The sequence below is a fragment of the Anaerococcus sp. HMSC065G05 genome (assembly GCF_001812365.1).
Taxonomy (GTDB): domain Bacteria; phylum Bacillota; class Clostridia; order Tissierellales; family Peptoniphilaceae; genus Anaerococcus; species Anaerococcus vaginalis.
Genome location: NZ_KV808723.1, coordinates 48662 through 104505 on the forward strand (window position 1 = coordinate 48662; position 55844 = coordinate 104505).

Annotated in this window: 68 protein-coding genes and 1 pseudogene; 62 read left to right on the forward strand and 7 right to left on the reverse strand. The window is 29.8% G+C overall.

Features of this window, described 5'->3' with window-relative positions; all coding sequences use genetic code 11:
* The first annotated feature begins 167 nt into the window (after nt 1-167).
* The 8 genes from cdaA to yihA are packed head-to-tail and all read left to right on the forward strand — an operon-like array spanning nt 168 to nt 9410.
* Nucleotides 168-983, forward strand: coding sequence for a diadenylate cyclase CdaA (gene cdaA / locus HMPREF2852_RS07580; protein ID WP_004838061.1), 816 nt, complete (start codon nt 168-170; stop codon nt 981-983).
* The gene (locus HMPREF2852_RS07585; RefSeq protein WP_070607321.1) at nt 976-1908 is read left to right on the forward strand and encodes a CdaR family protein; all 933 of its coding nucleotides are present in this window, start codon (nt 976-978) and stop codon (nt 1906-1908) included. The genes cdaA and HMPREF2852_RS07585 overlap by 8 nt, the downstream gene beginning before the upstream one ends.
* Nucleotides 1908-3236: a CCA tRNA nucleotidyltransferase gene (locus tag HMPREF2852_RS07590; protein ID WP_070607324.1), complete on the forward strand. Its 1329-nt coding sequence runs from the start codon at nt 1908-1910 to the stop codon at nt 3234-3236. The genes HMPREF2852_RS07585 and HMPREF2852_RS07590 overlap by 1 nt, the downstream gene beginning before the upstream one ends.
* Nucleotides 3237-3285: 49 nt before the next feature.
* Nucleotides 3286-4620, forward strand: a complete 1335-nt coding sequence (gene tig, locus HMPREF2852_RS07595; RefSeq protein WP_070607327.1) for a trigger factor — start codon at nt 3286-3288, stop codon at nt 4618-4620.
* 33 nt (nt 4621-4653) lie between these two features.
* The gene (clpP, locus tag HMPREF2852_RS07600) at nt 4654-5241 is read left to right on the forward strand and encodes an ATP-dependent Clp endopeptidase proteolytic subunit ClpP (RefSeq protein ID WP_004838066.1); all 588 of its coding nucleotides are present in this window, start codon (nt 4654-4656) and stop codon (nt 5239-5241) included.
* 2 nt (nt 5242-5243) lie between these two features.
* Nucleotides 5244-6452, forward strand: coding sequence for an ATP-dependent Clp protease ATP-binding subunit ClpX (gene clpX / locus HMPREF2852_RS07605; RefSeq protein WP_070607328.1), 1209 nt, complete (start codon nt 5244-5246; stop codon nt 6450-6452).
* A 43-nt stretch (nt 6453-6495) separates the two neighbouring features.
* Nucleotides 6496-8826 carry an endopeptidase La gene (lon, locus tag HMPREF2852_RS07610; RefSeq protein WP_070607331.1) on the forward strand — a complete coding sequence of 777 codons (2331 nt, stop codon included), beginning with the start codon at nt 6496-6498 and terminating at the stop codon, nt 8824-8826.
* Nucleotides 8823-9410 (forward strand): ribosome biogenesis GTP-binding protein YihA/YsxC, encoded by a 588-nt coding sequence (gene yihA, locus HMPREF2852_RS07615; RefSeq protein WP_070607334.1) that lies wholly within the window; start codon nt 8823-8825, stop codon nt 9408-9410. Before lon ends, yihA begins: the two co-directional genes overlap by 4 nt.
* A gap of 83 nt (nt 9411-9493) precedes the next feature.
* Here yihA and HMPREF2852_RS07620 read toward each other — a convergent pair whose 3' ends face one another.
* Nucleotides 9494-10066 (reverse strand): xanthine phosphoribosyltransferase, encoded by a 573-nt coding sequence (locus HMPREF2852_RS07620; RefSeq protein WP_026074055.1) that lies wholly within the window; start codon nt 10064-10066, stop codon nt 9494-9496.
* 103 nt (nt 10067-10169) lie between these two features.
* On the opposite strand from HMPREF2852_RS07620, the gene HMPREF2852_RS07625 reads away from it, so the two are divergent.
* Both HMPREF2852_RS07625 and HMPREF2852_RS07630 read left to right on the forward strand, forming a co-directional pair.
* Nucleotides 10170-11456, forward strand: coding sequence for a M18 family aminopeptidase (locus HMPREF2852_RS07625; protein ID WP_070607336.1), 1287 nt, complete (start codon nt 10170-10172; stop codon nt 11454-11456).
* Nucleotides 11457-11465: 9 nt separating this feature from the next.
* Nucleotides 11466-11765 carry an MTH1187 family thiamine-binding protein gene (locus HMPREF2852_RS07630; RefSeq protein ID WP_004838072.1) on the forward strand — a complete coding sequence of 100 codons (300 nt, stop codon included), beginning with the start codon at nt 11466-11468 and terminating at the stop codon, nt 11763-11765.
* A gap of 59 nt (nt 11766-11824) precedes the next feature.
* Here HMPREF2852_RS07630 and HMPREF2852_RS07635 read toward each other — a convergent pair whose 3' ends face one another.
* Nucleotides 11825-13150 (reverse strand): NCS2 family permease, encoded by a 1326-nt coding sequence (locus HMPREF2852_RS07635; RefSeq protein ID WP_070607339.1) that lies wholly within the window; start codon nt 13148-13150, stop codon nt 11825-11827.
* A gap of 99 nt (nt 13151-13249) precedes the next feature.
* Here HMPREF2852_RS07635 and HMPREF2852_RS07640 point away from each other — a divergent pair, with 99 nt between their 5' ends.
* The 8 genes from HMPREF2852_RS07640 (at nt 13250) to HMPREF2852_RS07670 (ending at nt 21999) form a co-directional block, all read left to right on the forward strand.
* A complete protein-coding gene (locus HMPREF2852_RS07640; RefSeq protein ID WP_019118218.1) occupies nt 13250-14503 on the forward strand; it encodes a hemolysin family protein in 1254 nt (417 codons plus the stop codon).
* A gap of 7 nt (nt 14504-14510) precedes the next feature.
* Nucleotides 14511-16166, forward strand: a complete 1656-nt coding sequence (locus HMPREF2852_RS07645; RefSeq protein WP_070607342.1) for a putative manganese-dependent inorganic diphosphatase — start codon at nt 14511-14513, stop codon at nt 16164-16166.
* Nucleotides 16167-16452: 286 nt separating this feature from the next.
* Nucleotides 16453-17463: a 3-deoxy-7-phosphoheptulonate synthase gene (gene aroF / locus HMPREF2852_RS07650; RefSeq protein ID WP_070607345.1), complete on the forward strand. Its 1011-nt coding sequence runs from the start codon at nt 16453-16455 to the stop codon at nt 17461-17463.
* 1 nt (nt 17464) lies between these two features.
* Nucleotides 17465-17704 carry a chorismate synthase gene (locus HMPREF2852_RS10180; protein WP_261668242.1) on the forward strand — a complete coding sequence of 80 codons (240 nt, stop codon included), beginning with the start codon at nt 17465-17467 and terminating at the stop codon, nt 17702-17704.
* An 8-nt stretch (nt 17705-17712) separates the two neighbouring features.
* A complete protein-coding gene (gene aroC / locus HMPREF2852_RS07655; RefSeq protein ID WP_261668270.1) occupies nt 17713-18540 on the forward strand; it encodes a chorismate synthase in 828 nt (275 codons plus the stop codon).
* Nucleotides 18533-19573 (forward strand): prephenate dehydratase, encoded by a 1041-nt coding sequence (locus tag HMPREF2852_RS07660; protein ID WP_070607348.1) that lies wholly within the window; start codon nt 18533-18535, stop codon nt 19571-19573. The genes aroC and HMPREF2852_RS07660 overlap by 8 nt, the downstream gene beginning before the upstream one ends.
* A gap of 329 nt (nt 19574-19902) precedes the next feature.
* The gene (locus HMPREF2852_RS07665) at nt 19903-20430 is read left to right on the forward strand and encodes a tryptophan transporter (protein WP_070607351.1); all 528 of its coding nucleotides are present in this window, start codon (nt 19903-19905) and stop codon (nt 20428-20430) included.
* A gap of 159 nt (nt 20431-20589) precedes the next feature.
* Entirely contained in the window at nt 20590-21999 is a 1410-nt protein-coding gene (locus HMPREF2852_RS07670) for an alanine/glycine:cation symporter family protein (protein WP_083306980.1), read from the forward strand.
* A gap of 45 nt (nt 22000-22044) precedes the next feature.
* On the opposite strand, the gene HMPREF2852_RS07675 is transcribed toward HMPREF2852_RS07670, so the two are convergent.
* Nucleotides 22045-22260 carry a DUF1858 domain-containing protein gene (locus tag HMPREF2852_RS07675; protein ID WP_004838081.1) on the reverse strand — a complete coding sequence of 72 codons (216 nt, stop codon included), beginning with the start codon at nt 22258-22260 and terminating at the stop codon, nt 22045-22047.
* A gap of 99 nt (nt 22261-22359) precedes the next feature.
* Here HMPREF2852_RS07675 and HMPREF2852_RS07680 point away from each other — a divergent pair, with 99 nt between their 5' ends.
* From HMPREF2852_RS07680 to HMPREF2852_RS07695, 4 genes and pseudogenes are all read left to right on the forward strand, one after another.
* Nucleotides 22360-22692: a hypothetical protein gene (locus HMPREF2852_RS07680; protein ID WP_070607354.1), complete on the forward strand. Its 333-nt coding sequence runs from the start codon at nt 22360-22362 to the stop codon at nt 22690-22692.
* A 61-nt stretch (nt 22693-22753) separates the two neighbouring features.
* Nucleotides 22754-24598 carry a molecular chaperone HtpG gene (gene htpG / locus HMPREF2852_RS07685; protein ID WP_070607357.1) on the forward strand — a complete coding sequence of 615 codons (1845 nt, stop codon included), beginning with the start codon at nt 22754-22756 and terminating at the stop codon, nt 24596-24598.
* Between the two features lie 9 nt (nt 24599-24607).
* A pseudogene (locus HMPREF2852_RS07690) lies at nt 24608-25992 on the forward strand (aminopeptidase).
* Between the two features lie 92 nt (nt 25993-26084).
* The gene (locus tag HMPREF2852_RS07695; RefSeq protein WP_019118205.1) at nt 26085-26324 is read left to right on the forward strand and encodes a Veg family protein; all 240 of its coding nucleotides are present in this window, start codon (nt 26085-26087) and stop codon (nt 26322-26324) included.
* A gap of 149 nt (nt 26325-26473) precedes the next feature.
* Here HMPREF2852_RS07695 and HMPREF2852_RS07700 read toward each other — a convergent pair whose 3' ends face one another.
* From HMPREF2852_RS07700 to HMPREF2852_RS07710, 3 genes are all read right to left on the reverse strand, one after another.
* Nucleotides 26474-26695: a hypothetical protein gene (locus HMPREF2852_RS07700; RefSeq protein WP_019118204.1), complete on the reverse strand. Its 222-nt coding sequence runs from the start codon at nt 26693-26695 to the stop codon at nt 26474-26476.
* A gap of 139 nt (nt 26696-26834) precedes the next feature.
* Nucleotides 26835-28175 carry an MATE family efflux transporter gene (locus HMPREF2852_RS07705; protein ID WP_070607360.1) on the reverse strand — a complete coding sequence of 447 codons (1341 nt, stop codon included), beginning with the start codon at nt 28173-28175 and terminating at the stop codon, nt 26835-26837.
* A 16-nt stretch (nt 28176-28191) separates the two neighbouring features.
* Nucleotides 28192-28980, reverse strand: coding sequence for a bifunctional hydroxymethylpyrimidine kinase/phosphomethylpyrimidine kinase (locus HMPREF2852_RS07710; RefSeq protein ID WP_070607365.1), 789 nt, complete (start codon nt 28978-28980; stop codon nt 28192-28194).
* A 178-nt stretch (nt 28981-29158) separates the two neighbouring features.
* Between HMPREF2852_RS07710 and cls the strand changes: the two genes are divergently transcribed.
* The 10 genes from cls to HMPREF2852_RS07760 all read left to right on the forward strand — a co-directional run bounded on the left by cls (nt 29159) and on the right by HMPREF2852_RS07760 (nt 39277).
* Nucleotides 29159-30739 (forward strand): cardiolipin synthase, encoded by a 1581-nt coding sequence (gene cls, locus HMPREF2852_RS07715; RefSeq protein ID WP_070607499.1) that lies wholly within the window; start codon nt 29159-29161, stop codon nt 30737-30739.
* Between the two features lie 371 nt (nt 30740-31110).
* Entirely contained in the window at nt 31111-31503 is a 393-nt protein-coding gene (locus HMPREF2852_RS07720; RefSeq protein WP_070607368.1) for a GntR family transcriptional regulator, read from the forward strand.
* Entirely contained in the window at nt 31475-32338 is an 864-nt protein-coding gene (locus HMPREF2852_RS07725) for an ATP-binding cassette domain-containing protein (protein ID WP_070607371.1), read from the forward strand. The genes HMPREF2852_RS07720 and HMPREF2852_RS07725 overlap by 29 nt, the downstream gene beginning before the upstream one ends.
* Nucleotides 32338-33591 (forward strand): hypothetical protein, encoded by a 1254-nt coding sequence (locus HMPREF2852_RS07730; RefSeq protein WP_070607375.1) that lies wholly within the window; start codon nt 32338-32340, stop codon nt 33589-33591. The genes HMPREF2852_RS07725 and HMPREF2852_RS07730 overlap by 1 nt, the downstream gene beginning before the upstream one ends.
* A 320-nt stretch (nt 33592-33911) precedes the next feature.
* Complete coding sequence (locus HMPREF2852_RS07735; protein WP_070607378.1) at nt 33912-34352, forward strand: deoxycytidylate deaminase; 441 nt, start codon at nt 33912-33914, stop codon at nt 34350-34352.
* 7 nt (nt 34353-34359) lie between these two features.
* A complete protein-coding gene (locus HMPREF2852_RS07740; RefSeq protein WP_070607381.1) occupies nt 34360-35994 on the forward strand; it encodes an ABC1 kinase family protein in 1635 nt (544 codons plus the stop codon).
* A gap of 1 nt (nt 35995) precedes the next feature.
* The gene (locus HMPREF2852_RS07745; protein ID WP_070607384.1) at nt 35996-36694 is read left to right on the forward strand and encodes an acyl-ACP thioesterase domain-containing protein; all 699 of its coding nucleotides are present in this window, start codon (nt 35996-35998) and stop codon (nt 36692-36694) included.
* Complete coding sequence (locus HMPREF2852_RS07750; protein ID WP_070607387.1) at nt 36687-37328, forward strand: HD domain-containing protein; 642 nt, start codon at nt 36687-36689, stop codon at nt 37326-37328. Before HMPREF2852_RS07745 ends, HMPREF2852_RS07750 begins: the two co-directional genes overlap by 8 nt.
* 258 nt (nt 37329-37586) lie before the next feature.
* The gene (locus tag HMPREF2852_RS07755) at nt 37587-38759 is read left to right on the forward strand and encodes an ImmA/IrrE family metallo-endopeptidase (RefSeq protein WP_070607390.1); all 1173 of its coding nucleotides are present in this window, start codon (nt 37587-37589) and stop codon (nt 38757-38759) included.
* On the forward strand, nt 38753-39277 hold the full coding sequence (locus tag HMPREF2852_RS07760; RefSeq protein WP_083306983.1) for a DUF4411 family protein: 525 nt from the start codon (nt 38753-38755) through the stop codon (nt 39275-39277). Before HMPREF2852_RS07755 ends, HMPREF2852_RS07760 begins: the two co-directional genes overlap by 7 nt.
* Before the next feature lie 202 nt (nt 39278-39479).
* On the opposite strand, the gene HMPREF2852_RS07765 is transcribed toward HMPREF2852_RS07760, so the two are convergent.
* The gene (locus HMPREF2852_RS07765; RefSeq protein WP_070607393.1) at nt 39480-40340 is read right to left on the reverse strand and encodes a serine protease family protein; all 861 of its coding nucleotides are present in this window, start codon (nt 40338-40340) and stop codon (nt 39480-39482) included.
* A gap of 969 nt (nt 40341-41309) precedes the next feature.
* On the opposite strand from HMPREF2852_RS07765, the gene rpsJ reads away from it, so the two are divergent.
* The 30 genes from rpsJ (at nt 41310) to rplQ (ending at nt 55577) form a co-directional block, all read left to right on the forward strand.
* Nucleotides 41310-41618, forward strand: coding sequence for a 30S ribosomal protein S10 (gene rpsJ / locus HMPREF2852_RS07770; RefSeq protein ID WP_004815458.1), 309 nt, complete (start codon nt 41310-41312; stop codon nt 41616-41618).
* A 65-nt stretch (nt 41619-41683) separates the two neighbouring features.
* The gene (gene rplC / locus HMPREF2852_RS07775; RefSeq protein WP_004838103.1) at nt 41684-42313 is read left to right on the forward strand and encodes a 50S ribosomal protein L3; all 630 of its coding nucleotides are present in this window, start codon (nt 41684-41686) and stop codon (nt 42311-42313) included.
* 13 nt (nt 42314-42326) lie between these two features.
* Nucleotides 42327-42950 carry a 50S ribosomal protein L4 gene (rplD, locus tag HMPREF2852_RS07780; protein ID WP_070607396.1) on the forward strand — a complete coding sequence of 208 codons (624 nt, stop codon included), beginning with the start codon at nt 42327-42329 and terminating at the stop codon, nt 42948-42950.
* Nucleotides 42950-43243, forward strand: coding sequence for a 50S ribosomal protein L23 (rplW, locus tag HMPREF2852_RS07785; RefSeq protein ID WP_004838105.1), 294 nt, complete (start codon nt 42950-42952; stop codon nt 43241-43243). The genes rplD and rplW overlap by 1 nt, the downstream gene beginning before the upstream one ends.
* An 11-nt stretch (nt 43244-43254) precedes the next feature.
* A complete protein-coding gene (gene rplB / locus HMPREF2852_RS07790) occupies nt 43255-44088 on the forward strand; it encodes a 50S ribosomal protein L2 (protein ID WP_004838106.1) in 834 nt (277 codons plus the stop codon).
* A 9-nt stretch (nt 44089-44097) separates the two neighbouring features.
* Nucleotides 44098-44385, forward strand: a complete 288-nt coding sequence (gene rpsS, locus HMPREF2852_RS07795; protein ID WP_004838107.1) for a 30S ribosomal protein S19 — start codon at nt 44098-44100, stop codon at nt 44383-44385.
* A gap of 10 nt (nt 44386-44395) precedes the next feature.
* Nucleotides 44396-44743 carry a 50S ribosomal protein L22 gene (rplV, locus tag HMPREF2852_RS07800; protein WP_004838108.1) on the forward strand — a complete coding sequence of 116 codons (348 nt, stop codon included), beginning with the start codon at nt 44396-44398 and terminating at the stop codon, nt 44741-44743.
* Between the two features lie 2 nt (nt 44744-44745).
* The gene (rpsC, locus tag HMPREF2852_RS07805; RefSeq protein ID WP_004815467.1) at nt 44746-45471 is read left to right on the forward strand and encodes a 30S ribosomal protein S3; all 726 of its coding nucleotides are present in this window, start codon (nt 44746-44748) and stop codon (nt 45469-45471) included.
* A 29-nt stretch (nt 45472-45500) separates the two neighbouring features.
* Entirely contained in the window at nt 45501-45932 is a 432-nt protein-coding gene (gene rplP / locus HMPREF2852_RS07810; protein WP_004838109.1) for a 50S ribosomal protein L16, read from the forward strand.
* The gene (rpmC, locus tag HMPREF2852_RS07815; protein ID WP_004838110.1) at nt 45932-46138 is read left to right on the forward strand and encodes a 50S ribosomal protein L29; all 207 of its coding nucleotides are present in this window, start codon (nt 45932-45934) and stop codon (nt 46136-46138) included. Before rplP ends, rpmC begins: the two co-directional genes overlap by 1 nt.
* 4 nt (nt 46139-46142) lie before the next feature.
* Nucleotides 46143-46403, forward strand: a complete 261-nt coding sequence (gene rpsQ, locus HMPREF2852_RS07820) for a 30S ribosomal protein S17 (RefSeq protein ID WP_004838111.1) — start codon at nt 46143-46145, stop codon at nt 46401-46403.
* A 19-nt stretch (nt 46404-46422) separates the two neighbouring features.
* Complete coding sequence (gene rplN, locus HMPREF2852_RS07825; RefSeq protein ID WP_004815474.1) at nt 46423-46791, forward strand: 50S ribosomal protein L14; 369 nt, start codon at nt 46423-46425, stop codon at nt 46789-46791.
* A 9-nt stretch (nt 46792-46800) separates the two neighbouring features.
* Nucleotides 46801-47109 (forward strand): 50S ribosomal protein L24, encoded by a 309-nt coding sequence (rplX, locus tag HMPREF2852_RS07830; protein WP_004815475.1) that lies wholly within the window; start codon nt 46801-46803, stop codon nt 47107-47109.
* Nucleotides 47110-47126: 17 nt separating this feature from the next.
* Entirely contained in the window at nt 47127-47669 is a 543-nt protein-coding gene (gene rplE, locus HMPREF2852_RS07835; protein WP_004838112.1) for a 50S ribosomal protein L5, read from the forward strand.
* Between the two features lie 11 nt (nt 47670-47680).
* Nucleotides 47681-47866, forward strand: coding sequence for a type Z 30S ribosomal protein S14 (locus HMPREF2852_RS07840; protein WP_004838113.1), 186 nt, complete (start codon nt 47681-47683; stop codon nt 47864-47866).
* Nucleotides 47867-47884: 18 nt separating this feature from the next.
* Nucleotides 47885-48280 carry a 30S ribosomal protein S8 gene (rpsH, locus tag HMPREF2852_RS07845; RefSeq protein ID WP_070607398.1) on the forward strand — a complete coding sequence of 132 codons (396 nt, stop codon included), beginning with the start codon at nt 47885-47887 and terminating at the stop codon, nt 48278-48280.
* Between the two features lie 10 nt (nt 48281-48290).
* Nucleotides 48291-48830 carry a 50S ribosomal protein L6 gene (gene rplF / locus HMPREF2852_RS07850; protein ID WP_070607401.1) on the forward strand — a complete coding sequence of 180 codons (540 nt, stop codon included), beginning with the start codon at nt 48291-48293 and terminating at the stop codon, nt 48828-48830.
* A gap of 9 nt (nt 48831-48839) precedes the next feature.
* Nucleotides 48840-49205: a 50S ribosomal protein L18 gene (rplR, locus tag HMPREF2852_RS07855; RefSeq protein WP_004815489.1), complete on the forward strand. Its 366-nt coding sequence runs from the start codon at nt 48840-48842 to the stop codon at nt 49203-49205.
* 15 nt (nt 49206-49220) lie between these two features.
* On the forward strand, nt 49221-49727 hold the full coding sequence (gene rpsE / locus HMPREF2852_RS07860; RefSeq protein ID WP_004838117.1) for a 30S ribosomal protein S5: 507 nt from the start codon (nt 49221-49223) through the stop codon (nt 49725-49727).
* 10 nt (nt 49728-49737) lie between these two features.
* Nucleotides 49738-49920: a 50S ribosomal protein L30 gene (gene rpmD, locus HMPREF2852_RS07865; protein ID WP_004838118.1), complete on the forward strand. Its 183-nt coding sequence runs from the start codon at nt 49738-49740 to the stop codon at nt 49918-49920.
* 10 nt (nt 49921-49930) lie between these two features.
* On the forward strand, nt 49931-50374 hold the full coding sequence (gene rplO, locus HMPREF2852_RS07870; RefSeq protein WP_004838119.1) for a 50S ribosomal protein L15: 444 nt from the start codon (nt 49931-49933) through the stop codon (nt 50372-50374).
* A complete protein-coding gene (gene secY / locus HMPREF2852_RS07875; RefSeq protein WP_004838120.1) occupies nt 50374-51645 on the forward strand; it encodes a preprotein translocase subunit SecY in 1272 nt (423 codons plus the stop codon). The genes rplO and secY overlap by 1 nt, the downstream gene beginning before the upstream one ends.
* A 4-nt stretch (nt 51646-51649) precedes the next feature.
* On the forward strand, nt 51650-52294 hold the full coding sequence (locus tag HMPREF2852_RS07880; RefSeq protein ID WP_070607404.1) for an adenylate kinase: 645 nt from the start codon (nt 51650-51652) through the stop codon (nt 52292-52294).
* 166 nt (nt 52295-52460) lie between these two features.
* Nucleotides 52461-52679, forward strand: a complete 219-nt coding sequence (gene infA, locus HMPREF2852_RS07885) for a translation initiation factor IF-1 (protein ID WP_019118178.1) — start codon at nt 52461-52463, stop codon at nt 52677-52679.
* 71 nt (nt 52680-52750) lie between these two features.
* Entirely contained in the window at nt 52751-52864 is a 114-nt protein-coding gene (rpmJ, locus tag HMPREF2852_RS07890; protein WP_004818043.1) for a 50S ribosomal protein L36, read from the forward strand.
* An 11-nt stretch (nt 52865-52875) separates the two neighbouring features.
* Entirely contained in the window at nt 52876-53217 is a 342-nt protein-coding gene (gene rpsM / locus HMPREF2852_RS07895; RefSeq protein ID WP_004838123.1) for a 30S ribosomal protein S13, read from the forward strand.
* Nucleotides 53218-53225: 8 nt separating this feature from the next.
* Nucleotides 53226-53630 (forward strand): 30S ribosomal protein S11, encoded by a 405-nt coding sequence (rpsK, locus tag HMPREF2852_RS07900; protein ID WP_004838124.1) that lies wholly within the window; start codon nt 53226-53228, stop codon nt 53628-53630.
* Nucleotides 53631-53642: 12 nt separating this feature from the next.
* Nucleotides 53643-54236, forward strand: coding sequence for a 30S ribosomal protein S4 (rpsD, locus tag HMPREF2852_RS07905; RefSeq protein WP_004838125.1), 594 nt, complete (start codon nt 53643-53645; stop codon nt 54234-54236).
* Between the two features lie 33 nt (nt 54237-54269).
* On the forward strand, nt 54270-55226 hold the full coding sequence (locus tag HMPREF2852_RS07910; RefSeq protein WP_019118177.1) for a DNA-directed RNA polymerase subunit alpha: 957 nt from the start codon (nt 54270-54272) through the stop codon (nt 55224-55226).
* Nucleotides 55227-55235: 9 nt separating this feature from the next.
* The gene (rplQ, locus tag HMPREF2852_RS07915; protein ID WP_070607407.1) at nt 55236-55577 is read left to right on the forward strand and encodes a 50S ribosomal protein L17; all 342 of its coding nucleotides are present in this window, start codon (nt 55236-55238) and stop codon (nt 55575-55577) included.
* Nucleotides 55578-55844 lie beyond the last annotated feature (267 nt).

A 55844-nucleotide genomic window follows, 5' to 3' on the forward strand; every position in this document is an offset into this window, starting at 1 on the left:
CGTATGATATTCTTAGCATGAGGGTTTGTATACTTTGCTAAAAAATTTCCCAAAAAAATTTTAAATATAAAAATTTCAAAAAATTTAAATTTTATTTCATTTAAGCCTTTCCTTTCTACAAAATTTTATAATAAAGTATATAATATAAATAGACTTAGGAGGTAGACATGTCTTACATAGATAATTTTGTAGCGTATTTATCGCTAATTAGGATTACAGATATAATTGATATAACGCTTATTGCTTTTATTGCATATAAATTGTTAAAGCTTCTCAAAAATACTAGAGCTGAACAAGTTATGAAAGGATTTATTTTTGTTTTAATTTTTGCATCAATTGCTGATATTTTTAAATTAAATACTGTTTCATGGCTTATGAATCAATTTTTTACTGTTTCTTTGGTATTTATAATTGTAGTTTTTCAACCAGAATTAAGGTCTGCTTTGGAAAGAATTGGTAGGGGACGAAGCTTTTTTGTTAGTGATTCTTACAATAAGAATGAAAGATCTATTGATGAAATTGTTTCTGCTATGAGCTCCTTGTCTAGGCAAAAAATTGGTGCTTTGGTGGTTATTGAAAGAGAAGTTGGACTTAATGATATTATTGAAAGTGGAACTAATCTTTCTGCTGAAATTTCTAGCGAACTTTTGATAAATATTTTTATTCCCAACACACCTCTCCATGATGGAGCAGTTATAATTCGTGATGATTTGATTGAAGCGGCAGCTTGTTATTTGCCATTAACTACAAATAATACTTTGTCAAAAGAACTTGGCACTCGTCACAGAGCAGCTATTGGAATTAGTGAAAAAAGTGATTGCCTTGTCGTTGTTGTTAGTGAGGAAACTGGAACAATTTCTATAGTAAGCAATGGTGTTATAAATAGATATTTTGATGATGAGTCTTTAAAAGATAGGCTTATGAAAGAGCTAAGAGATGATGAAAATAAATTGAATTTTAAAAGGAGGATTGAAAATGAATAATAAAAATGACAGAAAATTGATTGTTTTATCAATTCTTGTCGCTGTCATTATGTGGGCTTTTGTAATGACTTCAACAAATCCTTCCTTATCAAAAACTATAAGAAATGTCCCTTTAACAATCAAAAATCAAGAAGTAATGCAAAAAGATGGCTATGCACTGGTTGGTAAAGATGAGGTGGCAAGTGTAAATGTAAAAGTTGAAGGTTCAAGATCAGATCTTGCATCTTTGTCAGCAGAAGATTTGGTTGCAAGCATAGATTTGGGCGTTCCAACAGAAGGAATAAAAACTTTAAATGTAAATGTTGATGTTCCGTCAGGAATTAGGATTGAAAGTGTAAGTCCGTCAAATATTAATTTGAAAATGGAAAAAATTGTAAAAAAGGATTTGACTGTAGATATAAAAATTTCTGATAGGCTAAAAGAATCAAAAATTATTAATGTAAGCGAGCAATCTACCAAAAAAATTACTGTATCTGGCCTTAGAAATTATGTTGATAAGGTTGATAAAATTGTACTAAATATAAATGAAGAAGAATATCTTGATGGAAAAATTCATGATATTGGAGTAAAACCCGTAGATAAAAATGGAAAAACTGTAGAAAATGTAGATTTGTCACAAAATGATGTGTCAATTTCTTTTGATGTTCTCCAAAGTAAGGAAGTGGGCGTAGAATTAAATTACGATAATCTTCCAAAAAATATGCAAATTGAAGAAAGTAAAATTTCTCCAAACAAGGTTATAGTAAAGGGAGAAAAAAGTATAGTTGATAAAATAAGTGCAATAAAAACTAGAGAAATCGACCTATCAAATTTGAAAAACGACGAATTTGAGCAAAGAGTAGAACTTGAAATCCCACAAGCTGTAGAGCTAAATGAGGGAGATTATTTTGTAAATGTCTATGTGAAATTAGGAAAGAAAAATTAATGTCCTATAAATATTTAGTAAAAAGACTTGAAGATTCTGGTTTTGAAACTTATCTTGTAGGCGGAGCGCTAAGGGATAAGCTTTTGGGAGAGAAAATCCACGATATTGATTTGACAACAAGAGCTAGACCAGATCAAATAATGGAAATTTTTTCTGATATGAAACTAATAGATATAGGGAAAAAATTTGGAACAATAAAGGTTATTTATAAATCCAATGAATTTGAAATTACAAGTTTTAGGGCTGAATCTTTATACAAAGACAAAAGGCATCCTGATAAAATTTCCTTTTCAAATACAATTGAAGAAGATTTAAAAAGAAGAGATTTTACCATAAATGCCATGGCAGAAAGAAATGGCAAGATAATAGATTTATTTGATGGGAAAAAAGATTTAGAGGATAAGATAATAAGAGCTGTTGGCAATCCTTACGAAAGAATAGAAGAAGATTATCTAAGAGCTTTAAGGGCAGTAAGATTTGCTACAGTTTTGGATTTTGAAATTGAAGAAAATTTAAAAAATGCAATAAAAAATAAGAAAAATAATATAGAAGAAATATCAAAAGAAAGAATTAGAGATGAAATTGATAAAATTTTATTATCTAAAAATCCATCAAAAGGGATTAGATTATTAGAAAAGCTTGGTCTTTTGGGATATATATTTCCAGAAGTTAAAAAAATGATAGGCTTTAACCAACATTCCTCCCACCATAAATTTGATTTATTTGAACATTCTATGAAAGTATTGGATATGACGCCGGCAAATTTAAAAACAAGAATGGCAGGGCTTTTTCACGATACAGGAAAAATTGATACATTTTTTCTTGATGAAAATGGAGAGGGTAGATTTTTTGGACACCAAGAAATATCAAAAGAAATAATTAAAAATAGACTAAAAGATTTAAAATATTCCAAAAAATTTATTGAAAACACCTCACTATTGGTAGAAAGGCACATGGATAATACCAATACATACACAAAAAAATCTGTAAGAAAGCTTTTGAGAAAAGTTGGAGATGAAAATATTTACGATTTGTTTGATCTTCAAAAGGCAGATGTTCTTTCGACAGTTCACGATAACACAGAAAATATTTTAAATGCAAAAAAACTTTTAGAAGAAATTTTAAATTCAAATACTCCAAGACAAAAAGATCAAATTGATTTTTCTGGCAATGATTTAATAGAAATGGGATTTAAAGAGGGAAAAAAACTTGGAGAGATTTTAAATGAAGTTTATAGTTTGGTAATGGATGAAAAATTAGAAAATAAAAAAAGTGAAATTGTTAAATATATAAAAAATAAATACAATAATCTTGATAGAAATTATTAGAAGTAGTATATTAAACTAATGAGTATGTAGTGTTTTAGGAGGCAAAACGATGACAGAATTAAAATCACATGAAAATAATATAGCAAAATTTGACTTAGTAGTAGCTGCTGAAGATTTTGAAAAAGCAGTTAATAATGTTTATAAAAAAAATAAGTCTAGATATAGGGTAGATGGATTTAGAAAAGGAAAAGTTCCAAAAAGAATTATTGAAAAAATGTACGGAGTAGAAGTATTCTACGATGAAGCAATTCAAGAAGTTTTCCCAGAACCTTATAACAAGGCAATTGATGAATTAAATCTTGAAGTAATAGATCAACCATCAGTTGATTTTGACGATATAGAAAAAGGAAAAGACGTTGTATTTAAAGTAGAAGTTGAAACAAAACCACATCCAACACTTGGAGATTATTCTGAACTTGAAGTTACAGAAATTCCAACAGAAGTTACAGATGAAGATGTAGAACATGAATTAAAACATCAACAAGAAGAAAATGCAAGAATTATTCCAATAGAAGACGGCGAAGCTCAAGATGGAGATACAGTAAATATCGATTTTGATGGTTTTCTTGATGGAGAAAGATTTGAAGGTGGAAAAGCTGAAAATCATGATTTAGTTCTTGGATCAAAATCATTTGTTGGCGATTTTGAAAAACAAGTTGAAGGACACAAAGTTGGAGAAAAATTTGATGTAAATGTAACTTTCCCTGAAGATTATCAAGCAAAAGAATTCCAAGGAAAAGACGCAAGATTTGAAGTGGAAATCAATTCAATTTCAAGAAAAGAACTTCCAAAAATTGACGATGAATTTGCAAAAGATATTTCTGAATTTGAAACATTAGAAGAATTAAAAGAAGATACAAAGAAAAATCTTAAAGAAGATAAAGAAAAATTTGTAAAAAATCAAATTCAAAATGAAGCAATCAAAGCTTTGGTAGAAAAATCTGAAGTAAATGCTCCAGACCCATTAGTAAACCAAGAAATTGATCTTGAAATGCAAAATCTTGACCAAAGATTACGTCAAATGGGAATTTCTTTACAACAATATATTGAAATGACAAAAATGGACATGTCTGCAATTAGAGATCAATATAGAGCTGTTGCAGAAGATAAAGTAAAAGCAAATCTTGTAATGGACGAAGTTGCTTTGAAAGAAAATATTGAAGTAAGTGATGAAGAAATAGAAAATGAAATAAAAGATGCTGCTAAACAATATGGAGTAGACGATTACGAAAAATTCAAAGAAATCTTCGAAAAGAATGTTTCTAGAGATACAGTTATAGAAAATGTTAAAAGAAGAAAAGCTGTAGAACTTCTAGAAAAAAATGTAAAATTAGTTCCAGCTAAAAAAGAAGAAGAAAATAAAGAAGACGAAAAGGAAGACTAGTAATCATAAACTCCAAAAAGATAAGGAGATTTTATGAACGCAAAAAACTTTTTAGTTCCTACAGTTATAGAGCAAACAAATAGGGGCGAGCGTGCTTATGATATTTACTCAAGATTATTAAAAGATAGGATTATTTTTCTAACAGGTCCTGTTGAAGATGGAGTAAGTGATATAATTATTGCTCAACTCTTATTTTTGGAAAGCCAAGATCCAAACAAGGATATTCAATTTTATATAAATTCACCAGGTGGAGTAGTTACAGCAGGACTTGCAATCTATGACACAATGAATTATATAAAACCAGATGTATCTACAATTTGTATAGGTCAAGCTGCATCAATGGGAGCAGTTTTACTTTCATCTGGAGCAAAGGGAAAGAGATTTTCTCTTCCAAATTCAAATATCCTAATCCACCAACCATCAGGTGGAGCTCAAGGTCAAGCAAGCGATATTCAAATTCAAGCTGAGCAAATTTTAAAAATGAAAAAAAGATTAAATAAAATTTTGGCAGATAATACTGGCCAAAGTATTGAAAAAATTCAAAAAGATACAGACAGAGATTTTGCTATGGATGCTTATGAAGCAAAAGAATATGGCTTAATAGACAAGGTAATAGAATAAGTATGGGTAAAATGGAATTTGAAGAAAATAGATGTTCCTTTTGTGGGAAAAGCGCTGATGAAGTTGATAGATTAATTGCAGGACCAGATGCTTTTATTTGTAATGAATGCATTGAGCTTTGCTCATCAATTATTCAAAGAGAAGAATTAGTTGAAAACAGCCACATGGATATTGATCTTGCCACACCAAGTGAGATAAAAGATTATTTGGATCAATATGTAATCCAACAAGAAATGGCAAAAAAAACTTTATCAGTTTCAGTATATAATCATTACAAAAGAATAAATTCAAATTATGATAGCAAAGATGATGTTGAGCTACAAAAATCAAATATTTTGATGCTTGGACCAACTGGTTCTGGAAAAACTCTTCTTGCTCAAACACTTGCCAAGAAATTAAATGTTCCATTTGCGATTGCAGATGCAACAAGTTTAACTGAAGCAGGATATGTTGGAGAAGATGTAGAAAATATAATTTTGAAATTAGTTCAAGCTGCTGATTATGATATTGAGCTTGCCCAAACAGGAATAATCTACATTGATGAAATAGATAAAATAACTAGAAAAAGTGAAAATCCTTCAATAACTCGTGATGTTAGTGGAGAAGGAGTTCAACAAGCACTTTTAAAATTAATTGAAGGAACTGTTGCAAATGTTCCTCCACAAGGTGGAAGAAAACACCCAAGCCAAGAATATATCCAAGTTGATACAACAAATATTTTGTTTATTGTTGGTGGAGCCTTTGATGGAATTAAAGATATAATAAAACAAAGAACCAACAAAAAATCAATTGGTTTTGGTTCAGAAGATAGTGAAAATAAAGAAGTTTCTTTGGCAGACGTTACTACGGAAGATCTTTTGAAATTTGGATTAATTCCAGAATTTATTGGAAGAGTTCCAATAGTTGTTTCACTTGAAGATTTGGATGTAAATAGTCTTGTAAAAATTTTACAAGAGCCAAAAAATTCTCTATTAAAACAATATCAAAAATTATTTGAGCTTGATGGAGTAAAATTAACTTTTGAAGATGAAGCAGTCAAAGAAATTGCCGAAAAAGCCTTCAAGCAAGAAACAGGTGCTAGAGGACTTAGGACAATTTTGGAAGATTTGCTTTTGGATGTAATGTTTGAAATTCCTTCAAAAGATCATATAAAAGAAGTTATTGTATCAAAAGGTGCTATAAAAGATAAGAAAAAATTAATATACAAATAAAAAAGGGAGACATTGGGCTCCCTTTTTACTACAAGGAGATAAAATGAGCTTTATCTATAAAATAGATACAAAAGAATATCCGATGGTTCCTGTTAGGGGCTTGTGGGCTTTTCCTGATACAGTAGTCCACTTTGATTGCCAAAGAGCAGTTTCAAAAAAAGCTGTAGAAGATGCTTTGTTAAATGAATCTGAAATTTTTTTGGTAAATCAAAAAGATATTTTAGAAGATAATCCGAAAAAAGAAGATATTTATGATTATGGAACAATTGCAAGCATAAAACAAACTTTTAATTTGCAAAATGGAGAGCTTAGGGTTTTGATTGAAGCAAAATCTGTTGGAGAAGTTTTGAATGTAAAAATTGAAGATGGATTTTTTAAGGCAGAAGTTAAAGAATATATTTTCGATGAAGAAAATTTTGAAAGTAACGAAAATATAGAAGCCTTGAAAAAAATGTTGGTTGAAGATTTTAGATCTTATGTTTCAATTGACAATTCTATTCCACCAGAAATTGCTTTTTCTTTGGTAGAAATTGAAAATATTGATAAACTTGCAAATTTAATAACATATTATCTTCCTTTAAGTCCAAAAGAAAATTATTCCCTTTTAAAAGAGCTTGATATTGAAGAAAAACTTATTAATCTTCATAGGCTAATTCAAAAAGAAATTGAGCTAAAAGACTTGTCAAAAAAAATAGATTCTAAAGTTCAAGAAAATATTAATAAGGGACAAAAAGAATATTATCTTAGGGAAAAACTTGATGTTGTTAAAAATGAATTAAATGATTTGACAGGAAAAGATTTAAATGAGGCAGATGCCTTTAGGAAAAAAATTAAAAAATTAAAAATCGACAAGGAAGATAAGGAAACTTTATTAAAAAGTATTGATAGACTTGAAATGATTCCAGAAATGAGTCCTGATTATGGAGTTATAACTTCTTATCTTGATTTTGTAATTTCTCTTCCTTGGTCAAAAAAATCAAAAGATAATTTGGATATAATTCATGCAAAAAAAGTTTTGGATGAAGACCATTATGGGCTTATGGAAGTCAAGGAAAGAATTCTTGAATCAATTGCTGTAAGAAAGAAAAAAGGAAATAATCAAGCTGCAATAATTTGCCTTGCTGGCCCTCCAGGAGTTGGAAAAACTTCTATTGCAAAATCAATCGCAAGAGCTTTAAATCGCAAATTTATTTCAATGCGTTTGGGTGGAGTAACTGATGAATCAGAAATAAGAGGACATAGGAGAACTTATGTTGGAGCTATGGCTGGAAGAATTTTATCAAATATATCAAGAATAAAAGTAAAAAATCCTGTATTTTTGCTAGATGAAATTGATAAATTAGGATCGGATTTTAGGGGAGATCCATCATCAGCCCTTCTTGAAGTTTTAGATCCTGAACAAAACGATAAATTTATTGATCGTTACCTTGATATAGGTTTTGATTTATCAGAAATATTTTTCATAACAACAGCAAATGACATTTCAAATATTCCTCCAGCCCTTTTTGATAGGCTTGAAATTATAGAAATTTCTGGCTACACCCAAAGGGAAAAGGAAGAAATTGCCAAAAGATATTTGATAAAAAAAGAAATGGAAAACAACGGTCTTGAAAAAAATGATTTGAATATTTCAGATCCAGTTATAGAAAAAATTATAAAATCCTACACAAGAGAAGCTGGAGTAAGGTCACTTGAAAGAAATATTGCAAAAATATGTAGGCGTGCTGTAAAAGAAATTCTTGAAGGCAAAGATAAGGTCAATGTTTCTATGAGAAATTATGAAAAATATCTTGGCAAGGAAAGATTTTTTGAAGACCAAAGACTCAAAGAAGATAAAATTGGAATTGCAAATGGACTTGCTTGGACTCAAGTTGGTGGAACAATTTTAACAATTGAAGTAAATGCCATGGACGGCAAAGGTGCAAATTTATTTACAGGAAGTCTGGGAGATGTTATGAAAGAATCAGCTCAAGCTGCAATTTCATATTTGAGAAAAAATTCAAAAGATTTAGGTATTGATCCAGATTTTTATAAAAATAAAGACATTCATGTTCACGTTCCAGAAGGAGCGACTCCAAAAGATGGCCCATCAGCAGGAATTACAATGACAACTGCAATCGCCTCAGCTCTTACAGGAAAAAAAGTAAGATCTGACCTTGCAATGACGGGAGAAGTTACAATTACTGGAGAAGTTTTGCCAATTGGAGGACTTAAAGAAAAAGCCCTTGCAGCTTATGCTTATGATATAAAAAATGTAATTATTCCAAAAGAAAATGAAAAAGATATTGAAGATATTGATAAGGAAGTTAGGGAAAAAATAAACTTTATAAAAGTATCAAAAGTTTCAGAAGTTTTAAAGGAAGCTTTGCTATGAAAATAAAATCAGTAAATTTAGATCAAGTTGCAGGATTTCCCTCCCAATTTCCAAATGATGATTTTGAAGAAATAGCCTTTGCAGGAAGATCTAATGTGGGAAAATCTTCTTTTATAAATTCATTTTTGGATAAAAAAAATCTTGCCAAAACTTCATCAAAACCAGGCAAGACCAAAACCATAAATTTTTATAAAATAAATGATAAATTTAGGCTAGTCGATCTTCCAGGCTACGGCTACGCCAAAGTTTCAAAAACAGAAAAAGAAAAATGGAATAATTTAATCCACAAATATTTATATGAAAGAGAAAATTTAAAAGAAGTTTTTCTTTTGGTAGATATAAGACATGCTCCAACAAAACAAGATAAAGAAATGTATGATTGGATAATAGATTCTGGCTTTACAGGATTTGTTATAGCAACAAAATACGATAAAATTCCTAAAACACATTTAAAAAAACACATAAAAGAAATAATGAAAACTTTAAATATTGATGATGAAGGATTGATTTTTGCCTACTCGTCAATAACATCTCACAATAAAAATGTTTTATTAGAACAAGTTGAAGTAATAGTAAATTCATAAATTTAAATTTTAAAATCTCACGCAAGTGGGATTTTTTATTTTGAAAATTTTAAAATAAAAAAGATGGCAAAAGCCATCTTAGATTAATCTATAAATTCTATTTCTTTTCCGTCCATGTGAGAAATTCTTGCAAGAGAGTAAACATCTATGCCCATATCATCAAGAAGTTTTCTTCCGTCTTGGTAGGATTTTTCTATAACTATTCCAATACCAGCCACATTTGCGCCAGCTTGTTTACAAATTGCAACCATAGCCTTGGCAGCTTGACCATTTGCCAAAAAATCATCTATCAACAAGACATTTTCATTTTCGTGTAAGTAATCCTTGCTTACAATAAGTCTTTTCATTTCTTCTTTTGTATAAGAATAGCAAGTTGAAGAAAATGTATTATCATCGGTTGTAAGTGATTTTTGTTTTCTTGCAAAAACTACATCGCAATCAAGGACAAGACCTGTGATAACCGCTGGGGCGATTCCTGATGATTCAACTGTCAAAATTTTATTTATATTTTTGTCTTTAAAATGTTCAGCAAATTCTTCTCCCATTTCCTTTATTAATTTTGGTTTTATTTGATGATTTAGAAAAGAATCGACTTTTAAAATATCTTTGCCAAGAACCTTACCATGGCTTAATATTACTTCTTCTAATTTTTTCATTATAAACATTTACCTCCGTACTCTTTTTATTATTATAAAGCAAAGTTTAACAAAAAGTCAAAATTCACTTTTATAAAGCAATCTATAGGGTAATATATATTATATGAATAGAAATGAAATAATCAATGACTTAATAGAATTTATTGACCAAAGTCCAATAAATTATTTTGCTGTCAAAAATTCTATTGATCGTTTAGAAAAAAATGGTTTTAAAAAACTAAATGAAAATGAAAAATGGAAACTAGAAAAAGGCGGAAAATATTTTGTAAGTCGTGACGATACAGCTTTAATTGCTTTTAGTGTGGGAGATGATCCAAGAAAGGGGTTTGACATTATTGGATCTCACACAGATTCTCCAACTTTCAAAATAAAATCAAATCCAGAAATGACTTCAAATGGATTTTTGAAATTTAATGTTGAAGGCTATGGGGGAATGATTGTATCTTCTTGGTTTGATAGAGACTTGTCCCTTGCGGGAAAAGTTGTTTTTGATCAAGAAGGAGAAATTAAATCAAAACTTGTAAAAATTGATAGGGATCTTTTGACAATTGCAAATTGTGCTATCCATATAAATAGAGAATTAAATTCTGGATATAAGTACAATATGCAAGATGAACTTTCTCCAATTATTAAAACTATTGAAGATGATTTTAAAAAAGATGGATTTTTACAAAAATTATTGGCAAAAGAAATTGGAATTGATGAAAAGAAAATAATAGATTTTGATTTGGCACTTTTTGATAGGCAAAAAGGATCTCTTATGGGAAGTGACGATGAATTTATTCACATTGGAAGACTTGATAATCTTGCAAGTGTTCACCAAACACTAACAGCTTTAATTAATAGTGAAAATAAAAAATTTAATATGTGCGTATTAAATGACAATGAAGAAATTGGCTCAGGCACAAGGACAGGAGCATCTTCTCCATTTTTGGATGAAATTATGGAAAGAATCGTAATGAATTTAGGCTATGACAGGGAAGATTATTTTATTGCCCTTGCAAATTCATATTTAATTTCAGCAGACCTTTCTCACTCAATTCATCCAAACTATAGTAATTTATTCGATTCTACAAATAATACAAGAATAAATATGGGTATAGGAATAAAGGTAGCTTCTAATGGTGCTTATACAACAAATGTAGAAACTAGGGCAAGATTTTTAAAGCATGCAAAAAATGTTGGGGCAAAAGTTCAAACTTTTCACAACAGATCTGACAAGGTCGGTGGCTCTACAATTGGTCCAATAGTTTCTGCGAAATCCGGAATAAAATCAATTGATGTAGGAACGCCAATTCTTGCCATGCATTCAATAAGAGAGCTTGGCGGAGTAGATGATCACATAGAAGCAATAAAAATATTTGAAGATTTTTACAATAAAAAATATTAGGAGGATATTATGGCAGTTATAGAATTAACAGTAGTACCAATAGGAACAAAAGAAACTTCAGTTTCAAAATATGTAGCAGGATGCGAAAAAGTTTTGAAAGAATACGAAGATTTGGAAGTAAGATTAAATCCAATGGGAACAGTAATTCACGGAGATATAGACAGAGCCTTTGAAGCAATCAGAGCCTGTCAAGAATCAGTTTTTAAAAATGGAGCAGATAGAGTTTATTCAGTAATAAAAATAGATGACAGACGCGACAAAAAAGCAAGTCTTGACCAAAAAATAAAATCAGTTGAAGATAAGATGTAAAATATTTTATCTTAATTTAAAAATTCCCCAAAATTAATGGGGAATTTTTGTTTGCTTATTTACGAAAATAATGGAAGTAAATATCTTAGTAAAAATACTAAGGCAAGTACATAGACAAGTGGTGAAACTTCTTTTCCTTTTCCTGTTAATAATTTTATGCTTGCGTATGAAATCATTCCAAAGGCGATTCCTTCTGCTATTGAGTAAGCAAATGGCATCATTATTATTGTCATAAAGGCTGGGAATGATTCTGTGAAATCTCCAAAATTTATATCAACAATTGAATCTATCATAAATAATCCTACCATTACAAGAGCAGCTGCTGTTGCTTGAGCTGGAATTATTGTGATTAATGGATAGAAAAATATTGATAGGAAAAAACAAAATCCTGTTGACAAGGCAGTTAGTCCTGTTCTTCCACCTTCTGCAACTCCTGTTGCACTTTCTACAAATGTTGTTACAGTTGATGTTCCCAAAAGTGCTCCAAGAGTTGTACCAATACTATCTGCAAAAAGTGCACGTCCAGCATTAGGCAACTGTCCATTTTCATCTAACATTTTTGCTTTTGTTGCAACTCCTGTAAGTGTTCCTATTGTATCAAATAAATCTACAAATAAAAATGCGAATACAACAGAAAACATTTCTAGTGAAAATATTGATGAAAAATCTAATTTGAAAGCAATTGGACTAAGTGATGGTGGCAATTGAATAATTCCGCCTTCTGGGAGCTTGCTTACTCCTGTAAATAGGGCAATAATTGTAGAAATTACGATTCCTATTAACAAGGCTCCTTTTGTTTTTCTTGCAGTTAAAACTGCCATAATCAAAAGTCCTATAAAAAATATAAAACTTTCTTTACTAACTAAATTTCCAAGTCCAAGTCCAACATCATTTTTTACAATTACAGTAGAATTTAATAAACCAATTAGAGAAATAAATAATCCTATTCCTACTGATACTGCAGTTTTTAAACTTCTTGGTATGGCATTAAAAATTGCTTCACGTACATTAAAAAATGTTAAAAATACAAAAATAATTCCTTCAATAAAAACAGCTGCTAGAGCAAATTCCCAACTTTTTCCCATAGTCATTACAACTGTGTAGGTAAAAAATGCGTTTAATCCCATGCCTGGTGCAAGGGCAAAAGGAAGGTTTGCGTAAAGAGCCATAATTAAAATTGCAATTATTGATGCAATTATTGTTGCAGTAAATACTGCGCCCTTATCCATTCCGGCATCTCCCAAAATTTGTGGATTTACTGCCAAAATATATGACATAGTCATAAATGTTGTAATTCCTGCCATAATTTCAGTTTTTACATTTGTTTTTTTCTCTTTTAATCTGAAAATTTTTTCGGCAAGTGATTCGTTCGAATTTTTTTCCATAATTCCTCCTTTTTTTCGAGCATATTATATCATAATTACTTTAATTAATCACTTTATTTTTTTATAAATTTCTCATATAATGTATTCAAGGAGGAAGTTTTGACGACAAAAAATATAATTGAGTTATTTGTAATGATTTTGGGGATTTTGCTTTCTGCATTTTTTTCATCTTCAGAAACTGCTATTACTTCTGTAAACAAATTTAAATTAAGGCAACTTGAAGAAAAAAATGTAAAAAACGCATCATTGCTTAGAAAACTCGTTGATGATAGCCAAAACACAATTACAACAATTCTTGTTGGAAATAATATTGTAAATATTGTTACTACTACCATAGCTGCATTATTTTTTACTGATATTTTTGGAGCTGCTGGTGCTTTTATTTCTACAGTTGTTGTAACTATAACAGTTTTAATTTTTGGAGAAATTACTCCAAAGCTTGCAGCTCAAATTAATAGCGAAAAAATAGCTCTTAGATTTTCAAAAGCTATTTATATTGTTTCTATAATTTTAAAGCCTACGGTATTTTTATTGGGATTATTTACAAAATATCTTACAAAAAAATTATCTGATGGGGCTGATAATTCTGATAAGGTTACAGAAGAAGATTTGAAAACTATTGTAGATGTTGGGGAAGAGCAAGGCGTTATTAATAATGAAGAAAGTGAAATTATAAATAATGTTTTTGATTTTGCTGGATCTTTTGCATCTGATATTATGACTCCAAGAACTAATATGGAGGCAATAGCTATTGATTCGACTAAGGAAGAATTGGATAAATTTTTAATTGAATCTAAGCATTCAAGAATTCCTGTTTATGGCGAAAGTATTGATAATATTGTAGGCGTTTTGCACATGAAAGATATTGTTACTTTTGTCGCTGAGGGCAGAGAGCCAAGGCTTAAAGATATGCTAAGGCAAACTTACTATGCTTATGAAAATATGAATATAATTGATCTTTTTAAATCAATGAAAAAAATGAATGTGTCCCTTGCTATTGTTGTTGATGAATACGGCGGAACGGAAGGACTTGTTTCAATTGAAGATATTATTGAGGAACTTGTTGGAGATATTTATGATGAATATGATCCTGATGATGAAAAAGTCTACAAGGTTTCTGATAATGAATTTATAGTTGATGCAAGTATGCACATAAATGATTTTAATGATTATTTTAATAGAGATATTAAAGAAGTTAAAAATGATTCGGTTGGAGGTTTGGTAATTGATTATCTTAACCGACTTCCTAAAACTGGAGATATTGTAAAGGTTGATGATGTTACTTTGATTTGTGAGAAGGTTGAACGTTACAAGATAAATTTACTTAGAGTTAAATTTGATAGCGAAAGTTAGAGGTATTATGAAACAAACAGTTTATATTACAGGTCACAAAAATCCGGATACTGATTCTATTTGCTCAGCCCTTGCTTATGCAAATCTAAAAAATAGGCTGGGAGATAGCGAGGCGATTCCGATTAGACTTGGTCATGTAAATCAAGAAACTCAATTTGTTCTTGATTATTTTGGAGTTAAGGCTCCCCTTCACAAGGATTCTATGAAACTCCAAATAAAAGATATTGACTATGACAATTCTTATAATGTTGATGAATCTCTTCCAATTAGAAATGCTTGGTCAATAATTCAAGAAAATAAATTGAACTCTCTTTTTGTAGTAGATGATAAGGAAAGATTAATTGGAGTTGCATCTTTGTCAAACTTAACCCATTCTTATATGGAAGTTTGGGATGATAGAATTATTGGAAGAACTCACACGCCAATTGAAAATATAGTGGATATTTTATCTGCAAAGCTTATGGTAAATCCAAAAAAACCTAGAGATTTTACAGGCAAAATGATGGTTTATGCCATGAATGAAAAAGATTCTCCAGAAACTTCTTTGGTTGGAGATGGAGATTTGGTTATAACAGGAAATAGGCTTGAAGCTCAAGAGTATTTGATAAGTAAAAATATTTCTTTAATTATTTTAACCAACGGCTCTGATATGAAGGAGGAGCTAAAAAAAGAGGCTGAAAAAAATAATATTACAATTATTTCAACAGAATATGATACCTTTATGACAGCAAGACTTTTGCCAATGGCAGTTCCAATTGCAAATGTTATGAGCACAGAAAATTTGGTTTATTTTTCTCCAGAAGATACAGTTGATACAGTTCGTGAGGTAATGGGAAAAACTAGATTTAGATCTTATCCAATTGTTGATGCAAGAGGAAGAGTTCTTGGGGCAATTTCAAGATACCATTTGATTTCTGATGAGAAGAAAAAATTAATTTTGGTTGACCACAACGAAAGAAACCAATCAGTTGATGATATTGATTATGCAGAAATAATTGAAATAATTGACCACCATAGAGTAGCTAATGTTGTAACAAACCAACCTTTATTTTTTAGGGCAGAGCCTGTGGGTTCAACTGCAACCATAGTTGCAAAAATGTTTTTTGAATCAGGAATAAGACCTACAAAAGAAATTGCAGGCCTACTTTCAGCAGCAATAATTTCTGATACTCTTTTATTCAGATCGCCAACAACAACAGAAACTGACAAAAGAGTTTTAAATAGACTTACAAAAATTGCAGATATTAATCCAGAAGATTTTGCTATGAAGATGTTTAAGGCTGGAACAAGTCTTAAAAATAAATCGCCAGAAGATTTAATTGATGGAGATGTAAAAGCATTTACAATTGGAGATGACAAAATCAGAGTTGGACAAGTTATGACAATGAATCCAGAAGAGTTAAATCCTATAAAAGATAAATTAACTGCTCTTATGAAAGAAAGATTAAATGCTAAGGGAGAAAATACATTTGTCCTTGTCCTTACAGATATTTTCAATAAAAAATCTGAATTATTAGTCGTGGGAAACTATCTTGATGATATAGAAAAAGTTTTTGGAAATAAGGTAAACAATGGAACAATTTCAGCTCCTGGTGTTTTATCTAGAAAAAAACAAGTTATACCAAAAATAACTGAAGCTATTATGAATTCCCACAATAATTAAACTTTACTGAAAAAAATTTCTATGCTATAATATAGAAAATTTAGAAAACAGGAGAAAATAATGAAAAACTTAAATTTTGCACAAACTAGCTTTTACTTTTTTAACTTTACTTTTGACAAAAGTAAGGCTATTTATCATGTGCAAAATTTTTAAACATTTTAAGTTTTTTTGAATTTTAGCTTCTTGGTAATAGCCAGGAAGCTTTTTTATTTTGAAATAATAAATTAGCTTAAAAAATTACATAAAAAATTTTTAAAGAAAAAAGAGATTTTATTAGGAGAAGAAAATGATTATTAAATTAAAAAATGGTGCAAATGAAAAAGAAGTACAAGATCTTATAAAAGAAATCGAAGATATGGGGCTTAAAGTAAGTAAGGCAGTTGGTTTTAAAACGACTATTTTGGGACTTTTGGGAGATACTTCCAAGGTTTCAAAAGATGATATGAAATCAAAAAGTGTCGTTGATGATGTAATAAGAATCCAAGAGCCTTATAAAAAAGCAAACAGGAAATTTCATCCAGAAGATACAACAATTACTTTGGAAAATGGAACACAAATCGGTGGTGGATCTTTTGTTTATATGGCAGGACCATGTTCAGTCGAAAGTGAAGAACAAATTGTATCAATTGCAAAAAAAATCAAAAAATCTGGCGCAACTATTTTAAGAGGAGGAGCTTTTAAACCAAGAACAAGTCCATATTCTTTTCAAGGCTATGGCAAAAAAGCTATTGATTATCTAATAAAAGCAAAAGAAGAAACAGGACTTGCCCTTGTTTCAGAAATTATGGAAATAAATCAATTAAAATATTTTGATAATGTAGATATTCTTCAAGTTGGAGCAAGAAATATGCAAAATTTTGATTTATTAAAAGCACTTGGAGAAGTTGATAAACCGATTTTATTAAAAAGAGGCCTATCTGCAACTTATGAAGAATTATTGATGGCAGCAGAATATATTATGAGCAGGGGAAATACAAAAGTTATTCTTTGTGAAAGAGGAATTAGGACTTTTGAAACAGCAACAAGAAATACTTTGGACGTCACAGCTGTTCCATTTTTACATGAAAAAACTCATCTTCCAATAATAATCGATCCATCTCATGCTGCGGGAATTTCAAGATATGTAAAAGATTTATCTCTTAGTGCAACAGCAGTTGGGGCAGATGGACTTATGATAGAAGTTCACGAAAATCCTGCAAAAGCATTTTCTGATGGAGCTCAATGCGTAATTCCAGATGATTTTGACAAAATAGTAAAGGCTACAAAAAAAATCCATGATTTAAGAAAGGAAATTTAAAATGAGTCAAAGCTTTGGTAAAAACTTAAAAATAACCATTTTTGGCTCAAGCCACCAAGAATATATGGGCGTAGTTATGGATAATATGGAAATTGGTTTTGAAATTGACATGGAAAAACTAGATCAATTTATGCAAAGAAGAGCTCCAGGCAAATCAAAATTTACCACAAAAAGAAAAGAAAGTGACAAGATAAATTTTATTTCTGGAGTAAGAGATAATAAAATAATTTCAAAACCATAACAGCAATAATAAAAAATGAGAATTACAAATCCAAAGATTATGAAAATTTAAATGATATTCCAAGGCCATCTCATGCAGACTACACTAGTTTTATAAAATATGGAAATGAAATGGATATGAATGGGGGAGGACCTTTTTCTGGAAGATTAACTGCGCCATTTTGTCTTGCAGGGGGAATTGCCAAGCAAATTTTAGAAGAAAAAGATATAAAAATTTCATCAAGGATTAAAAATATTGGAGGAATTGAAGATAAAAATATTGATTTTGCAAATCCTCCTATGGATAAATTGGAAAAAATTTCTCAAAAAGAAATTCCTGTTTTGGACGAAAAAAAAGAAAAAGAAATTAGAAATCTTTTAGAAAAAGTAAAAAAAGATGGAGATTCTATTGGGGGAATTTGCCAAGTTTTTGGGGAAAATATTCCAAAAGGACTTGGAGATCCTCTCTTTGATTCTTTTGAGGCGAAAATTTCCTATCTTTCTTATGGGATTCCTGCTGTTAGGGCAGTTTCTTTTGGTTTGGGACTTGATGCTATGAAAATGAAAGGTTCTCAGCACAACGACCAATTTGAAATTAAAAATGGACATGTAAAAACTATAACAAATAATGCTGGTGGAGTTGTTGGAGGAATTACAAATGGCATGCCTGTAGTTTTTGATTTAATTTTCAAACCAACACCGTCAATTTCTATTTGCCAAAAATCATTTTCTATAAAAGAAAAAAAAGAAAAAATATTGCAAATTAAAGGACGACACGACCCATGCCTTGCCCTTAGAACTCCTCCTATTGGAGAATCTATTTTGGCTTTAACTTTATTGGACTTGTTAAATGAATGAAAATATTGAAAAAATTATTAAAAATTTAGAAAAAGAAAATTATAAAAAAGAAGATTTGGAAAATCTTGATAAATTTGTAAAAGAAAAATATAAAGATTATATGATGAGCCTTTGTGATGGAAAATTTTCTAAATATTTACAAGATAAATTTATAAGAGAAATTTTTCCTAAAGAAGGAAAAATTGGTGTAGGAGGGGCAAAAGGCTCTTATGCCGATCAAGTTTCCCTTATTATTTTTCCCAAAGGTAAAATAAATTATTACAAAAAATTTGACCAAATTCTTGATGCAATAGATGAAAATATATGTGATTTTGGAATTTTGCCTTTAGAAAATTCATCTTTTGGCTCTGTAAAAGAAGTTTATAATCTAATGCTTGAAAGAAATTTTTTTATAATTGGAAATTATAAGCTAGATATAAATCATTATTTGTTGGGAAATTTAGATGCAAAACTTTCTGATATAAAAACAGTTTATTCTCATCCGCAAGCTCTTGGCCAATGTGGAAAATATATAAATAAACACGGTTTTATTCAAAAAGAATATTATAATACGGCACTTGCGAGCAAATATATAAAAGAGAAAAATGATAAAAAACTTGGAGCTATTGGCTCAAAATTTTGTGCTAAGGTTTATAAATTAAAAATAATTGACGAAAATATTCAAAATGAATCAAATAATTATACGAGATTTATTATAGTGTCTAAAAATTTAAAAATTTATGAAAAGGCAAATAAAATTTCTGTAAGGCTAAAAGCTTTTGATAAGCCGGGTTCTCTTATTAATATTGTAGAAAAATTTAAAATTTTGGGTGTAAATATGACTAAGCTTGAATCTTCTCCAATTCCTGGTTCTGATTTTGAATTTGTATTTTATTTTGACTTTGAAGGCTCTATTAAAGAGAAAAGAATTAGGAGTCTTTTGGATTTTTTATATGAAAATACTAGAGATTTTGAATTTATGGGAGCTTATATTGACTTTAACAAAGCATTTGACAAAAATATAAATTCAATATATAATCAAAATAACTTATAAGTTAAAATAATAAAACTTTGATCAGAAGTAAGTAAGTTTTATAAATCTTTTATAGAGAGTTTGTGTGTGGTGGAAACAAGCAAAGAAGTAAAACCGAATGGATCTGAGAGTGCTAAGGTGAAAAAAGTACCCGAGGCCGTCTTCCCACGTTATAGGGATATGATATGAAATTATTTTAAATTAGTATCAGAATAAAGATATGTAGGATTTATTAATTTATTGAAATTTATTTTACATAAAAAGGATGGCACCGCGAATTCAACCATTTGCTCCTTTGGAGTAAGTGGTTTTTTTATTGGAAAATTTTAAAATATTTAAAGGAGAAAATTATGAAAACAAAAACTATAACTCAAGCGTCAATTTTACTTGCAATAGGAACAATACTTCATTTGATACCAGGCTTTGTGGGAATGGTAAAACCTGATTTTATGTTGGTGTGTGTTTTTACAATTATTATTTTAAATAAGGATTTTAAAATGTCACTTGCAGTAGGTCTTGCTGGTGGAATTTTGGCAGGAATTACAACGAGTGCACCAGGTGGTTTTGTGCCAAATATTACAGATAAAATTATTTCATCCTTATTTGTATATTTTGCTGTAAAATTTTTTGAAAAAATAAAAATAGAAAATATTTTTTCGATTGGGAGCCTATATTTTCTTGGAACAGCAGTATCTGGACTTGTATTTTTATTTTTGATGAATATAACAGGAGCTTTACCAGAAGGATTTGGTATAAAATTAATGTTTGTAAGCCTAGTTCTTCCAACTGCTGGCATAAATATTCTTGTAGGCTTATTTTTTGATAAAGTTATGAGCACGTATAATAAAAATTTTGCAAGAAGCCTAGCTCAGATTTGATTTAGAGCGTAGACAATTTAAATTAAGGAAAAATTTTTGATTTTTTATAGGATAAAAATTTTTTTAATGGAAAAAATATAAATTATTATTTTATTTTTTTAAAAAACCTTTATAATAATAAGAATAAACTTATATTAATTAGAAAGAGGTTAGTCCGTTTTGGAAATTATAAAATTAAATGCTAAGTTGGGCGATTTTTTGTGGGGGTATCCTATGATTATCGTCTTGATTTTTGGAGGAATAGTTTTAAATTATAGGTCAAATTTTTGGGTTTTTAAAAATTTTTCTTATATTTTTAAAAATACTTTTGGAAGACTTGTTAAGGATTCAAAATCTGATGAAAATTCTATTTCTCCTTTTGAGGCGGTTTCGACTGCTCTTGCTGGAACAATTGGAGCTGGAAATATTGTAGGAGTTGCAACGGCAATTGGCTTTGGTGGCGCTGGGGCGATTTTTTGGATGTGGATTGCAAGTTTTATTTGTATGACAACAAAAATGGCTGAAGTTACTATGGCTGTTGCTACAAGAGTTTCAGATGATGATGGAAAATATATTGGCGGACCAATGTATTATATCGAAAAGGGAACTGGGTCAAAATTTTTGGCGAAAATTTTTTCGTTTTTTGCTTTTATTGCGATTATTGGAACAGGAGCTCTGGTTCAATCAAATTCTATTTCTGAATCTTTAAATGCTATGACAGGTTTAAATTTGCATCTTGGTGGAATTTTGATTGTTATTTTTATGCTTTTGGTTCTTGTTGGTGGGATAAAAAGAATTGGAGCTTTTGCATCGAAAATTGTGCCTATAATGTCAGTTTTTTATATTGTAGCTTGTATTTTGATTCTTATTTTGCAAATTGAAAATTTAATTCCAGCTTTTAAAGAAATTATTATTGGAGCTTTTAATCCAAAAGCTTTTGCAGGAGGAGCAACAGGCTCTGGGATTTTAATTTCTATTAGGTGGGGGCTTGCTAGAGGGATTTTTTCAAATGAAGCAGGGCTTGGAACAGCACCTATGGCTCATGCAACAAGTCATACCGACCATCCTATTAGACAGGGAATGTGGGGAGCGATTGAAGTTTTTATATCTTCAATGATAATTTGTACAATGACAGCTCTTGTAATTATTACAAGTGGAATTTATAAAACACAAGGACTTGAAGGTGCTGCCCTTACGGCTGCCTCATTTTCAAAATCAATTTTTTGGGGAAAATATTTGGTTTCTTTGGCTTTAGTGTTATTTGCTTTTACAACGGCAGTTTCTTGGTGCTATTATGGGCAAAGATGTGTAAAATATTTGACAGGCTCAAGTAAACTTTCTGATTTATTCAAATATATTTATATTATTTTTTGCTATCTAGGCTCAATCGGCGGTTTGAAATTTGCTTGGTCGGTTGCTGATACAGCAAATGCTTTAATGGTTGTTCCAAATATATTGGCACTGATTATAATGAGCAAGACTTATAGGAAAATTTTAAATGATTTTGATAAGTACAAAGATTCAGAAAAAAAAGGAAATTATTTTTGGACTTATGATAATAAGTGGGAAAAATATTTTGAAAAAAATTAAAAATCAAAAAAGACTTTTGCATTGGTATTTGCAAAAGTCTTTTTTTTATTTATTTAATTTTTCAAGCAAGAAATCTGGATCAATTCCGTGAACCATACAAGCTTCATCTAAGGTTTCGTACAAAGATGAAGGACAAGCAATACAACCCATTCCTATTGAAAGGAAAGTGTTAATTGATTCTGGTTTTGCTTGGATTATATCACCGATTAACATATCGTGTGTGATTTCCACCTTCTCTTTTTTTCTATCTTCTAAAGCCATAAAAACCCTCCTTTATGTCTAAAATTTATTTTACTATAAGAGAAATTAAAAATCAAAGTAAAATACTAGGAATTGGGGTACAATTATTTTGGTGATGTTATGAATGAGAAAAATTTAAAAAAAATTATGGAATTAAGGAAAAAACTCCAAGATCTAGATGAAAATGTGGAAAAAATAAAAAAGAAAAATTCATTTTTTTCATTTTTTCTTAAATCTTTAATTTTTTCTTTGATTTTTTTATTAATTATATCTTTGGCTAAGACAAAAACGCCTACAAAAATTATGGTTTTTGTTGGAGCTTTTATTATTTCAAATTTTGTTCAGTCGATTTTAATTTCAAAAAAACAAAATGAGGAAATTGAAAAAATAAAAAGGGAAAAAATTAAAATTCAAGCTGAAATATTCAGCCTTGCCAAAGATTTAGAAAATTGAAAAAAATTTTAGAGTAAGTATAATATTAGCAGTCAGCAACTTAAAGTGCTAAGGAGGATTTATGAAAAAAGAATTTAAAGCAGAAGCCAAAAAAGTAATGGATTTGATGATAAATTCAATCTATACAAACAAGGATATTTTTCTTAGGGAATTAATATCAAATGGCTCAGATGCTATTGATAAATTATATTATAAAGATTTAAAATCAGATAAAAACGTAGACAAAAAAGATTATTATATTGAAATTATTCCAAACAAGGACGAAAGATCTTTAACCATAAGAGATACTGGAATTGGAATGGATGAAAAAGATTTGGAAGAAAATCTTGGAACAATTGCAAAATCTGGTACAGAAATTTTCAAAAAAGAAATTGAAAGCGAAGATTTAAATAATTTAATTGGACAATTTGGGGTTGGATTTTACTCAGCCTTTATGGTAAGCAAAAAAATTATTGTAAATACCAAAAAAGATGATCAAGCCTATAAATGGGAAAGTGAAAACGCCGAAAGCTATGAGATTGAAAAATCCGACAAAAAAGAAAATGGAACAGATATTACTTTATTTTTAAAAGAAAACACAGAAGATGAAAACTATGATATTTATCTAGACCAATATAAAATCAAAGAACTTGTAAGAAAATATTCAAACTACATCAGATACCCAATCAAAATGGAAGTTACAAAGTCAAGAAAAACTAAAGATTCTACTGATGAAAATCCAGAATATGAAGATTATAAGGAAGTAGAAGTTTTAAATTCTGAAATTCCAATTTGGAAAAAATCCAAAAAAGATTTAAGTGATGAAGATTATATAAATTTCTACAAGGACCAAGGCTTTGGTTTTGATGATCCTTTATCATGGATTCATTTAAATATTGAAGGAACTGTTGAATTTAGGGCAATAATTTATATTCCAAGAAAAGCACCTTTTGATTTTTATTCAAAAGATTATCAAAAAGGCCTTCAACTTTATTCATCAGGAGTAAAAATTAAAGATAGGCACGAAGATCTACTTGAAGATGAATTTTCTTTTGCAAAGGGAGTTGTTGAAAGTGATGATATTTCCCTAAATATTTCAAGAGAAACCCTTCAAGAAACAAGAGAGCTAAGATTTATTGCCAAACAAATAAACAATAAAATAAGATCTCACTTAATGGATATGATGAAAGACGATAGGGAAAAATACCAAATATTTTTCAAAGAATTTGGCAACAATTTGAAAGTTGCAATTTATGAATCTTTTGGAGGAAAAAAAGATAGGCTAGAAGATTTATTATTATTTAATTCCTACAGAAAAGATAAGATGATTTCATTGAACGAATACAAGAAAGATTTGAAATCAACAGATGAAAATATCCTCTATACAGTTGGAGAAAATTTAGAAAAAATCAAAAATTCCCCAGCCTTAAAATCAGTTGATAAAGACAGAGACGTTTTATTACTTGATGAAAAATTAGATGAATTTTTGATAAAAATGCTAAATTCTTACAAGGAAATTCCTTTTAAATCAATAAATCAAGTTGATGAAGATGATGAAGAAAATGAAGAAAACAAAGACTTGGTTGAAAAAATAAAAGAAATTTTACCAGAAGAAGTAGTAGATGTAAAAATTTCAGATGATTTATCAGATGATGTAATTTCAATGATAAAACAAAGGGGAGATGTTTCAATTGAGATGGAAAAAACTTTAAAATCTCAAGTAAATGCCCCAGATATTAAGGCGGAGAAAGTTTTAGAAATAAACAAAAATTCCAAGGCCTATGAACTATTAGAAAAAGATTTGAAAGAAAATTCTGACGAATTTAAAATGATAGTAAATATTTTATTTGACCAAGCAAAACTTATAGAAGGACTTGAAATTGATAATCCTCTTGAGTATGCAAAAAATATATGGAAATTAATTTAGGAGAAAAAAATGACAGAGTACAAAAGAAAAAATGTCTGGGAAAATTTATCACTAGACCAAGAAAAAGAATTAGAAAGTCTTTCAAAAGATTATATGGATTTTTTGGACAAGGGAAAAACTGAAAGACTTGCTACAAAAGAAATTATAAATTTAGCAAAAAAAGCAGGTTATGTTGACCTTGAAGAAAAAATAAAGGCTGGAAAAATAAATTCTGGCGATAAAATATATGCAGTAAATAAAAATAAAGCTGTAGCTATGTTTCACATAGGAAGTGAAGAGTTATCAGAAGGACTTGCTATAGTTGGAGGTCATATCGATTCGCCAAGACTTGATTTAAAACCTGTTCCACTTACAGAAGAAAACGGCCTTGCTTATTTAAAAACTCATTATTATGGGGGAGTAAAAAATATAATTGGACAAATATGCCACTTGCCCTTCACGGAGTAGTTTTTACAAAAAATGGAGAAAAAGTAGATATTTCAATTGGGGATAAGGAAGATGAGCCAGTATTTTTCATCTCAGAGCTTTTAATACATTTATCAAGACAATTGATGGAAAAATCTGCAAAAGAAGTTATAACAGGTGAGCAATTATCAATTATAGTTGGTAATAGACCACTATTAGATGAAAAAGAAAATCCAGTAAAGAAAAATATTTTAAAAATTTTAAATGAAAAATACGGAATTGAAGAAGAAGATTTTATAACGGCAGAACTTGAAGTAGTTCCTGCAGGAAAAGCAAGAGAAGTTGGCTTTGATAAATCAATGATAGCCTCCCACGGCCATGACGATAGAGTTTGCTCATACGCAGCTTTGAGAGCTTTACTTGATATAAAAGAAACTAAAAAAACTTTGGTAGGACTTTTTGTTGACAAGGAAGAGATTGGTTCAGTCGGAGCAACAGGAATGACTTCACAATTTTTTGAAAATATTCTTTTAGAAATTATGAATTTAAAAGAAGAATTTGATTTGATTAAATTCAAAAGAGCTTTGAGAAATTCAAAAGTTTTATCAGCTGACGTAACCTTGGCAGAAGATCCAAACTTTAAAGATGCAACAGAAAGTCAAAACTCAGCTCAAATTTCTCATGGAGTTGCCTTAACAAAATATACAGGTTCTGGTGGAAAAGGCGGATCAAATGATGCTGATGCAGAATATTTATCAGAAGTTAGACTTGCTTTTAATAAAGATGAAGTAATTTTCCAAACAGGAGAGCTTGGTAAAGTTGATCAAGGTGGTGGAGGAACGATCGCCTATATTCTTGCAGAATATGGAATGGATGTAGTTGATTGTGGAACACCAGTAATATCTATGCACGCACCAATAGAATTAATTTCAAAAGCAGACTTCTACTCAACTTTTACAGCTTATAGAGCCTTTTATAAAAATATTTGACAAGAATTTTAATCTAGCGTATAATATTATGCTAATTTGACTTATCCACAATTTTGTTGTATAATATATACAAATGCATGGAAGGTGGATATATGGAATTTAAATCAGTTAGTGAAATAAGGTCAGAAGTTAAAAAAAACGTAGGAAAAGAAGTTACTTTAAAAGCTGATAAGGGTAGAAAAAGAATTGTTACCAAAAGCGGTATAATTTTAGACGCTTTCCCAAGTGTATTTACAATAAAAGTAAATAATGATTTTGATGCAGAAAGAACTGTATCATACAGCTACTCAGATGTTTTAACATCTACAGTTAGATTACAAATAAACAATTAATTATAGATTAATTCAAAAAATCATCCTAATATTTTGAGGATGATTTTTTTGATTTTAATTTTATTAAAAAAATTAATTTGAATTTTGATTTAAAAAATTTCAACAAAAAAGAGCAAGAAATTCTTGCTCTTTTTTTGTTTAAAATTTAATTATTTATTTGATCCAGCGTCTGAAGCAGGTGTACTAGCATCGTTTGATGATGGTGTGCTTGCTGCGTTTGAATCCATTGTACTAGCGTTAGAATCAGATTTTTCTGTAGTTGTTGTTGAAGCTGGTGTGCTTGAAGCGTTTGATGTTGTGTCAGCTTTTTTTCCACATCCTACTAAAGCAACTGTTAATGCTAATACTGGTAATACTTTTTTAATTTTCATTGTTTAATCCCCCTGTTTAAAAAAATATACTTACTATCTTAACCGATAGTAAGTATAATATACCAGATTTGAAGAAAAATTCAAATATTTATGTGAAAAATATTTTTATTTTATAATATATAATTAAAATCTCATTTAATTAAATTTCTATATTGACCCAATCGCCTTTTCTAAATCTTGTCCATAAGCCAATAAATCTTGAAACTTGATCGGCTAAAACTCCTATCCAAATTCCTTGAAGTCCCAAATGAATAATATTTACAAAAAATATTGTTGCAGCAGATCTTATAAAGGTAATTGAAATCAAACTTACGGCAAGTGTATATTTTACATCGCCTGCTGCTCTCAAAGCCCCTCCAAAAATTATTTCGGAAATTTGGAAAATAACTATGAATATAAGATAAAAAGTTATTACAGAGCCCATAGCTATTATTTTGTCATCATCAAAAAATAATCTGAAAATATTTTTTCTAAATAATACCAAAATAACAGATATTATTATTGAAATTGTTAAGCCAATTTCTTGGCAAGTTTTTCCATATTTTATTGCTTCTTCTTTTTTTCTTGCTCCGAGGGCATTTCCTGTAAGGGCAACTGCTGCAACCTGCATACCATCCCCGAATGAAAATGAAAGAGAAAGCAAATTCATTCCTACATTGTGAGCTGCAAATTGGTCTGTTCCAAGTTTTGCGGCTGTAATTGCTGTAACCAAAAATCCAATTCTTGCTGCAATATTTTCTATAAAAATATTTGAGCCTAGTCCAAAAATTTCTTTAAATATAAAATTTGAGAAAGTAAGTTTATATTTTTTTATAAGCCCAAAGGACATATATGATGATCTTCTAAATAATGAAGAAAAACTCATAACTGCTGCAACAAAAGCTCCTAAAACTGTTGCGATTGCAGCTCCTTTTACACCTAATTTTGGAAAACCAAAATTTCCATTTATAAGTAAATAATTGAAAAATATATTTACAATAGAAGAAACTAGATTTGTTGTAAAGGCTATTTGTGTATTTCCACTTCCTCTTTGACCTGCATTTATTGTCATGGAAATTACATTAAATATCATTCCTGCCATTATAATTTTAAAATATGAAACTCCCAAATCGTGAGTGTCAGGAGATGATCCTGCAAGTTTTATAATTTGTGGAGTAAATATTACAAAAATTGAAGAGATTATTATACATAAACTAACAGCTACAATCATTGCAGTAACCATAGTTTGGTTCGCCATCTTTTTATCTTCTTCGCCTTTTCGTCTTGCAACTAGGGCTGAAACTGAAACTGCAATTGCAATAAAAAAGGAAAGGGCGATAAACTTTGGCTGGGTTGTAAGTCCAATAGCAGCAACTGCTGATGAACCAATTGATGAAACCATGAAGGTATCAATCAAGCCTGCCAAAGAAATAAAAAATGACTCCAAGACAGACGGCCAAGCAATTTGCAAGGCCCTTTTCCAATATTTATTTTTAATCAAAAAACTACCTCACTTTCTATAATTTTTTCAAAATTTCATTTATACTAATATCATTTGCTTTATCATCAATCTTAATTTGCATATCAAGAATACAAGCTATCATATCCCTTGTATCTTTAATTGCAAGTAAAAAATCATTATTTTTCAAATAATTTGCCAAAAAAATTGAGTCAAACAAGTCCCCGCTTCCGCCAAAAGACTTGTCCAAAAATTTATAATCTTCTTCTATAAAATATTTATCCTTAGCCAAAATAAAATGTCTGTTTCCATCTTCAACACTTGTAATAATAAATTTTTTTCCGATATTTTCATAATAATCTACAATATCATGAGCTTTTTTAAATTTATTATCAGTCAAAAGTCTTGCCTCTGTGAGATTTGGAATAATTATATGAGCATAATCTGCCATATATTTATAAATTTCTACAATATTTTTATCAAGACCACTATAGATTTTTCCAGAATCTCCCATGATTGGATCAAGTACCATAAATAGATTATTTTCTTTTACAAAATCACAAATTATTTTTGCCTGATTAAAATTTAAAACAAACCCCACAAAAACTGCCTTATATTTTCTATTTTGTTTTTTATAAACTTCAAGAGTATTGGTCAAAAAATCGCTAGAATCAAAAATTTCTATGGGTTTTAGAGAAAACATATTTGAAATTAAAGCTGTAGGTATAAAATCTATATCAAAAGAATAAAAATTTAAAACACTTTTGCAAAGACTTCCACCAATATTTCCACTTGAAAGAAAGTCATTAATAAGCAAAATTTTTTCATTATTTTTACAAGATTTCATATAACTCCTTTAAATAAAATACTAATTCATTCTTATAGAACTATTATAGTTATATTAATGAAAATAAGCAAATAAGAAGATTTTTGTTAGATTTTTTAATAAAATATTTTGAATTTTTATCCTTTTAAAATAAGGCGAAATTAGGTATAATAATATCATGAAAAAGTATAATAACAATATGAAAAAATATAATGAAAAAATTAAAAAAATATTAAACGATAACAAATTTGTTGAAAAAACAAAATCATCTTTATTGAAAGTTGTTTTTGGCAGGGCGGGTTTGTATGTTTTATTGGTACTTGCTCAAATTTTTATTTTTATGGCAATACTTAGACATCTTTCAATCGATCCATCTGTAATTTTTGGATCATCAGCATTGATAGCGGCAATTTCTTTGCTTGTGATTTTGTCAATGGATGTAAATCCTTACGAAAAACTTTCTTGGTTTTTTCTAATTGCAGCCTTCCCAACTTTTGGAATTATGTTTTTTATCTTATCAAGAATTGATATAGGGAAAAAACTTGAAGAAAGCTCAATTATGGATAGCGAAGAAGAAACCAATTATCTGCACACAATCGATGAAGATTTGGTAGAAGAATTAAAAAATGAAGATAAGGAATTTTATAATTTAGTAAAATATTTAAATGATTACGGCTCATATCCTGTAAGCAAAAATAATGATGCAAAATATTACAGAGTTGGAGATGATGCAGTTAATGATATTATTGAGGCAATAAGAAGTGCCAAGGATTTTATTTTTGTAGAATTTTTTATAATACACCAAGGATATTTTTGGGGGACAATTCTAGAAGAGCTTGCACAAAAAGCAAGTGAAGGAGTTGAAGTAAGACTTATGTATGATGGAACAAATGCAATTTTAAATCTACCAAAAAATTTTCCAGAAGAGATGGAAAATCTTGGAATAAAATGCAAAGTTTTTTCTCCAATAATTCCAATTATATCAACCTACCACAACAACAGAGATCATAGAAAAATTTTGGTAGTAGATGGCAAAGTAGCTTTTACAGGCGGAGTAAATTTGGCTGACGAATATATAAATGTAGAAGAAAGGTTTGGGCATTGGAAAGATACTTTTATAAGATTAAAAGGCCCAGTAGTTCAATCATTTACAATTATGTTTTTGCAATTGTGGGATAGCGAAGAAAAAGAAGATTTAAAAAGATATTTACAAACATATCCACAAAAGTCACAAGGCTATATGATAGGAGTTGGAGATAATCCGATTAGAAAAGAAAGATTTTTCAAAAATATTTATATGCACATACTAGATACAGCAAAAGATTACGCCTATATCATGACGCCTTATTTAATTATAGATAATGAAATGACAAAATCTTTAACTTTTGCAGCAAAAAGAGGAGTAGATGTAAGAATAATTCTTCCAGCAATTCCAGACAAAAAAATTCCCTATATGCTAGCAAAATCTCATTACAAAAAATTAATTGAATCCGGAGTTAAAATATATGAATATTTGCCAGGATTTATCCATGCAAAAACTTGGGTTTCAGATAATGAAAAAGCAGTAGTAGGATCAGTAAATGTAGATTATAGAGCTCTTTATTTAAATTTTGAATGCGGAGTTTATATTCACAAACATCCAGTAATTAATGAAATATTAAAAGATTTTGAAATAAGTTTTGATATAGGAAAACAAATAAGCCTTGACGATGTAAAATCTTATCCAATTTATAAAAAAATAATAGCTTTCATAGTAAAACCATTTGCCCCATTAATGTAAACCTAGTTACAAGCTAGGATTCAAAATGTAGACAAACCCTCAAGCACGAATATCGGACTCCAAAAATTGTTGATTTCTAAATTTCAAAATTCTAAAATCGCAAACTCGAGCTACGCTCTCAAACAGTGCGATTTTTGACGAATTTTTAAATTTGAAATCAAATCAATTTTTTCCGTATGATATTCTTAGCATGAGGATTCGTGTACTTTGGCAATACCTGAACCTAGTTTTATCTAGGTTTTTTTCTTTGAAAAATTTTAAAATAAATTTCAAAAAAATATTTGACAAGAAAAAAAATCTAGTTATAATTGAATTAAGAAGTGTGTGGAGATACGCCATACACCATACAGAAATTATAGGAAGGGGTTTTTATGTTTGATTTGAATAGCTCATCTCAAATTCCTTTGAATGAACAAATTGTTGAGCAAACAAAATTAATGATTGCTCAAGGAATTTTGATTGATGGCGACACGATGCCATCTGTAAGAGATTTATCAAAAGCTCTTTTGATTAATCAATCTACCGTTCAAAAAGCCTACAACAAATTAAAAGAAGAAGGAATTTTGCTTACAAAAAAAGGTCTTGGGACTTTTGTAAGTTTAGATGATGAAATAATTGATGTAAAAAAAGAAAAACTCGAGAAAAAACTCTACGATATTTTTTTAAAATGTATTTTTTATGGAATAAGTTTTGAAAAGATAAAAGAAATTTATGAAAAAAGTAAGGAGGACTCTAATGGCTGTGGAAGTAATGAGCCTTTATAAATCTTTTGGGGAAAATAAGGTTTTGGAAGATGTAAATTTTTCTTTGGAAGAAGGAAAAATATATGCTTTGGTTGGAAGAAATGGCTCTGGCAAAACTACTCTTTTAAAAGTAATGGCTGATATTTTTCAAAAAGATTTGGGCAAGGTTAATGTTTTTGGAAAATCTTGTGCGGAGGATAAGCACATATTGGAAAATATTGTTTATTTGCCTGATAGGTTTGATTATTTTGATTATATATCGGTTGAAAAAATGCTTGAATATTATGAAGTTATTTATCCGAATTTCAACAAAAAATTTGCAAAAAAAGAGCTTGAAAAAAATAATATAGATTTAAAAAAATCTTTGAGATCTTTTTCAAAAGGATATAAAAATTTGATTGGGCTTTTGGCTACTATTTCTACAAATGCAAAAGTGATTCTTTTGGATGAAATTCTTGATGGGATGGATGTTTTAAATAAGGAAATTATTCTTACTTATATTTTAGATTTGAAAGAAGAAGGAAGAACTGTTCTTGCATCAAGCCACGAGCTTGAAGAGTTGGCAAAAGTTGCTGATGAAACTCTCTATCTTTCTAAGGAAGGAAAACTTACAAATCTTTATCAAAATAAGGAAAAATTTGTTAAGTTGCAAGTGGTTGTAAAGGATGAATTAGATCCAAAAATTCTTGAAAAATCTGTTTTGAGATTTCATTTGGGAAGAGTTTATACAATTTTGATTGATAATAGGGAAAATATTCTTGATGATATAAAAAGAAATGAATCTATTGTACAATTTGATGTTTTGGAATCAAAAATTGAGGATAATTTCTATTGGGAGAAGGGAAGGAGTAAATAATGAAAGACTTTAAGAAAGAAATTAAAATTCTTACAATAAGAAATGGATTTTGGATAATTCTTGCTGTTTTAGTTAGCCTTCTTTTTTATGGAGTTTTCCAAACAAATACCTTGGAAGAAAAACACGATTCTTTGGTTGATGTTACAAATAAAATAAATATCATGGCAAATACAGGCAAGAAATACAAAAAAGATGTAGTAATAGATAAAGAATTCTTTGAAAAAAATGATATTATTTTTAAAAAAATGGCAAAAAAATATGAATATGGCAAGTATGATAATTTTGATTTTTCAAAAGCAAGTGAAGAGGAAATGAAAAAATATGATGAATATCAATTAAAAAATGGAGAATATTTGCAAAACCTAACTAGCTATAAATATTTGTCAAAAGAGATGAAGGAAAAAACGAATAATTTCTTTTCAATTCCTATAAGTATTACGGGTATGATTGTGGTTTTAGTTTTGGGATTTTTATTTTCATCAATGGAGCATTCAACTTCTTATTATGAATTTGCCAGAACTTATCCATGGACAAAGAAAAAAGATTTTCTAATGAAAATTATATTTGGGCTTGTAATTATTTTTGGATTTGTTTTGATAAGCTCAATTTTAAATTATATGATAGTAAAAACTTCAAATTTTGAAATTTTAAAAACTGGCGTCAAATATATTCCAGGAAATTTGAAAAATTTTGGATTTTTGTCAGCTATTTATCTTACAATTTTGTCAGTAGGTTTTATGGCAGGAAATATTTTAGGTCATGTTGGACTAGGCGTAATGACCTTTTTCTTTATTGATATTGTAAATGGTATATGGGACAGTTTAAATATGTTATTCAAAGGTGCATCTTTATATGAAAGGTCTTTAATATATTTAATTGAAAATAAAATCCCTAATGATACATCTTATTTTAACAAAATAATTAAAGTTATTTTAAGACCTGCTTCAAATTATGATAATTCTTACTTAGCTTTGGCTGGATTAATAATATTTTCCTTGCTTGTATTTATAGTTTCATATTCTTTGATAGAAAAAACAAAAACAGAAAAATCTGGAAAGATGGTTTTGTTAAAACCTATTGAAAATCTTGCGAAAGTTTTAATAATTTTGCTTTGCGCATGTGGTGGAACAATGATTTTTCAACAATCTGTTTTCAAAGGATTCTCTATAATTAATTTTGTAATATTTGCAATTTTAATTTTTGTCTTTACAAAAATATTTAATATTTTGTTTAAGTTAAAATTAAAAGTTTAAAAAATTAAAAGGCTGGAGATGATTTTAAGTCTCAAAGCGTAAACAAACCCTCAAGCACGAATATCTAACTCCAAAAATTGTTGATTTCTAAATTTCAAAATTCTAAAATCGCAAACTCAAGCTACGCTCTCAAACAGTGCGATTTTTAACGAATTTTCAAATTTGAAATCATATCAATTTTTTCCGTATGATATTCTTAGCATGAGGGTTTGAATACTTTACAAATTATATGGGGCTGAAGTCGATCTTCAGTCTTTTTGTGTGATTAAAATTTTAAATTTGGTAAAATAGAATAAAGAAAAAAATTAAGGAGTGAAATTATGGCAAAAGATAGGTTGACTTGGAATGAATATTTTATAAAACTTGCTCACATGGTTGCTCTTAGGGGAACTTGCGATAGGGCTTATGTTGGTTGCGTTCTTGTAAATGGCGAAAATAGAATTATTTCTACAGGCTACAATGGTTCAATAAAAGGAAATCCACATTGTGATGAAGTTGGGCATACGATGAGAGATGGTCATTGTATTGCAACAATTCATGCAGAAATGAATGCGCTTTTGTATTGTGCAAAAGAAGGAATTCCTGTCAAAAATTCTATTTGCTATGTAACTCATTTTCCTTGCTTAAATTGCACAAAAAGTCTGATTCAAGCGGGCATTAAAGAAATTTATTATTCAAATGATTATAGAATTGATCCTTATGCAATAGAACTTTTGGAGAAAAATAAAATAAAATATGAAAAGATAGAAAATAGAAGTTGAGAATAAAATGGGATACAAAAAAAGAAAACTTGAGATAATAAAAAAATTTATAAGTCTAAATATTATTTTGGACGGCAGAAAACTTTTGAAAAATAAGGGAGAAAATTCAAAAGATTTAAGCGAGCTTGAAAGTCATTTTGGCAAAAATTTGAGGAGCTTGTTCGAAGAATTGGGACCTGTTTTTGTAAAATTTGGACAATTATTATCTACAAGAAGGGATATATTTTCAGAAAATATAATTACAGAGCTTGAAAAATTACAAGATGATGTAAAAGAAGAAGATTTTGAAAATATAAAAGAAGTTTTTTATGAAGAATTTTCAAAAGATATTTATGATGTCTTTGATGAATTTGAAAAAAAACCACTTGCATCAGGCTCAATTGCCCAAACCCACTTGGCAACTATAAAAGTTGGCTCTCTTGAGAGAAAAGTTGTTGTCAAAATTCAAAGAAAAGATATGGACAAAAGAGTTGTTGAAGATTTGAAAATAATGAATGATCTTTATAAAAAACTCGAAATAAAACTTGAAGAAATAAAATCTTTTAATTTTGGAGAAATTATCCAAGAATTTTCTCTTTCCCTAATTAGAGAAATTGACTTTGAAGTTGAAAAAAATAATATAAAAAAATACAGAAAATTAAATATTCAAAAAAAAGACCTTCTTTCTCCTGACGTCTATGATTCATATTCAAGCAAAAAAGTCTTGACAATGGAATATATTGACGGCAGATCTATAAGATCGGTTTATGAAAAAAGGTCAGATATTAGAAAAGAATTAGCTGAAAAAATCATAGGAGCTTATGTAAATCAAATGTTTACTTATGGATATTTTCACGCTGATCCTCATCCTGGAAATATTTTTGTAGACGAAAATTTAAATATTTATTTGATAGATTTTGGAATTGTGGGAAATTTATCGGAAAATTATCGCTATCAAATAATGAAAATATTTTTGGGAGCAAGTTTTAATGAAGTAAAACTTATAACTGATGCTATAATTGGCATGGGACTTTTGGAATTTGATTCCAAAAAAATTGGGGATTTTGAAAAAAGAATTCAAAAACTTTTGGATAAATACATGGTAATGAGCCTAAATCAAATGAAACTTGCAGATTTGATTAGAGATTTTTATACGCTTTTGGTAGATTATTCCATAAAAATTCCATCAGAGCTTACAAATTTTGCAAAAACAGTTTTAATTTTGGAAGGCTTAATCGAAAAATTAGTTTACAAAGAATCATTCCTAGAACTTGCCCTTCCAATAGCAAAATCTATGGTTTTTAAAATTTTTAGTCCAGACTTAGTTTTGGATAGAATTAGACCAAAAATGTATGATACCTACTCATTAATAAAAGAATTTCCACAAACAACCCTAAATATTTTAAGGCAACTAGCAAGAGGAGATTTTAGGATAATCGACCAAAAAAGTGAAGAAGAAAGAAAGTCCTATGAAAAAACTGAAAATCAAAAAACACAAGCTATAATTTTTCTTGGACTTTGCCTAATAATTGCCTCATCACTTTTGGGCTTGGCATTTGTAGAGATTGATAAAAATATTTTAAAAGCACTCTTGGTAACAAGTTTATTTTTGGGATTTTTTATGGCATTTACCATAATCAAAAATATATACAGAAAGGAATAAAATGAGAAAAACAAAAGAATTTGAAGTAGAAAGATTTCTTGCAAATAGCGAGGGATATTTAAAAAATAAATATCTTTTGTCTTTAATGTTTGAAGTATCCTTTGATCAAGCAGAAGAAGTAGAAGATGAAAAAATCATGGAAGATAAGAGGTGGATAGTTTATTCTTGGGATATAAAAATCAAAAAGCCCATAAAAGCAAAAGATAAAATAAAAATTACCACCTTTGCTATTGATATGAAAAAATTCTACGCTTACAGAAACTTTATCATAGAAAGAGATAATGAAGAAATTGTAGAAGCCTATTGCGTGTTTTTGCTTTTTGACCTTAAAAAAATGCGACCAATAAAAATTCCAAAAGAAATAGCAAAAGCCTACCAAAAAGAAAAAGCCATATATGAAGAAAAATCACACGAATATGGAGATGAATTTACAAATTTAGAAAAAATTCAAATAAGATATGCTGACATAGACACAAATTATCATGTGAATAACGCATCATACATGGATTTATTAAGAGAAATTACAAAAGTCAAAGACCAAGATATAGAATTTATAAATATAGTTTATAAAAATGAAATAAGAGATAAAAAATATATACTTGGAGAAAAATCCAAAAACAAAAATGAAATTTCATACAGATTTGTAGACGATGACAAAAAAATTTATACCTACGGAAAGATAGTAAAAAGAAATGTATAAAGAAAATTACGGAAATATTCCAAACAAAGACAAAATAAATTATTATTTAATAGAAGATAACCAAAATATAGGAGCTTGGGTAAGAAGATCAAAAATTATAGGCAAAACAGCAAAAATGATGGCAAAAGAATTAGGACTAGACAAAGACATAGCCTTTGCTTGTGGCTCACTTTTTGAAATTGGAAAAAAAGAAAATAAAAACAATTTAGAAAAAAATATAAGAGGATTTTATATTTTAAGAAAAGAATCATATTTTTTTCCAGCAAAAACCAATCTTAGCCATTCCTTTATAATAAAAGATATAGACTCCTTTATAGGAGAAGATAATCTAGAAGAAAAAGATAAAAAAATAATAAAAAATTTTCTCCTATTCCATACTTACACAGATTACGACAAACTAATCCAAGTGCTAGACAATTCAATCACAGATAAATATATAGGAATAGAAAAATATCAAAAATATTTAAAAGAAAAATACAAAAAAATACCATACGAAAAAGAAAGATTAAAAATATTAGAAAGCTACCAAAAATATTTTGAAAATAAATTAAAAAATCCAATAGAATATTATGTAAATAAAAATATAAAAAATGAAACGACTCAAAGCAAATACGATTTGAATTTAAATCAATGAATATGAATTATAGTTTTTATAAGCATCTAGTAATCAATATTGTAAAAACTAATAGAATAGTTAGTAATTATACATAGTATAAAACTGTTATTAATAAGATTATTAAATCTATAGGATAATGAATAAATGAAAGCTAATTCAATAATTTAAAAGAAAACAAATAGAGTAGAAAAAATATATTGATTTTTTAAATTAGTAATTTTAAATATATAATAAATGGTATAATGTCATTAAGAAGTAATGGAAGGAGGTAAATTTATGTCAAGTATAGCAGTTGATATTCAACCTGAAATTATTAATTGGGCATTAAATCAGACAAATAAAGAAAATATAGATGGAAAATTGCTTGAAAATATTATTAAATGGCTTGATGGTACGAAGAGTCCTACATTTAATCAGATTGAAGAGTTTAGTAAAAAGTCTTGCATTCCTTTGGGATATTTTTTCTTAGAAAAACCACCAAAGGAGAAAATAAATTTAATTGATTATAGAACGATAGATAGCGTTGATTTAATAGATCCTAGCCGAGATCTTATCGATACTGTTTTTGAGATGGAAACAATTCAGGATTGGATGGCAACATATCGACAAGAAATGGGATTTGATAAATGTGTTTTTCTTGGTCTATCTAAGGAACAAGATAACCCAATTGAAATTGCAAAATTAATAAGATCTTATCTTGAAACTCCTATAAAATGGTACAAGAGTACTGATAGTGTTACAGATTCTTTTAAATATTGGAGAAATTTATTAAATCAAACGGGTGTTGTCGTAATGATGAATGGAGTTGTAAGGAATAATACACATCGTACTTTGAATACAAATGAATTTCGAGCATTTGCAATGGCTAACGATTGGGCACCTCTAATATTTATCAATGCATCAGATACACATGGTGCAAGGCTATTTTCCTTATTACATGAAGCTACCCATATTGCTTTGGGAACAAGTGATTTATTTAATGATCGCCAAAATACTGATACTGTTGTATCTTCTGTAGAAACTTTATGTAATGCAGTGGCTGCTGAGTTATTAGTTCCTAATGAAGAATTTATAATTGAGTGGAATAAGTTAAAAACTACTAAAAATGATTATAATAAATTTTCCGAAATAGCGGGAGTATTCCATTGTGGTGTTACTGTAATTGCTAGAAGAGCTTTTGATAATAAATTTATTGATTTTTCTACTTACAAAAAAATGGCAGATTATATGATAGATAAATACAATAAAAACAAAAAAAATAAGAGTGGTAAAGGCGGAAATTATTATAGCACTATTGCAAGTAGATTGGATAAAAGTCTAGTTCGAGCTATTTGCGAAAGTATTTCAATTGGGAGAACTAGTTATACAGAAGCCTTTAGATTAACCAATACAAATAAAAAAACATTTCCTAATGTTGTTAATAAAGTAGGGGGTGTAAGCAATTGGTAAATACTTCAGAGACATTTTTGATTGATGCAAATGCTCTAATGACGCCGTATAGATTATACTATGGATTTGATATTGCTCCATCATTTTGGGAGAATGTGGCATGTGCATTTAAAAGAAAACAGATAGTTTTGCTAGATAAGATTAAAGATGAAGTTTTAAATGGTGATGATGAGCTTACAAAATGGATAAAGGATAATGAAAATATAATTGATGTTTGTCACCATAAAACTAAGTCTGTTATTGATAACTATCAATCTGTGTTAAAGTATATTCAGACATGTGGATTTTATAAAGAGAGCGCGTTGATGGAGTGGGCTCCTACAAATATCGCAGATCCTTGGTTGATTGCGGCAGCAAAGTCGAACAATTATACTATTGTAACCTTAGAGTCTCCTTCAGGTGGTTTAAGTAAAAAAACACCTAATAGATCAGCAAAAATACCGGATGTTGCTAAAGCTTTTGATGTAAAATATATTACTTTATTTGACATGATGAGACAATTAGGAATTTCTTTATAAAATATATTTAAAAAAATTCAGTGGATGTAAACAGAATAATTATGTAATTCTAATCAATATTTTCAATGACGACTTTCATAATTTTATATAATATAGCATTAAGGTCAGAAAAATTCAATTTATTAAATTAAAATTAAATGGAGCATTCCGTAAAGGTCTGCTCCATTTAATTTTTAGAAAATGTATGTGTACTTACTGAGTTTCATATTAAAGTTATAAGCGTTAAGTATATTTTGTATTTAATTAAATTTATTAATTTATTCCTTATTATATTTTTAAATTTAAGTAGTTCATTAGATTTAATATAGTAACCTAAATTTGTCATTATTGAAGTCTTGCTTATTATTTTTTGTTGTGTATGAATATCTATAGCAACAATTTCACCATTAGTATTTATAGTTGGACCAGCAAATAAAACTCCTAAGAAAATTAACCTATTCTGCCCTAAGATTATACCACCACTTTTATTTTTGTAACTTCCCTCATTTACAATATAGATTGGAGAACCTGAGGAACCAGAAAATGCAGCTATGTCAGCTAATGCAATTCCTTTTTTATTAAAATCATATGAAGGATGAGAAGATGTATATCCTTTTCTAAAAATCGGATAATTATTTATCTTATCCCATAATCCTATTGGGTAACCAATCATGACTATTTCTTCAAGTGCAGATAGATTATTTAAAGTTTCTTCATCTGGAATTATACTTTCTTCAGCGGGAACATAATATACATCTTTACCTGTTCGTGACTTTACTTCTTTAAAAACTGGATTAATAAATGTGAAGCATAGATCCTGATTTGAATGGAAAATCCAATCTGATGTTAAAGTTATAGGATAACTTTCGATTGTTTCGTTAACACTACCTTCTCTTAGGTGTAAATAAAATGTTATATTTTCAGATTTATTGTAATTTAAGACATGTTTATTTGTAACTAATATTGGAACACGAATATCATCAAATATAAAATCAAAAAAGAAACCTGTCCCAGAAGAACCATCTTTAGTCTCTAATCGTACAGTATTAAACATAAGTTGTTCTGATATATTAAATGGTATCATAATTCACCTCTTTGATTGTTTTTAATTTTAATATATGAATCTAATATTAAAAATATTAAGCTTATTAAAAATGCAACATTTTTATTATGATTAAAATTTTCAACATTCGAAAATAAGTAATTTATATATTTAACTTAGGTAGAAATAAGTAAAGGTATTCGCAGTATTAAGAGCTTAAAATGATATAACACTTGATTAACTTATTATTAGCATCATAGTACAAATATTTCGGGTTGTAAATAAGTTTCTTTGAATAACAAAATTGATATGCATAACATGTGTACATATAGTAAATTGGAATTCAAATAAATTAGTTTAACTGTAAAATTTTTTTAAGTTAATTTGGACTAGTTTTAAAAAATTATTTCTTTAAAATATAAATAATAACTTTTGCTCTTGTAATAGGAAAATAACCTGAAAAATTAAATTAAATATAAGCAAGGAATTAAAAAATAAACAAACAATAATATTTTATAATTTATTAAGAAGGGAATATAAAGAATATAGTAGAGAGATTTAAAAACAGAAAAGAAAAAGATTATATTCATAGATATACTGATATAGAAAAATAATAAATCTTATCGTTTTAGCTATATAAATATGCTACATAGATTTTATTGGATTTGTTGTAGAAAAATTTTTTTAAAAAATTTTTACTCTCTATTTTTATCTCCTATATATAAGGTAAGAAATAAAAATTTGCAAATTTTCACTTTGGCATATATAATAAAACGGATTGGTACAAAAATTATAAGAAAATGCTTGAAAATTTTTTAAAAAAATTAGGAAATTCACTTGATTTTTCTTATGAATTGTTGTATCATGTTTAAGTGCTATGAAGTGGGAGGTTGCTTTCACACTAAGCCAGATGTGGAAGGTAATTTCCACCAAGCAAGCTAGAGAATAATCTCTAGTGCTTTCCAAATATAATTAAACGCCCGGTAGGGTGGCACATCAAAAGGAGGAAAAATGGCTAATCAAAAGATAAGAATTAGACTAAGAGCATATGATCATGAAATAATTGACAGCTCTGCAGAGAAAATCGTTGAAGCGGTAAAAAGATCAGGAGCAAAAGTAAGTGGACCTATTCCATTACCAACTGAAAAAGAAGTTATAACAATACTTCGTGCGGTTCACAAATACAAAGACTCAAGAGAACAGTTTGAACAAAGAACACACAAAAGATTAATCGACATCATTGGACCAAATGCAAAAACTTTAGATTCTCTAAAGAAATTGAATTTACCAGCTGGTGTTGACATAGAAATAAAACTGTAATTAGAATGATTGAAGGTTTTCCAAATAATTTTGGATCAATCCGCTGTAATTAAGGAGGTACTCAAATGAAGAGTATATTTACAACAAAAGTAGGCATGACTCAAGTCATTGATGAAGATGGTGTTGTTACACCTGTAACTGTACTTAAAGCTGATGAGAATGTAATAGTTCAAGTTAAATCAGAAGAAGTTGATGGTTACAATTCAATCCAAATCGGTTATCATGACAAAAAAGAAAAAAATGTTAAAAAACCTATCAAAGGACACTTTGACAAGGCTGGCGCATCTTATAAAAGATTTTTAAGAGAAGTTAGACTTGATGAAAAATCTGAATTAAATCCTGGAGATACACTTAGTGTTGACCAATTTGAAGAAGGCGAATTAGTAGATATTACTGCTATTTCTAAAGGAAAAGGAACACAAGGTGCTATCAAAAGATGGAATTATGGAAGAGGACCAGCAAGCCACGGTTCTAAATCACACAGAGTAGCAGGTGCAAGAGCGGCAGGTTCTGATCCAGCTAGAGTGTTCAAAGGTAGAAAAGGCTCTGGAAAAATGGGACATGAACGTGTAACAGTTCAAAACCTAAAAGTTGTTAAAGTAAACACAGAAGACAGCTACATCCTAGTTAAAGGCGCAGTTCCAGGACCAAAAGGTGGACTTGTTCAAGTTAAACAAGCAACAAAGAGCCTATAATAAGGAGGAATAAATGCCTAAAGTAGAAGTTTTAAATATTAAAGGAGAAAATGTTGGTGAAATCGAGTTAAATGAAACTCTTTTTGCAGCAGAAATTGCTGAAACAGCTGTTTATGATACAGTTAAAAACCAACTAGCTAATAAAAGACAAGGCACACAATCCGCTAAGACTCGTGCAGAAGTAAGAGGTGGTGGAAGAAAGCCATTTAGACAAAAAGGAACAGGTAGAGCTAGACAAGGATCTATAAGAGCTCCTCACTATACAGGCGGTGGAATTGTATTTGCACCAAAGCCAAGAGACTATAGCTACAAAATTCCTAAGAAAATGAGAAGAAAAGCTCTTTACTCAGTTTTAACTTCAAAAGTAAATGATAATGAATTAATCGTACTTGATGAATTAAAACTTGATTCATACAAAACTAAAGAAGCTAATGAAATTTTAAATAACATTAATGCAAGCAAAAAAGCTTATGTAGTTATTGCTGAAAATGATGACAAAGTTTATAGATCATTTAGAAACATTGAAGGATGCAACGTAGAAAAAGCAAACTTAATTAATGTATATGATCTTTTAAGACATGACAAACTTGTTATTACAAAAGATGCAATAAACAAACTTGAGGAGGTATTTATATAATGAAATCACCTTACGATATAGTAAAAAGACCAATAATTACTGAAAAAAGTATGGAATTAATTGAAGAAAATAAATACACTTTTGAAGTAGACAAAAATGCAAACAAAGCAGAAATCAAACACGCAATCGAAACTATCTTTGAAGGAGTAAAAGTTAAAAAAGTAAGAACTTTAAACTTTACTGGTAAAAAAGTTAGAACTAGATATGGTTATGGTAAAAAAGCTGATTGGAAAAAAGCTTATGTTACATTAACTGAAGATTCTGAAGCAATTGAATACTTCGACGGAATGTAGGGAGGATTTAAATGCCTATAAGAAAATTAAAACCAACATCAAACGGACACAGAAATATGTCTGTTATGACATACAGTGAAATTACAAAAAAAGCACCAGAAAAATCTCTAACAACTGATTTAAGAAAATCAGGTGGAAGAAACAATACTGGTAGAATAACAGTTCGCCATAGAGGTGGTGGAGCTAAAAGAAAATATAGAATCATTGATTTCAAAAGAAACAAAGATAATATACCAGCAAGAGTAAAAGCTATTGAATATGATCCAAACAGATCAGCAAATATTGCTCTTTTAGCTTATGCTGATGGAGAAAAAAGATATATACTTGCTCCAAGAAATTTAAAAGTTGGAGATGTAGTTGAAAGTGGAAAAGAAGCAGATATTAAACCAGGTAATGCACTTGAATTAAAAGATATTCCAGTAGGTACACAAATCCACAATATTGAACTTAAAGCAGGAAGAGGAGCAATCCTTGTAAGAAGTGCAGGAGTTTCTGCTCAACTTATGGCTAAAGAAGGAAGATTTGCAACAGTAAAATTACCAAGTGGAGAAACAAGACTAATCCACAATGATTGTAAAGCAACAATTGGAATGGTTGGAAATATTGAACACGAATTAGTAAGAATTGGTAAAGCTGGAAAAACAAGATACTTGGGACAAAGACCACACGTAAGAGGATCAGCAATGAACCCAGTAGACCATCCACACGGTGGTGGTGAAGGTAGAACACCAGTAGGAAGACCAGCACCATCAACACCATGGGGTAAACCAGCACTTGGTCTTAAAACAAGAAAAAAGAAAAATAAATCTTCTAAATATATAGTAAGAAGAAGAAACGAAAAATAGGGGGATTTAATGGCTAGATCACTAAAAAAAGGACCTTTTGTCGATGAACATTTAATGAAAAAAATTGAAGCATTAAATGAAAAAAATGACAAAAAGGTAGTTAAAACTTGGTCAAGACGTTCTACAATATTTCCTGAATTTGTAGAACATACTATAGCAGTTCACGATGGTAGAAAGCATGTTCCAATATATATAACAGAAGATATGGTTGGACATAAACTTGGAGAGTTCGTTCCAACAAGAACTTTCAAAGGCCATGCTAAAAAAGCAACAGAAATGAAATCAAAATTAAGTTAGGAGAGTATAAATGGAAGTTAAAGCAACAGCTAAATATGTAAGAATATCTCCTCTTAAAGTTAATTATATATGTAGAGAAATTAGAGGTAAACAAGTAGACGAAGCACTTAATATTTTAAGATTTACAAATAAAAAAGGTGCTAGACTACTTTCAGATGTACTTAAAAGTGCAATAGCAAATGCAGAAAACAATAACGGATTATCTAGAGAAAATCTTATTGTAAAAAAAGCCTTCGCAAACGACGCTCCAACTATGAAAAGATGGAGACCTAAGGCAAAGGGTGCAGCTTATCCAATCCTTAAGAGATCATCTCACATAGGCGTAGTTCTTACACAAGAAGAAGTAGAGGAGGCATAATAATGGGTCAAAAAGTAAATCCTAAAGGTTTTAGAGTTGGCGTAATTAAAGAATGGGACTCTAAATGGTATGCAAATAAAAAAGACTTTTCTGAACTTTTAGTAGAAGATCATAAGATAAGAGAATTAGTTAAAAAAGAAGTTTACGATGCTGGAATTTCTGATATAGAAATTGAAAGAGCGGTAAATAATATAAAAGTTTCAGTTTACACCGGAAAACCAGGAATGGTAATCGGCAAGGGCGGAGCAGGAGTTGAAGAATTAAAGAAAAAAGTTGAAAAAATCGCTCCAGGTAAAAGAGTAATCATAAACGTTGAAGAAATTAAAAACCAAGATGTTGATGCCCAATTAGTAGCTGAAAATATTGCAGCACAACTTGAGAATCGTATCACATTTAGACGTGCTATGAAACAAGCAGTTCAAAGAACAATGAGAGCTGGAGCTGTAGGAATTAAAACACAAGTATCTGGTAGACTTGGTGGAGCTGATATGGCAAGAAGTGAAGGATACAACGAAGGAAAAGTACCACTTCAAACACTAAGAGCAGATGTTGATTATGGTTTTGCAGAAGCAGATACCCAATACGGTAAAATCGGATGTAAAGTTTGGATAAACAGAGGAGAAGTTCTTCCTGGAGAAAAAGCAAAAAGAATTCCAGACATCAAACAACCAAAGCAAAACAGAAGAAATAAGAAAAGACGTCCAAATAGAAGAAATAACGATAGATAAGATTATTATCTCAAGGAGGAAACAAGATTATGTTAATGCCTAAAAGAGTAAAATATCGTAGACAACATAGAGGAAGAATGAAAGGTAAAGCCCAAAAAGGCAATACACTTTCTTATGGTGAATACGGATTACAATCACTTGGTAGCACATGGCTTACAGCAAACCAAATAGAGGCTGCAAGACGTGCTATGACAAGATATATAAAAAGAGGCGGAAATATTTGGATAAAAGTATTTCCAGATAAACCAGTATCAAAGAAGCCAGCAGAAGTAAGAATGGGATCTGGTAAAGGTGCTCCAGAATATTGGGTAGCAGTAGTAAAACCAGGTAGAATGTTGTTTGAGATGAGTGGAGTAAGCGAAGAAGTAGCAAGAGAAGCTATGAGACTTGCAGCACAAAAACTTCCAATCAAAACAAAATTCGTTAAAAGGCTTGAGGTCAAAGAAGTGGAGGAAGCTTAATGAAAGCAGTAGAAATCAGAAAATTAAGTGAAAGCGAATTAAATAAAAAACTTTTCGATTTACAATCTGAATTATTTAATCTTCGTTTCCAAATGGCTACAGGTCAACTTGAAAACCCAGCTGCTATTGGAAATGTTAAAAAAGATATAGCTAGAGTAAAAACAATCCAAACAGAGAGAAAGCTCAATATAAATAAGGAGGCTTAACTTGATGGAAAGAAATAGTAGAAGATCCGTTCAAGGAGTAGTTGTATCAGATAAGATGGATAAAACAATCACAGTAAAAGTTGAAACAAAAATCCAACACCCTGTATACAAGAAAAGATTAAAAGTAAGTAAGAAATATAAAGCTCACGATGAGAACAATGAAGCTAGAGTTGGCGATACAGTAACAATAATGGAAACTAGACCATTAGCAAAGACAAAAAGATGGAGACTAGTTAAAATTAACGAAACTGCGGTTCGTGCTTAATTAGGTAAAGGAGATTATTATGATACAACAAGAATCTCGTATGAGAGTAGCAGATAACTCCGGAGCAAGAGAACTTTCAGTTATCAAAGTTCTTGGAGGAGCCGGAAGAAGATACGCAAACATTGGGGATATAGTTACTTGTTCAGTTAAAAGTGCAACACCCGGTGGAGCGGTAAAAAAAGGTGAAGTTGTAAAAGCTGTTATAGTAAGAACTTCAAGAGGAGTTAAAAGAAGCGATGGATCATATATAAAATTTGATGACAACGCAGCTGTAATAGTAAAAGATGACAAATCACCTGTAGGAACTCGTATATTCGGGCCAGTAACAAGAGAACTTCGTCATGAAGGATTCATGAGAATTATCTCACTTGCACCGGAAGTATTATAGGAGGATTAAATGCATATTAAAAAAGGCGATAAAGTCCAAGTAATATCAGGTGAATACAAAGGACACGTAGGAGAAGTTATTAAAGCATTTCCTAAGGAAAATAGAGTAATAGTTGAAGGTGCAAACATTCAAACTAAACACCAAAAAGCAAGACAAATGGGAGAAGAAAGTGGAAGATTTGAAAGAGAAGGAAAAATCTCAGCATCAAAAGTTCTACTATACTCAGAAAGCTTGAAAAAAGGTGTAAGAACATCAACTGAAATAATCGATGGAAAAAAAGTTAGAGTTTGCAAAAAAACTGACGAAAAATTCGATTAGATCCAAAAGGAGTAATTATGACAAGTAGATTAAAAGAAAAATACAAATCAGAAGTTGTTAAAGGACTTGTGGATCAATTCGGTTATGAAAACTTAATGCAAGTACCAAAACTTGAAAAAATTGTTATAAATATCGGACTTGGCGAAGCTAAAGATAACAAAAACATTTTAAACAAGGCAAAAAATGAACTTGCACTTATTACAGGTCAACAACCAATTGAAATAAAAGCAAAAAAATCTGTATCAAACTTCAAACTAAGAGAAGGCCAACCAATAGGTACAAAGGTAACTCTTAGAGGAGAAAAAATGTATGATTTCATGGATAAATTAATTTCAATTTCTCTACCAAGAGTTAGAGACTTCAGAGGAATTAATCCAAATTCATTTGATGGAAGAGGAAATTATTCATTAGGAATCAAGGAACAATTAATATTCCCAGAAATTAACTATGATGATGTTGATTTCTTACATGGTATGGATATTACATTTGTAACAACAGCAGAAACTGATGAAGAAGCTAAAGCATTCTTAACATTAATGGGAATGCCTTACAGAAAATAAAGGAGCAAAAAATGGCAAAAAAGTCAATGATTGCGAAACAAAAAAGAAAGCCAAAATATAGTACAAGAGCATATTCAAGATGCAAGATTTGTGGAAGACCACATTCTGTATTGAGAAAATACGGTATTTGCCGTGTATGCTTTAGAGAGCTCGCAAACAAAGGTGAAATTCCTGGAGTAAGAAAAGCAAGCTGGTAAGTTAGGAGGAAAATAATTATGATGACAGATCCAATTGCGGATATGCTAACAAGAATAAGAAATGGTAACAAAGCTAATCATTTATCTGTAAGCTTACCATCTTCTAATGAGAAACGTGCTATTGCTCAAATTCTATTAGACGAAGGTTACATCAAAGGATTTGATGTAGAAGAAGACAATAAGCAAGGTATTCTTACAATAGACTTAAAATACGCAGAAGAAGGCGAAAAAGTTATATCAGGACTTAGAAGAATTTCTAAACCAGGATTAAGAGTTTATGTTAAAGCAAACGAAGTACCAAAAGTTTTAGATGGACTTGGAATTGCAATAATCTCAACATCAAAAGGACTATTAACAGATAAAGCTGCAAGAGAATTAAACGTCGGCGGCGAAGTTATGTGTTATGTATGGTAAGGAGGAATAAATGTCAAGAATAGGTAAAAAACCAATTGAAATCCCTTCTGGAGTAACTATTGATGTTAAAGACAATTTGGTTACAGTTAAAGGACCAAAAGGTGAAGATTCTCAATTAGTATCAAAAAACTTGAAACTTGAACAAGAAGAAAACGAGTTATTAGTAATAACTTCTGAAAATCCTACAAAAATCGAAAATCAAGAACATGGTCTTTACAGATCATTAATTGCTAATATGGTTTTGGGAGTAACAGAAGGTTATCAAAAAACTCTTCAAATAGAAGGAACAGGATATAGAGCCCAAAAACAAGGTAAAACTCTAGTAATGAATCTAGGATTTTCACACCAAGTTAGAATGGACGATCCTGAAGGAATTGAAGTAGAAGTTCCTAACGATAGAACTATCGTAGTAAAAGGAATCAATAAACAACTTGTTGGACAATATGCAGCAAACATTAGAAACTGGAGAAAACCTGAACCATACAAAGGAAAAGGAATCCGTTATGAAGGTGAGCATATTAGAAGAAAAGTTGGTAAGACAGGTAAGTAGGGGGCAATAATGGCTAAAAAAACAAAAGAGCAAAAATTAAAAACTCGTAAATACAGAGTTAGAAATAAAGTCAGTGGAACTGCTCAAAAACCAAGACTTAGTGTCTACAAATCAAATACTAATATATACGCACAATTAATAGACGATGATGCACAAGTAACACTTGCAAGTGCAAACACATTACAAAAAGAAGTAAACGAAGGTTTAGAAAATTGTGCAAATATAGAAGCTGCCACAAAAGTTGGCGAAATGATAGCAAAAGTTGCACTTGATAAAGGAATCGAAGAGGTTGTTTTTGATAGAAACGGATATCTTTATCACGGAAAAGTAAAAGCCCTAGCTGAAGCAGCAAGAGAAAATGGTCTTAAGTTTTAACGAGGGAGGATTTAGATGTATTTATTAAAACAAGATGTAGACAAACTAAACCTCGAAGATAGAGTAGTTAGTATAAATAGAGTTGCAAAAACTGTAAAAGGTGGACGTAACATGAGATTTGCTGCCCTAGTGGTAGTAGGAGATCAAAATGGACATGTAGGAGTAGGAACAGGAAAAGCTACAGAAGTTCCTGAAGCTATAAGAAAAGCTACAGAAGATGGAAAAAAACACATGGTTACAGTTCCTATAGTAAACACTACAGTTCCACACAGAATATTGGCAAACAAAGGTGCAGGATCTGTACTATTAATGCCAGCTAAAGAAGGTACAGGAATAATAGCTGGTGGACCAGTTCGTGCTATCTGTGAACTTGCAGGATACAAGGACATCAGAGCTAAAAACTTAGGTTCATCAAATCCGAAAAATATCATTAATGCTTGCTTAAAAGCTTTTGCTTCTATGAAAACAGTAGAAGAAGTTGCAAGATTACGTGGTAAATCAATAGAAGAATTCGATTATTAAGGAGTATTCTATGGCAAAAGTTGAAATCAAATTAAAAAAATCCTTCATAGGCAGAAAAGACGATCAAATAGCTACAGCAAAAGCACTAGGTCTTAGAAAGATTGGTCAAACAGTAGTTAGAGAAGACAATTCTGCATTAAGAGGAATGATAAACAAAATTCCATTTATGTTGGAAGTTAAAGAATTAAGCTAGGAGGTGTAAAATGAAACTTCACGATTTAAAACCTAACCAAAAGCTAAAAACAAAAAATAGAAAAGGTAGAGGTCCAGGAAGTGGAAACGGAACTAGAGCAGGTCGTGGTCAAGACGGACAAAACTCAAGAAGCGGTGGCGGAGTTAGACCAGGATTTGAAGGTGGCCAAATGCCATTATTTAGACGTCTTCCAAAAAGAGGATTTAAAAATATCAATAGAAAACAATACGAAACAATAAATGTATGTGATTTAGATATTTTTGAAGACGGTACAGAAGTTACACCTGAACTACTATTTGAAAATAAAATTTTAAATAAAAATAAAGCAAAAGCTGGAATCAAAATTCTTGGCGATGGCGAAATCACAAAGAAATTAACAGTAAAAGCTCACAAGTTTACAAAATCTGCAGAAGAAAAAATCACAGCCCAAGGGGGAAAGGCTGAGGTGATCTAATGTTAGATACGCTAAAGAGAGCTTGGGGTGAAGAAGAAATAAGAAAAAAATTCTACTTCACTCTAGTGATGTTATTAATATATAGACTAGGAAATAACATCCCAATTCCATTTATAGATGCACAAAAGTTAGCAGCAGCATATAAGGGAATGGAAGGAACACTTGTAGATTATTTAAATATGCTAACAGGTGGCGGACTTTCAACCCTATCAATATTTGCCCTTGGGGTTCAACCATACATTACAGCATCAATCGTAATGCAATTATTAACAGTTGTAATTCCAAGACTTGAAGAGCTAACAAAAGAAGGCGAAGCAGGAAGAAAAACTATACAAAAATATACAAGATATATGACAATATTTCTTGCAATATTTCAAGCTATAGCAATAACAAACGGATTATATGGAGCAGCTTTATCATCTGCAACACCATTCCAAAAAATAGTTATGAATGTAGTTCTAATCGGTGGAACAATGCTTGTTACATGGATGGGAGAAACCATAACAGAAAAAGGAATAGGAAATGGTGTATCAATTATAATCTTTATGGGTATCATTGCAAATGTACCTAAAACATTAAAAACTTGGAAGACTGGTCTTCATTACAATACAATTACATGGATTTCAATTTTAATCATGGCACTTGTAGTAATTTTTATAGTAGTATTTACAGTAAAAATTACAGAAGGCGAAAGAAAAATACCAGTCCAATACGCAAAAAGAGTAGTTGGAAGAAAAATGTATGGCGGACAATCAACTCATATACCAGTAAAAGTAAATATGAGCGGAGTAATGCCAATAATATTTGCTTCAGCAGTATTAGCAATTCCATCAACAATCTCATTATTTATGGGAAATGCTAATGGAGGATTGAATCAATTCTTTAGCAAATCAACTTATGGTTTTGTAATTTATCTTGTTGTTCAAGCAGTATTAATATTAGTATTTGCTTATTTCTACAACATGATACAATTTAATACAGTTGAATATGCAAAACAACTTCAACAAAATGGTGGTTTTATTCCAGGAATAAGACCAGGAAAACCAACTAGCGACTACCTAGCAAAAGTAGGAAATAAAATTACATTTATTGGTGCTATTTCGTTAGCGCTACTTACAATAGTACCAGCACTATCATCAAGATTTTTAGGATTAAACTTATCCTTTGGAGGAAGTTCAGTAATAATCGTTGTTGGTGTAATACTTGAAACAGTGAAACAAATAGAAGCAATGCTTACTATGAAAAACTATAAAGGATTTTTAAATAGGTAATATTATGAATATCATATTGTTAGGCCCTCCAGGAGCCGGAAAAGGAACACAAGCAGAAAAATTAATAAAAGAATTAGATGCAGTTCAAATATCAACAGGTGATATATTTAGAACAAATATAAAAAATAACACACCTTTGGGAGCTAAGGCAAAAGAATATATGAACAAAGGCCAATTAGTTCCAGATGAATTAACAATAGATTTAGTTTGGGATGCATTAGACAAAGTAGAAGATGGAAAAAGCATACTACTTGATGGATTTCCTAGAAATATTACTCAAGCCGAAGCACTTGATGAAGGAATGCAAAAAAGAGATAATAAGATTGATAAGGTAATAAATATCAATGTGCCTGAAGATGTAATTATTGAAAGAATATCTGGAAGAAGAGTAAATGTGTCAACCGGAAAAGTATATCATATAAAATTCAACCCACCAAAAGTTGAAGGAATTGATGATGAAACAGGAGAAAAATTAATCCAAAGAGAAGATGACACAGAAGCTGCAGTTAAAGAAAGACTTGATGTTTACAACAAACACACATCAGTTTTGATTGATTACTACAACAAAAAAGGTATATTAGTTACTATTGACGGTGCAAAAACTCCTGAAGAAGTTTTTGATCAAATTAAAAAAAGTTTAGAGAAATAAAATAAAAAATATTAACAAATATGCTAAATTTTTCAATGAATTACAAAATCGAAAACGAGATAAAGATAGAGTCTTTCATTAAAGATATCTAGATTATGTCTTGTTGTTAAAAAGAATCAATCAGACATTAATAGATCAAAATAAAAGAAAAGGAGAGATTTTATCGATGTCAAAAAAAGATGCTATAGAAGTAACAGGAGTAGTTAAAGAAGCTCTACCAAATGCAATATTTAAAGTAGAACTAGAAAATGGCCATGAAATACAAGCACATATTTCAGGTAAACTTAGAATGAACTACATTAGAATATTACCAGGAGATACAGTAACAGTGGAATTATCTCCATACGATCTTACTCAAGGCAGAATTACTTGGAGACGCAAATAACAATAAAAAATCTACGATTTTTTCTTGTTATTTTAAATCTAAAAGTGTAGATAAAGAAAGAGAGAACGATAATGAAAGTTAGAGCATCAGTAAAAAAAATGTGTGATAAATGCAAAATTATCAAAAGAAACGGTAAAGTTATGGTAATTTGCGAAAATCCAAAACATAAACAAAGACAAGGTTAAGGAGGTATTAGATGCCAAGAATAGCTGGTATAGACTTACCTAGAGAAAAAAGAGCAGAAATTGGATTGACTTATATTTATGGTATAGGAAAATCTTCAGCGCAAGAAATATTAGAAAAAGCAGGAATCAATCCTGATACAAAAATGAAAGACCTTACAGAAGGAGAACTAGGAAAAATTCGTGAGATATTAGACGACTATACAATCGAAGGTGATTTAAGACGTGAAGTATCTATGAATATTAGAAATCTTAGAGAAATTAATTGCTACAGAGGAATTAGACACAAAAGAGGTTTACCTGTAAGAGGTCAAAATACAAAAAATAACGCAAGAACTAGAAAAGGAAGACATTAGGAGGAGATATGGCAGCAAAGACTAAAAAATCTTCTGCTAAAAGAGGTAGAAGAAGAGTTAAAAAGAATGTCGAAAGAGGACAAGCTCATATCAATTCAACATTCAATAATACAATGGTAACTTTGACAGATGCACAAGGTAATGCCTTATCATGGGCAAGTGCTGGACAATTAGGTTTTAGAGGATCAAGAAAATCAACTCCTTTTGCAGCACAAGAAGCAGCTTTAGAAGCAGCAAAAAAAGCTATGGAATATGGTTTAAAAAGTGTAGAAGTATTTGTTAAAGGACCAGGCTCAGGAAGAGAATCTGCAATCAGAAGCTTACAAGCAGCAGGACTTGAAGTAACAATGATAAAAGACGTAACACCAATTCCTCACAATGGTTGTAGACCACCTAAGAGAAGAAGAGTTTAATAAGGAGAAACTATGGCAGTAAGCAGAGATCCAATATTTAAAAGATGTAGAAGCTTAGGAATCAGCCCAGCATACTTAGGTTACTCAGGAGAATCTAAAAGAACAAACTCTAATCAAAGAAGAAAACTTAGTGAATATGGTATGCAACAAAGGGAAAAACAAAAAGCTAAATTCATCTACGGAGTAAGTGAAAAACAATTTAGAAGTTATTATGAAAAAGCTTCAAAAATGCAAGGACAAACAGGTGAAAACCTAATAATCCTTTGTGAAAGAAGACTTGACAATATAGCATTTAGATCTGGACTTGCTAGAACTAGAAGAGAAGCAAGACAAATCGTAACACATGGACATTTATTAGTAAATGGAAAAAGTGTTGACATCCCATCAATTCTTGTAAACGAAGGAGATGTTATTGAAGTTAAAGAAAAATCTAGATCAAGCCAATTATTTAAAGCTATCAAAGAAACAAACCAATCATTTGGAGTAGTTTCATGGTTAGATTCAGATTTAGAAAACTTAAAGGTAAAAGTTACAAACTTCCCAACAAGAGAAGATATTGATATACCTGTAGAAGAACGTATGATTGTTGAGTTCTATTCTAAATAGAATTAGTTAAATTGTTAGAACTAAGGAGATACAATGATAGAAAAATTAGATACAAAGATTGAAATTTTAGATATAGACGAAGAAACTAATTACGGTAAATTTGTCCTATATCCACTCGAAAGAGGCTATGGTACAACCATAGGAAACAGTATGAGAAGGATGCTTTTATCATCCTTACCTGGTTCTAGCGTCTCAAAGATTCTTATAGACGGGGTACTACACGAATTTTCCACAATTCCTGGAGTTGTAGAAGATGTACCTGAATTAATATTAAATATCAAAGGTATTGATATTAAAAAACATACTAAAGAAGATCTAACACTATTTTTAGATATAGAAGGACCTAAAATTGTTACAGCTAAAGATATAAAAACAGATGCCCAAATCGAAGTGGCAAATCCAGATCATTATCTTGCAACAGTTAATGATAAAGGAAGATTGTTTATTGCCCTTGACGTTACAGATGGTAAAGGATATAGGGTAGCTGAACAAAATAAAAAGGATACTGACCCAATAGGAGCAATAGCTATAGATTCATCATTTACACCAGTAAAAAGCGTAAACTTTACAGTTGAAAATACTAGAGTAGGTGAGTCTACTGATTATGATAAATTAATTCTTGAAGTGTGGACAGATGGAACAATTACTCCACAAGAAGCCTTATCAGAAGGCGCTTCAATTTTGATGGAAGATATAAGATTTTTCAAAGACCTACCAGGTCAACAATTCCCACCAGAAGATGAGGAAGAAGAAATTGAAGAAATCGAAGAAGAAGATAATAATCAAATGGAATTATCAAAAACTATTGAGGAATTAGATCTTTCATTAAGATCATTCAATTGTCTAAAAAGAGCAGGATATAATACTGTTGGTGAGATAATAGAAAAAAGTGAATCTGAGCTAAAGGATATCAAAAACTTCGGTAAAAAGTCACTAGAAGAAGTTATTGATAAAATCCACAGTTTAGGACTTAGTTTAAGAGAAGAATAGGAGGATATGATGGCTAATAAAAGAAAGCTTGGTAGAAGAACAGATCATAGAAATGCCCTACTTAGAAATCAAGTAACTTCTTTGTTAGACAATGGTAGAATTACTACTACCCTAACAAGAGCAAAAGAAACTCAAAAAATGGCTGATCGTATGATTACATTAGGTAAGAAAAATACACTTCACACAAGAAGACAAGCAGCTCAATATATATACAAACCATCTACAGTTCAAAAATTATTTGGCGAAATTGCACCAAAATATGAAGATAGAAACGGTGGATATACTAGAGTATTAAAATTAGGACCAAGAAGAGGCGATGGTTCTGAAATAGCAATAATAGAACTTGTATAATAAACTTACTCTATAGCATCTTATGAAAATAAGGTGCTTTTTTTGTGGTAATTTTTAATTTTCAAAATAAAATGAAGAATTAAAATTTGATTTTTATTTTTGGATAGTAGTCTTCTATTTTAGAATGAAAATTTTTGTGTATTTTAAATTTAATATAAATATTTTATATAGATTAGCAAATGAAATATAGATTCATTATCAACGGACTTAGACAAGTTAATTTATTTTTTTGTAAAAGGAATTTTAAATTAATATAAATTTTTAATA

Excerpts from the sequence above, each read along its gene's own strand:
- htpG (WP_070607357.1), top strand. The coding sequence starts at position 22,754 with ATGAAAAAAGAATTTAAAGCAGAAGCCAAAAAAGTAATGGATTTGATG.
- HMPREF2852_RS07735 (WP_070607378.1), top strand. The coding sequence starts at position 33,912 with ATGGCAAAAGATAGGTTGACTTGGAATGAATATTTTATAAAACTTGCT.
- secY (WP_004838120.1), top strand. The coding sequence starts at position 50,374 with ATGTTAGATACGCTAAAGAGAGCTTGGGGTGAAGAAGAAATAAGAAAA.
- HMPREF2852_RS07725 (WP_070607371.1), top strand. The coding sequence starts at position 31,475 with ATGGCTGTGGAAGTAATGAGCCTTTATAAATCTTTTGGGGAAAATAAG.
- HMPREF2852_RS07765 (WP_070607393.1), bottom strand. The coding sequence starts at position 40,340 with ATGATACCATTTAATATATCAGAACAACTTATGTTTAATACTGTACGA.
- rplV (WP_004838108.1), top strand. The coding sequence starts at position 44,396 with ATGGAAGTTAAAGCAACAGCTAAATATGTAAGAATATCTCCTCTTAAA.
- rplB (WP_004838106.1), top strand. The coding sequence starts at position 43,255 with ATGCCTATAAGAAAATTAAAACCAACATCAAACGGACACAGAAATATG.
- HMPREF2852_RS07745 (WP_070607384.1), top strand. The coding sequence starts at position 35,996 with ATGAGAAAAACAAAAGAATTTGAAGTAGAAAGATTTCTTGCAAATAGC.
- HMPREF2852_RS07680 (WP_070607354.1), top strand. The coding sequence starts at position 22,360 with ATGAATGAGAAAAATTTAAAAAAAATTATGGAATTAAGGAAAAAACTC.
- clpX (WP_070607328.1), top strand. The coding sequence starts at position 5,244 with ATGGGTAAAATGGAATTTGAAGAAAATAGATGTTCCTTTTGTGGGAAA.
- HMPREF2852_RS07625 (WP_070607336.1), top strand. The coding sequence starts at position 10,170 with ATGAATAGAAATGAAATAATCAATGACTTAATAGAATTTATTGACCAA.
- clpP (WP_004838066.1), top strand. The coding sequence starts at position 4,654 with ATGAACGCAAAAAACTTTTTAGTTCCTACAGTTATAGAGCAAACAAAT.
- rplO (WP_004838119.1), top strand. The coding sequence starts at position 49,931 with ATGAAACTTCACGATTTAAAACCTAACCAAAAGCTAAAAACAAAAAAT.
- HMPREF2852_RS07630 (WP_004838072.1), top strand. The coding sequence starts at position 11,466 with ATGGCAGTTATAGAATTAACAGTAGTACCAATAGGAACAAAAGAAACT.
- rpsS (WP_004838107.1), top strand. The coding sequence starts at position 44,098 with ATGGCTAGATCACTAAAAAAAGGACCTTTTGTCGATGAACATTTAATG.
- HMPREF2852_RS07910 (WP_019118177.1), top strand. The coding sequence starts at position 54,270 with ATGATAGAAAAATTAGATACAAAGATTGAAATTTTAGATATAGACGAA.
- HMPREF2852_RS07700 (WP_019118204.1), bottom strand. The coding sequence starts at position 26,695 with ATGAAAATTAAAAAAGTATTACCAGTATTAGCATTAACAGTTGCTTTA.
- tig (WP_070607327.1), top strand. The coding sequence starts at position 3,286 with ATGACAGAATTAAAATCACATGAAAATAATATAGCAAAATTTGACTTA.
- rplR (WP_004815489.1), top strand. The coding sequence starts at position 48,840 with ATGGCTAAAAAAACAAAAGAGCAAAAATTAAAAACTCGTAAATACAGA.
- HMPREF2852_RS07665 (WP_070607351.1), top strand. The coding sequence starts at position 19,903 with ATGAAAACAAAAACTATAACTCAAGCGTCAATTTTACTTGCAATAGGA.
- HMPREF2852_RS07840 (WP_004838113.1), top strand. The coding sequence starts at position 47,681 with ATGGCAAAAAAGTCAATGATTGCGAAACAAAAAAGAAAGCCAAAATAT.
- rpsJ (WP_004815458.1), top strand. The coding sequence starts at position 41,310 with ATGGCTAATCAAAAGATAAGAATTAGACTAAGAGCATATGATCATGAA.
- rplN (WP_004815474.1), top strand. The coding sequence starts at position 46,423 with ATGATACAACAAGAATCTCGTATGAGAGTAGCAGATAACTCCGGAGCA.
- cdaA (WP_004838061.1), top strand. The coding sequence starts at position 168 with ATGTCTTACATAGATAATTTTGTAGCGTATTTATCGCTAATTAGGATT.
- HMPREF2852_RS07645 (WP_070607342.1), top strand. The coding sequence starts at position 14,511 with ATGAAACAAACAGTTTATATTACAGGTCACAAAAATCCGGATACTGAT.
- HMPREF2852_RS07880 (WP_070607404.1), top strand. The coding sequence starts at position 51,650 with ATGAATATCATATTGTTAGGCCCTCCAGGAGCCGGAAAAGGAACACAA.
- HMPREF2852_RS07585 (WP_070607321.1), top strand. The coding sequence starts at position 976 with ATGAATAATAAAAATGACAGAAAATTGATTGTTTTATCAATTCTTGTC.
- HMPREF2852_RS07755 (WP_070607390.1), top strand. The coding sequence starts at position 37,587 with ATGTCAAGTATAGCAGTTGATATTCAACCTGAAATTATTAATTGGGCA.
- rplW (WP_004838105.1), top strand. The coding sequence starts at position 42,950 with ATGAAATCACCTTACGATATAGTAAAAAGACCAATAATTACTGAAAAA.
- HMPREF2852_RS07730 (WP_070607375.1), top strand. The coding sequence starts at position 32,338 with ATGAAAGACTTTAAGAAAGAAATTAAAATTCTTACAATAAGAAATGGA.
- HMPREF2852_RS07620 (WP_026074055.1), bottom strand. The coding sequence starts at position 10,066 with ATGAAAAAATTAGAAGAAGTAATATTAAGCCATGGTAAGGTTCTTGGC.
- lon (WP_070607331.1), top strand. The coding sequence starts at position 6,496 with ATGAGCTTTATCTATAAAATAGATACAAAAGAATATCCGATGGTTCCT.
- HMPREF2852_RS07675 (WP_004838081.1), bottom strand. The coding sequence starts at position 22,260 with ATGGCTTTAGAAGATAGAAAAAAAGAGAAGGTGGAAATCACACACGAT.
- HMPREF2852_RS10180 (WP_261668242.1), top strand. The coding sequence starts at position 17,465 with ATGAGTCAAAGCTTTGGTAAAAACTTAAAAATAACCATTTTTGGCTCA.
- rplC (WP_004838103.1), top strand. The coding sequence starts at position 41,684 with ATGAAGAGTATATTTACAACAAAAGTAGGCATGACTCAAGTCATTGAT.
- HMPREF2852_RS07635 (WP_070607339.1), bottom strand. The coding sequence starts at position 13,150 with ATGGAAAAAAATTCGAACGAATCACTTGCCGAAAAAATTTTCAGATTA.
- rpsE (WP_004838117.1), top strand. The coding sequence starts at position 49,221 with ATGTATTTATTAAAACAAGATGTAGACAAACTAAACCTCGAAGATAGA.
- HMPREF2852_RS07660 (WP_070607348.1), top strand. The coding sequence starts at position 18,533 with ATGAATGAAAATATTGAAAAAATTATTAAAAATTTAGAAAAAGAAAAT.
- rplX (WP_004815475.1), top strand. The coding sequence starts at position 46,801 with ATGCATATTAAAAAAGGCGATAAAGTCCAAGTAATATCAGGTGAATAC.
- HMPREF2852_RS07750 (WP_070607387.1), top strand. The coding sequence starts at position 36,687 with ATGTATAAAGAAAATTACGGAAATATTCCAAACAAAGACAAAATAAAT.
- rpsD (WP_004838125.1), top strand. The coding sequence starts at position 53,643 with ATGGCAGTAAGCAGAGATCCAATATTTAAAAGATGTAGAAGCTTAGGA.
- yihA (WP_070607334.1), top strand. The coding sequence starts at position 8,823 with ATGAAAATAAAATCAGTAAATTTAGATCAAGTTGCAGGATTTCCCTCC.
- rpmC (WP_004838110.1), top strand. The coding sequence starts at position 45,932 with ATGAAAGCAGTAGAAATCAGAAAATTAAGTGAAAGCGAATTAAATAAA.
- rplE (WP_004838112.1), top strand. The coding sequence starts at position 47,127 with ATGACAAGTAGATTAAAAGAAAAATACAAATCAGAAGTTGTTAAAGGA.
- HMPREF2852_RS07695 (WP_019118205.1), top strand. The coding sequence starts at position 26,085 with ATGGAATTTAAATCAGTTAGTGAAATAAGGTCAGAAGTTAAAAAAAAC.
- HMPREF2852_RS07740 (WP_070607381.1), top strand. The coding sequence starts at position 34,360 with ATGGGATACAAAAAAAGAAAACTTGAGATAATAAAAAAATTTATAAGT.
- HMPREF2852_RS07720 (WP_070607368.1), top strand. The coding sequence starts at position 31,111 with ATGTTTGATTTGAATAGCTCATCTCAAATTCCTTTGAATGAACAAATT.
- rpmJ (WP_004818043.1), top strand. The coding sequence starts at position 52,751 with ATGAAAGTTAGAGCATCAGTAAAAAAAATGTGTGATAAATGCAAAATT.
- HMPREF2852_RS07590 (WP_070607324.1), top strand. The coding sequence starts at position 1,908 with ATGTCCTATAAATATTTAGTAAAAAGACTTGAAGATTCTGGTTTTGAA.
- cls (WP_070607499.1), top strand. The coding sequence starts at position 29,159 with ATGAAAAAATATAATGAAAAAATTAAAAAAATATTAAACGATAACAAA.
- rpsK (WP_004838124.1), top strand. The coding sequence starts at position 53,226 with ATGGCAGCAAAGACTAAAAAATCTTCTGCTAAAAGAGGTAGAAGAAGA.
- rpsQ (WP_004838111.1), top strand. The coding sequence starts at position 46,143 with ATGGAAAGAAATAGTAGAAGATCCGTTCAAGGAGTAGTTGTATCAGAT.
- aroF (WP_070607345.1), top strand. The coding sequence starts at position 16,453 with ATGATTATTAAATTAAAAAATGGTGCAAATGAAAAAGAAGTACAAGAT.
- rplQ (WP_070607407.1), top strand. The coding sequence starts at position 55,236 with ATGGCTAATAAAAGAAAGCTTGGTAGAAGAACAGATCATAGAAATGCC.
- rplP (WP_004838109.1), top strand. The coding sequence starts at position 45,501 with ATGTTAATGCCTAAAAGAGTAAAATATCGTAGACAACATAGAGGAAGA.
- rpmD (WP_004838118.1), top strand. The coding sequence starts at position 49,738 with ATGGCAAAAGTTGAAATCAAATTAAAAAAATCCTTCATAGGCAGAAAA.
- rplD (WP_070607396.1), top strand. The coding sequence starts at position 42,327 with ATGCCTAAAGTAGAAGTTTTAAATATTAAAGGAGAAAATGTTGGTGAA.
- rpsC (WP_004815467.1), top strand. The coding sequence starts at position 44,746 with ATGGGTCAAAAAGTAAATCCTAAAGGTTTTAGAGTTGGCGTAATTAAA.
- rpsM (WP_004838123.1), top strand. The coding sequence starts at position 52,876 with ATGCCAAGAATAGCTGGTATAGACTTACCTAGAGAAAAAAGAGCAGAA.
- HMPREF2852_RS07710 (WP_070607365.1), bottom strand. The coding sequence starts at position 28,980 with ATGAAATCTTGTAAAAATAATGAAAAAATTTTGCTTATTAATGACTTT.
- rpsH (WP_070607398.1), top strand. The coding sequence starts at position 47,885 with ATGATGACAGATCCAATTGCGGATATGCTAACAAGAATAAGAAATGGT.
- infA (WP_019118178.1), top strand. The coding sequence starts at position 52,461 with ATGTCAAAAAAAGATGCTATAGAAGTAACAGGAGTAGTTAAAGAAGCT.
- rplF (WP_070607401.1), top strand. The coding sequence starts at position 48,291 with ATGTCAAGAATAGGTAAAAAACCAATTGAAATCCCTTCTGGAGTAACT.